The organism is Duganella sp. BJB476, assembly GCF_003416895.1.
Classification (GTDB): Bacteria; Pseudomonadota; Gammaproteobacteria; order Burkholderiales; family Burkholderiaceae_D; genus Rugamonas.
Window position 1 is genome coordinate 170,652 of record NZ_QVIO01000008.1, and the last position, 57,227, is coordinate 227,878.

A 57,227-nucleotide genomic window follows, 5' to 3' on the forward strand; every position below is an offset into this window, starting at 1 on the left:
GTCGGGCACCGAGCTGCGCCCGGCCATCAACATCATCGATGGCCAGCGCGATATCTCGGCGCTGTTCGCCGAGCTGAACGCGCCGCTGGCGAAGGACGTCAGCCTGAACCTGGCGGGCCGCGCCGATCATTACAGCGACTTCGGCAACGCCTTCTCGCCCAAGGCCAGCCTGCGCTACCAGGCGGCGCGCTGGCTGCTGTTGCGCGGCACCGTGTCGCGCGGCTTCCGCGCGCCGTCGCTGCCGGAGATCACCAACAGCAATTCGGTCAGCTACGGCGCGGTGGTCGACCCGCGCGACCCGATCGCGCCCAAGCAGGCGCGCGGCGTGACCAATGTGACCACCGCCAACGCCGGCCTGCGGCCCGAGCGTTCGGACAACGTCAACCTGGGCTTCGTCATCGCCCCGAGCAGCACCAGCAGCATCGGCATCGACTACTACCGCATCAAGACGCGCGGCGTGATCGGCACCGACAGCGCCGACACCATCATCGCCGCCAACCGGCCGGGCCAGGTGGTGCGCGACGCCGACGGCCGCATCAGCACCTTGTATCTGCAATACAGCAACCAGGGCGACCGCGTCACCTCCGGCATCGACCTCGACCTGCGCCAGAGCTGGACCGGCGCGGCCTTCGGCAAGCTGGCGTTGAACGCGCAGCTGAGCCGGGTGTTCCGCTACGCCGCGCCGCTGTCGGAAGGCGAGCCGCTGACCAATGGCGCCGGCAATAACTACTTCGGTTCCCTGCCGGCCTGGCGCGGCGTGACGACCGGCACTTGGGACATCGCCAGCTGGAGCAGCACGCTGACCTGGAATTATGTCGACGGCTACGACCAGACCACGCGCGCCGGCGAGCGGGTGGCGCCGCAAAGCACGTTCGACCTGAGCGTGTCCCGCAAGTTGAGTATGGCCACCACGCTGACCTTGGCGGTGCAAAACCTGGCGGACAAGCGGCCGTCCTGGGATTCGTCGACCGCCTTCTTCGACTTCACCCAGGCCGATCCGCGTGGCCGCTTTGCCTCGCTCAAGCTCAACACCAAGTTCTAAGCCGTCTTGCATGCAATGAAAGGGTGACTTTCACGGTCACCCGTTCTATCATGATATTTCCATAAGGAATTGCCAGAGGAGATACCATGCAATGGTTTTACGACTTAAGAATCGGCAAAAAGCTGATCGTCGCGTTCGGCGTGGTGATTGCGTTGACGTGCGGCCTGGGCCTGTTCTCGCTCAGCCAGCTGTCCAAGGTGAACCAGTCGTCGACCGACATCGCCACCAACTGGATGCCGGCGGTGCGTTACCTGGGGCAGATGCAAGCCTCGCTGTCGCGCTACCGCATTTCCGAAGCCACCCATATCCTGCTGACCGAAGACGCCGAGATGAGCAGCACCGACAAGTCGATGGCGACCCGGCTGGAAACTTTGCGCAAACAGCAAGCCTCGTACGCGGCGCTGGTGTCGGAGCCGGAAGAGAAGCGCATCTACGCCGAGCTGCAGAAATCGCTGGACGACTACATGGCCAGCAGCAGCAAGCTGGCGGCGCTGTCGCGCGAAGGCAAGAAGGATGATGCGCGCGCGCTGTTCCGCGGCGGCTCCAACAAGCTGTTCCGCCAGGTGAATGAGCAGCTCGACGCGCTGGTCAAGATCAATGACGACGGCAGCGCCGCCGCCGACAAGTCGGCCACCGATACCTATTCGATGTCGCGCAAGATGATCCTCAGTACGCTGTTGCTGCTGATCGTGGTCAGCATGGTGCTGGCGACGGCGGTGGCGCGCATCGTCGCCGGGCCGCTGCAAGAGGCGGTGGGCATCGCCCAGCGCGTGGCCGAGGGCGACCTGACCGGCCACATCGTCAGCCAGAGCACCGATGAAACCGGCCAGCTGATGCATTCGCTCAAGGCCATGAACGACAGCCTGCTGCGGGTGGTGGGCGAGGTGCGCGGCGGGACCGACACCATCGCCACCGCCTCGGCGGAAATCGCCAGCGGCAACCTGGACCTGTCGGCCCGTACCGAGGGCCAGGCCAGCTCGCTGGAGGAAACCGCGTCGGCGATGGAAGAGCTGACCTCGACCGTCAAGCAGAACGCCGACAACGCGCGCCAGGCCAATCAGCTGGCGCAGTCGGCTTCCGGCACGGCGGCCGACGGCGGCAAGGTGGTGGGCGAGGTGATCGCCACCATGGACTCGATCAGCGCTTCGTCGCGCAAGATCGTCGACATCATTTCCGTGATCGACGGCATCGCCTTCCAGACCAATATCCTGGCGCTGAATGCGGCGGTGGAAGCGGCGCGCGCTGGCGAGCAGGGGCGCGGTTTCGCGGTGGTGGCGTCCGAGGTGCGCAACCTGGCCCAGCGCTCGGCGGCGGCGGCCAAGGAAATCAAGGGCCTGATCGACGATTCGGTGCAGCAGGTGGACAAGGGCACGGCGCTGGTGCAGCAGGCCGGCAGCACGATGGAGCAGGTGGTGGCCAGCGTGCGCCGCGTCAGCGATGTGGTGGCCGAGATTTCCGCCGCCAGCGGCGAGCAGAGCACCGGCATCGAGGAAGTCAACAAGGCCATCGTGCAGATGGACGAGGTGACGCAGCAGAACGCCGCGCTGGTCGAGCAGGCTGCTGCGGCGGCCGGTTCGCTGCAGGAGCAGGCCGCCAACCTGGCCGGCGTGGTGGCGGTGTTCCGCCTGCGCTGACGCGCCGCACTCCCTGAACAACGCCGCCGGCTTCAGCCGTGCGGCGTTTTTTTATGCTGGATGGACTGGCGGAAGGCGCTCGGGGTGACGCCCAGCCGTTCGCGGAAGGCGGTGGCGAAATTGCCGGCGTTGTTAAATCCGATCATCAGGGCGATGTCCTGGACGTCGATATCGGTGTCCTTGAGCAGTTCCTCGCCGCGCCGGATGCGGGTCTCGCGGATGAAGGCGAACACCGTCATGCCGGTCTGCTCGCGGAACACATGCGACAGTTTTTCGCGGTAGGTGCCGACGCTGCGGGCGATTTCGGCCAGGCCGGGCAGCGAGGCCAGGTTGTCGGCGATCAGGCGCTTGGCGGCGTTGACGATGACGGCGTCGGGATCGGCCTCGTGGGTTTCCTGGGTCTCGCTGGGCGCGGCCGCCGCGCTCGGGCGGCTGGCGCGGCGGGCCAGCTTCAGGTGCACCTGGATGCGCGCCGCCAGCTCGCCCGGCGAAAACGGCTTGGTGACGAAATCGACGCCGCCGATCGACAGGCCCATGATGCGCTCCTCGTCGGCGTCGGCGCCGCTGAGGAAAATGATGGGGATGTCTTCGGTGACGGGATTGGCCTTGAGCAGGCGACAGGCGGTGTAGCCGTCCATATTGGGCATGCGCACGTCGAGCAGGATCAGGTCGGGATGCTGGGCCAGCGCCAGCTGATAGCCTTGCAGGCCGTTGACGGCCACCGAGACTTTATACGGCAATTCGCTCAGCAGATCGACCAGCATGCGCTGCTCGAACGCGGAGTCGTCCACGATCAGGATGCTGGGTTGTGTGTCGCTGGCAGTCATGTTCCACCTTCGATACCTGATTGATAACGTTTTAGCGCGCCAGTAGCTATTATGCCTATCTTTTGGATTTATTTTTCAGAATTAGCCAGCGCGACCGTTTTCTGGCCCCAGCTTGCAAGACTGTTGCAAATTATGCCTATCCGCAAAATATTTTTAATAGATTTCTACGCAATCAAAACCGTGGTCTCCTGTGGCAAAAGCACATGTTTCTTGGATAGATAATAATGAAATCGCTGTCCTGTGCTAACCCCCCCCTGGAACCGAGGAGTCAAAAAATGAAACATACCGATTTTGGCCGTATGCCTTGCCCCATCGCCCGCAGCCTGGGAAAAGTAGGGGAGTGGTGGAGTATCCTGATCCTGCGTGATGCGTTCTACGGTCTGTCGCGTTTCGATGAATTTGAAAAAAGCCTGAAAATCGCCCCGAACATGCTGACCCGTCGCCTGGCCGGGCTGGTCGAAGGCGGTCTGATGGAGCGCCGCCAGTACAGCGCCCGTCCGCCGCGCTATGAATACGTGCTGACCAAGTCCGGCCGCGCCTTCAAGCCGGTGCTGCTGGCCTTCATCGCCTGGGGCAACGACCACCTGGCGCCGGAAGGAGCCAGCCTGCTGGTGGTTAGCCGCGAGACCGGCAAGCCGGCCGACCAGGTGCTGGTCGACGCCAACAGCGGCCTGGCCATCAACGACGAGGACTATATGTTCGCGCCTGGCCCTGCCGCCAGCGATCTGATGCGCTCGCGTCTGATCGAAATCAGCAAGCACGCCTGACCAGGCGTCACAGAGCCGGTTCCAGCTGGGCGTAGACGGCGTTGGCCACGGTGGCCAGCGCCGCCTTGTCCAGGTTGCCGGACAGGGCATAGCCGAAGCGCCCGTCTATCCAGTAAAACACACTGACCTGGCCTTCCTGCGCAAAGCGGAAGCCGGTTTCCTTGTTGTGGCTTTGTTCGGTCGATACGTACAAGGTCAGGCGCGCGCCGCTGCCGTCGCGGTACATGAATTGCGCCACCGGCCCGCTCTGGCCGGGCAGCAGCCTTCCCCCCTCCAGCGCATAACCCTGCGCCGCCAGTTGCGGCGGCTTCAATTGCGCCCCCAGCCGTTTCGACAGCCAGGCCACCAGGTGGGCTTGCTGGTCGGCGCCCACTTCGACCGGGTGCCGTACTTCCGGCGTGTAGACCACGTGCGCCAGCGCGGCGCGGCGCGGCAACGCGGCCAGGCTGATGGCGCCGGCGCGGGTGTCGGCGTCGGCCAGGCGGCCGGCCGCGTTGTCGGCGGCGCCGTGCAGCAGCCAGCCGGCGGCGCCGGCGGAGACCGTCAACGCCAGCATGGCGGCCGCGCGCAGCGCCGGCCGCCAGGCTAAGCCGGCTCGTGGGGCCAGCCACTCGCGCCAGCCGTGGCGCTGCACGGGAACGATCAGGCGGGCGCTCATGGTCGGCGGCACCGGCTGCTCCAGCAGCGGCTGGTACAGCGCGCGCAGCGCCGCGTCGTGGTCGCGGTAGGCTTGCAGCCGCGCCGCTTCGGCCGGATGCAGCGCCAGGTGGGCGTCGACCGCGCCGCGCCGTTCGGGCGGCAGGCGGCCGTCGACCCAGGCTTGCAGTTCGGCTTCGGTAACAGGGGTATTCATTTGACCACCTTCAGCGTGGAGGGCACGGGCTGGCCTTGCAGGATCAGGCGCAGCCTTTCCCGGGCGCGGGACAGGCGCGACATCACCGTGCCCAGCGGGATATCGAGGGCGGCCGCCACTTCGTCGTAGCGCATGTCTTCCAGCGCCACCATCAGCAGCACTTCGCGCTGCTCCGGCGGCAGTTGTTGCAGGGCCTGGTCCATATCGCGCAGCGCCAGGCCGTCGCTGCTGGTGTCGGCCGCGGCCAGCGGCAGTTCGTCGTCGAGCGGCTCGGTGTCCAGCGCGGGCCGGCGCTGCTGGTCCACATGCAGATTGTGCATGATGCCGAACAGCCAGGCGCGCATGTCGCTGCCGCGCCGCCAGCTGGCCAGCTTGTCCCAGCCGCGTTCGACGGTGTCCTGCACCAGGTCGTCGGCGTCGGCGCGTCCGCCCAGCAGCGCCCGCGCGTAGCGGCGCAGGCGCGGGATGCAGGCGATCAGGCGGTCGCGCTCGTCTTGCATGGGCGGCGCTTAGTCCTTGACCACGTGCCAGATGTCCTTGAAGTTGTCGCCGTTGCGGTCGCCCGGCTTGGTGTCCTTCTTGAACAGGTACAGCGGCTTGCCGTTGTAGGCCAGCTGCTTGGCGCCGTCTTCGCGGGTGATGGTGGAATACGGCGCGGCGACGCTGGCGGCCGGCGTCACGGCCGGCCAGTTTTCGCTGCACGGACCGTTGCAGGCGCTGGTGCCGCTGCCGGCCGCGTCCTTGTCGAAGGTGTAGACGGTCATGCCGGCCGAATTGACCAGGATGCCGTCTTTCTTGGCGACGGTGTCGGCATGGGCGGCGCCGGCCAGCAGCAGGGCGGCGGCGAGGAGGGACGACAGGCGGGCTACAGTTTTCATGGCAAGGTCCTTTACGAGTGGGTGGAACGGCGGCGTGAACCAGCGTTGTAATTGCGTATACGTAAGGTACGACCGGATTATTCCCTCGACCGTAAAATAAATTCTCCGATCGTTGAATACGGGGAGATACAACATGAAGAACATCATCATAGTCGCCGGCCTGGCGTTTGCGGCCATGTCGCCATCCTACGCGCAAAACCTGAGCAAGGGCGATCAGCACATCCTGGAAGAGCTGGCGCAGGCCAATATGGCGGAAGTGGCGGTCGGCAAGATCGCGCTGGAAAAGGCCAGCAAGCCGGAAGTGAAAAATTTCGCCCAGCAGATGGTGGACGACCACACCAAGGGCTTGCAGGCGGTGCAGGATGTGGCGCGTAGCAAAAATGTTACGCTGCCGACCGAGCCGGATGCCAAACACCGCAAAATGGCCGAGCGCCTGAACAGCCTGAGCGGCGACGCCTTCGACCGGGCTTACCTGAGCAACGCCGGCGTGCACGACCACAGCGAAGCGCACAAGTTCGTGGTGAACGCCCAGAAAAAGGCCAGCGACGCGGACGTCAAGGCGCTGGCCGCGAAGCTGCAGCCGACCGTGGACCAGCACTTGCAAACCGTGCAAGCCATGATGGGCGACAAAAACGCGACGTCGAAACACTGAGCCCGGCACCAAATAATTTCCACATGGAACTAAAATCTCTTTGATTTCAGGGACTTACCAAGGGCCGGCGGAGCGGTCAGTAAACTGTGGAATAATGCTGAAACAGCGCATACATGCGTTGAGGCAATAGCGCCTGCCGCTCCGACCGGGAGCGGGTGGCACACAGTAAAAGGAAGTTATTTGGTGAATATGTTTGCGCTCGATGAAGAGCTGGCGCGCTGGCAGGCGGAGTTGTCTGAAGCGCACGGTTCGTCGCGCTTGCCGCTGTTGATGACGCTCGCCTGGCATCTGCGCCAGCGCGACCCGCTGCGCGCGCAAACCCTGTCCGCCGAGATCGCCCCGTTGCTGGCCATGTTGCTGCCAGCCGAAGCCGCCGAGGCAGCTTGGCAGCGCGCCCGCCTGCTGCTGATCGGCGCCGAGGCCGAATGGCTGAACGGCCGGCTGGACAGCGCCCAATACCAGGCCGAACAAGCCTTGCAGCAGCTGGAACAAGCGTCCTCGCTGCCGGCCCGCGCCAACCGCGCGCGCGCCGACGCCTGCTGGGTGCTGGCCTGGGTCGCCAATGACCGCGGCGACAGCGGCGCCGGCGACCGCTGGCTGGAACAGGCCGCGCTGGCCGCCCGCGCCGCCGGCGACCCGGTGCGCATCGACGTCATCGACGCCGCCTCCGGCATCTGCGACACCTTCAGCGACTGGAAAGTCGCACAAGAGCGCTGGAGCGGGCGCTTCGGCACCGACCTGGCCGACGTCGCGCCGGTGGCGGCCGGCTGGATCAGCGACTTCTTCGGCACCTGCGCCTTCCAGCGCAGCGACTACGGCCGCGCCATCGGCCACCTCATGCTCAGCTACGAAACCGCGCTGGCGACCGGCCAGATACGCCGCGCCATCATCGTCGCCACCAACATCGGCAACGGCTTCACCAGCCTGAACGCGCACGAGGCGGCGCTGGACTGGATGCAGCGCGGCCTGGACCTGGCGCGTCCCACCGGCTGGCCGCTGAGCATCGGCATGTGCCTGATGCAGACCGCGGAAACCCTGCGCCAGCTGGGCCAGCGCGAAGCCGCGCAAACGCTGCTGCGCGAAGCCCTGAACACGCTGGCGCCGCTGTCCGGTTCGCGCGCCTACGCGGTGGCGCTGGAATACCAGGGCGACCTGGCGCTGGACCTGGGCAACCACGCGGCGGCGCTGGACAGTTTCACCCGCCTGGCCTCGCGCGGCGACGCGCTGGGCCAGACCGACTTCCAGAGCAGCGCGCGGCGCGGCCAGGCGCATGCGCTGTCGCACCTGGCGCGCACCGAGGAAGCGCTGGCCGCCGCGCAAGGCGCGCTGGCGCTGGCGCGCGAACATGCCGACGCCTCCAGCCAGATCGCCGCGCTCAACGTGCTGGCCGACATCCACGCGCGCCACCGGCTGCCTGCGCCGGCCGACATGCAGGCCGCCAATCCGGTGCTGCATTATCTGCAGCTGGCGCTGGAAATCGCCGCCACCATCGAAGGCTACACCGTGCCCGGCGCGCTGCTCGACGCCACCGCGCGCGAGTACGCGGCCATCGGCGACCATGCGCGCGCCTACGCGATCTCCTTGCAGGCCAGCGCCGCGCGCGACCAGACCCACAGCCAGCAAGCCACCAACCGCGCCATCGCGATGCAGGTGCAGTACCAGACCGAACGCGCGCAGACCGAAGGCGAGCATCACCGCCAGTTGGCCGCCGCCGAGGCGCAGCGCGCCGAAGTGCTGCAACAGACCAGCGCCACGCTGGCGCACCTGAGCGCCATCGGCCAGGAGATCACCGCCCACCTGGATGCGGCTGCGGTGTTCCGCGCGCTGGACCGCCACGTGCACGGCCTGCTCGACGCCACCCATTTCTCGGTGTTCCTGCTGGAGCCGGGGGAAGAATGGCTGGCCTGCGCCTTCGGCGTGGAAGCCGGCAATCCGGTGCCGCCGGTGCGGATGCCGCTGTCGGACCCGAACGCCAATTCGGCGCGCTGCGTGCGCGAGCGGCGCGAGATCCTGATCGAACTGGGCGAGGCCGATGTCACGCCCAACCTGATCCCCGGCACGCTGCCGACCCTGAGCCTGATGTTCGCGCCGCTGCGGGTGGGGGAGCGCGTGCTGGGCGCGATGACGGTGCAGTCGCTGCTGGCGTCGGCCTACGGCGAGCGCGAACGGCTGATCTTCCGCACCCTGTGCGCCTACGGCGCCATCGCGCTCGACAACGCCAGCGCCTATCGCCAGGTGGCGGCGACCTTGAAGACGCTGAGCGCGACGCAGGAGCAGCTGCTGGAAAAGAACCTGGAACTGGAGCAGGCCTACAAGGCGCTGGAGGAGGTCAGCCTGACCGACCAGCTGACCGGCTTGCGCAACCGCCGCTTCTTTTTGCAAAACGTCGACGCCGATGTGGCCCTGAGCCTGCGCGGCTATGACGCCGGCCAGCATCGCGAGCTGACCGAGTGCGACCTGATAGCGCCCAACGACCTGGTGTTCTTCATGGTCGACCTGGACCACTTCAAGGAAGTCAACGACCGTTACGGCCACGCGGCCGGCGATTCCATCCTGGTGCAGATGCAGGAGCGCCTGCGCGAAGTGTTCCGCGAATCGGACTATGTGATCCGCTGGGGCGGCGAGGAATTCCTGGTGCTGGCGCGCGCCACGCATCGCGACGAGGCACACGCGGTGGCGGAGCGCATGCGGCGCGCCGTGGCCGACCGCGAATTCGTGCTGCCGGACGGCGTGCTGCTGGCGAGGACTTGCTCGATCGGCTTCGCTTGCTTCCCCTTCCTGCCGCAGCAACCGCGTTTGCTGTCATGGTCGCAGGTGGTGGAGCTGGCCGACCAGGGGCTGTACGTCGCCAAGCGTTCCGGCCGCAATGCCTGGGCGGCGCTGTACAGCACCGCAGCCACGCAGCCGGATGGCGTCTTCCCGCGCCTGATGCAGCATCTGGACCAGGCGGTGGAGGATGGCGAGGTACGGCTGGTCAGCAACCTGACCGGACCGCTGGTGCTGGGCGGCGAACGGCGCCGCGTCGGCCTGTCCAGCGACCTGGAAACCTAGGCCGTTTCAACCACCACTTCGCAATTGAGCGTATTGGCGATGTAGCACTTGTCGTGCGCTTCGTGGTGGATCGCCTCCAGCTCCTCGGCGCCCGGCGGCGCCGTGCCGGCGAACACGATCGCCGGCCGCAGCGCGATGCGCGTCATCGCCATCTTTCCCGCAGCGTTCTTGCCCAACTCGCCGACGGCATGGTCGCGATAGCTGTCGACCGTGTGGCCGCGCTTGGCGGCGATCGACAGGAAGAACAGCATATGGCAACTGGATGCGGCGGCCACCAGCGCCTCCTCCGGATCGACGGCGGCGGCGTCCGACATCGGCAGCGGCACCGACAGCGGCGACGACGAGGCGGGCACGGTGGCGCCGCCGTCGAACTGCCATGCGTGGGCGCGGCTGTAGCGCTGCCCCAGGAAATCCTGCCCGTTGCGCGTCCATTCAATCTTTGCTTCGAATTGCATGCGATGCTCCGTCGATAGAGAGGGGCCTGTATGATACCCCGCCGCTTGTTATACTGCTGTCTTCTCCCCGATCCCTCCGAGCCATGACCAAGACGCGCTGCAGCTGGGCCAATCCAGCCAATCCCCTCTACCTCGAATACCACGACAAGGAATGGGGCGTGCCTTGCCACGACGAGCGCCGTTTGTTCGAGATGCTGAACCTGGAAGGCGCGCAGGCGGGCCTGAGCTGGGAGACGATACTCAACAAGCGCGAGAACTACCGCGTCGCCTTCGACCAGTGGGACGCGGAAAAGATCGCCGCCTACGACGCCGACAAGGTGGCCGCGCTGCTGGCCGACGCCGGCATCGTGCGCAACCGCCTGAAGGTGGCGGCGGCGATCACCAATGCGCAGGCCTACCTGCGCCTGCGCGCCAGCGGCGTCACGTTGGACCAGTGGCTGTGGGCCTACGTTGGCGGCAAGCCGCTGGACGCCGCCGAGGGACCGCGTCCGGCCAAGACGGAACTGTCGGACCGCATTTCCAAGGACCTGGCCAAGCTGGGGTTCAAGTTTGTCGGCTCGACCATCATCTACGCCTACATGCAGGGCATCGGCATGGTGAACGACCATGCGCCGGATTGCTTCTGCCGGGCGCGCAAGCGATGACGCGGCGGGTGGTGCTCGACACGGAGTTCGGCCACGGCGAGCGCTTCATGGCCGAGTGGCGCGCGCTGCCGCAGCAGGGCGTGCTGCACTACCTGGCGCTGACGCCGCAAGTGCCGTCCATCGACACGGTGGCCGACGCCCAGTTGCGCGCCCTGTGGCCGTTGAATGTGCCGGGCTTCCACCGCATCCTGCTCGACGACGGCCGCGTCACGCTGGACCTGCTGGTAGGCGCCCTGGACGCTGTGCTGCCGCAAATCGCCGCACGGGTGGACGCCTTTCATGTCGACGCTTCGTTCCCTGCGCCGCTAGTGCCTGGCCTGGCCAAGCTGGCGGTGCTGGGAGCGACGCTGCATGTGCATGCAGCGGATGACGCGCCGAACGACGCGCCGAACGACGTGCAGGACGACGCGTTGGTGTGGGCGCTGACGGCGGCGGGCTTTGCCTGCCGGGCCGTTGAGGGAACGCAGGACGTTACGGCGGTCTATCAAAGCCGCAAACCGCAGCCGGAAGCGCCGCCGGCCCCGGTGCGCCGCGCGATCGTGATCGGCGCGGGATTGGCCGGTTCCTCGGCCAGCCATCGCCTGTGCGCCAACGGCTGGCAGGTCACGCTGATCGAACGCCACGCGGCGCCGGCGCAGGAAGCGTCCGGCAACCTGGCCGGCATCTTCATGCCGCTGCTGTCCAAGGACGACAACATCCCCACGCGTCTGAGCCGCGCCGCCTACACCTTCGCGCTGCGCGAGTGGCGCCGGCTCGGCGGCGTCGGTCAGGCATTTGAAGGCGCCAGCTGCGGCGTGCTGCAACTGGCGCGCGACGCCGAACATGCGACGGTCCAGCAGGACGTGGTCGCCGCATGGGATTATCCGCCGGAGTACGTGCGCTGGCTGGAGGCCGGCGCCGCCAGCGAACTGCTGGGCGGCCCCACGCCGCACGGCGGCTGGCTGTTTGAGCTGGGCGGCTGGGTGCGTCCAGCGTCGCTGTGCGAGGCTATGCTGGAGGCCTGCGGCGACCGCTTGCAGCGCATGTTCGCGGCCGAGGCGCTGGACCTGCGACGCGTGGGCGGCGAGTGGCAAGTGCGCGCCAGCGACGGCACGTTGATCGCGCAAGCGCCGACCGTGGTGCTGGCCAACGGCGCCAGCGCCATCAACATCGCGCAGGCGGCCGAGCTGCCGCTGTCCCGCTTGCGCGGGCAGGTCACGCACCTGGCGGTGCCCGATCCGGTGCACGACGCAAACGACGCACATGACGCCCGTGACGCATACGGCGCACGCGACGGCCACGCGCCATCGCCGCCGCTGCTGCCGCTGGTGGTCTGCCGTGAGGCCTACGTCACGCCGCCGGCCAACGGCATCGTCTGCGCCGGCGCCACCTACGACAACGACGACGACACCGAACTGCGCGTCTCCAGCCAGCTGGAAAACCTGACCCGCCTCGCCGAGATCGTGCCCGGCGAGGCCGTCGCCGCCTTGGCAGCCAGCGCGCCGCTGGCGGGCCGGGTCGGCTTCCGCTGCGCCGCGCCGGACCGCCTGCCGCTGGCGGGCGCATTGCCCGACTACCTGTCCGCCGGCCGGCTGGAACGCCTGCGCGACGTGCCGCGCCATCCCGGCCTGCATGGCCTGCTGGGCTATGCCTCGCGCGGCTTGATCTGGGCGCCGCTGATGGCGGAACTGCTGGTGTCGCAGCTGGAAAACGTGCCGCCGCCGCTGGAAGCGATGCTGGTCGATGCGCTCGATCCCGGCCGTTTCCTGCTCAAACAGCGCCGCCGCAGCCAGTAGCCGTGGCCCGGTCCCCGTTGCGTTCGCGCAAACGCCGTGCCGCACGGCGCCATCCTTGCTTGGGCGCTGCTATATCCACAGGCTATAATGCAGCACTAATAACAATCCCAATCGCGCCTGGCGCCGTCCATGGAGAACCGAACGATGGATGAAGAAGATGCGCAGCACTACGAAGGATCGCCGGAGCTGTTCATGTTCCTGGCGTCGACTGTGCACGACATGAAGAATTCGATCGGCGTCCTCAATGGCACGCTGGAGAATCTGCTGGCGACGGCGCCCGCCTCGCCGGAGCAGCCGGGCTACGAACAGCTGGGCCAGATGCTGTACCAGACCAAACGCCTCAACGACAACCTGATCCAGCTGCTGGCCTTGTACAAGGACGTCGGCAAGCCTGGCTATCCCTTCGACCCCGCCGCCTGCCGCATCAGCGAGTTGGTCGAGCAGGTGGCGGGGCAGGCGCGCACGCTGCTGCATTCGCGCGGCATCACGCTCGACCTGGACTTCCCGCAGGACGCCATCTGGACCATGGACGAGGACCTGATCATCGGGGTGCTGGTCCACGCCATCAACAACGCCATCCGCTACACGGGCGACCGCCTGCGCCTTGCTGTGCGCGTGGACGGCGACTATCTCGAACTGCGCGTCGAGGACAACGGCGCCGGCTTCCCGCCGTCGCTGCTGGAGGCGGGCGCCAGCGCCATGAACAGCCAGCGCAGCGCCGTCAACTTCCTCAACAACAGCAGCGGCCTCGGTCTCTACTTCTCCAGCGAAGTGGCGAAGATGCACAAGTACCGCCAACGCAGCGGCGGCATCGCGCTGGAAAACGGCGGCACCCTGGGCGGCGGCTGTTTCGTCCTGCGCCTGCCATGAGCGTCGAAGCGATTACCGCCGTCGCGGAAGGCACCGTCGATTGGGCCGAGAAGCGCTACCTGCTGGTCGACGATTTCGTCGGCATCCGCCAGCTGCTGCGCGAATCGCTGCGCAACCTCGGCGCCAAGCATATCGACCAGGCGGCCAGCGGCGGCGAGGCGATGGTGCTGCTGTCGAAGACCCGCTACGACGTGGTGCTGTGCGATTACAACCTCGGCGACGGCAAGAACGGCCAGCAGGTGCTGGAGGAAGCGCGCATCCGCAACCTGATGCTGCCCAGTAGCGTGTGGCTGATGGTGTCCGCCGAAAAAAGCGTGGAGTCGGTGATGGGCGCGGCCGAGCACCAGCCGGACGCTTACATCATCAAGCCGATCACCGAGGGCGTGTTGTTGACGCGCCTGAACCGCGTGTGGAACAAGAAGCAGATCTTCCGTGAAATCGACCAGGCCTTTGCCGACAAGGACTACCTGCGCGCGGCGCGCCTGTGCGACGAGCAGGTGGCCCACAACCCGTTGCACGAGATCGACCTGCTGCGCATGAAGGCCACGCTGCTGCTCAAGAGCGGCGAGCCGGAACAGGCGCGCAAGGTGTTCGAGCATGTGCTGGAAGAGCGCGACTACAACTGGGCGCGCTGCGGCCTGGCCAAGATCCTGATGAACAACGGCGAGCTCGATGCGGCGCTGGCGATGTTCCAGGCGGTGATCGCCGACAACCGCTTCTACATCGACGCCTTCGACCAGCTGGCCAAGGCCTTCCAGTTGCAGGGCAAGACCGAGGAAGCCTTCGGCGTGCTGGAAAAGGCGGCCAAGCTGTCGCCCAATTCGGTGCCGCGCCAGCGCGCGCTGGGCCAGACCGCGCTCAAGCTGGAGAAGATCCCGGTGGCGGAGAAGGCCTTCCGCAAATGCATAGAGATCGGCGAGTACTCGGTGATGAAGACGGTGGACGCCTTCTTCGGCCTGGCGCGCGTGTGCGCGCAGAAGAACGACACCAAGGAAGCCATACGCCTGCTGAACGCGGCGGTGCACCAGTTCGGCGGCGACATGGTCGAACTGCGCGCCAAGATCACCGAGGGCCTGGTGTACCACGAGACCGGCGACTACCGGCGCGCGCGCAAATCCGGCGACGAGCTGGAAGTGATGCTGGCCGACGAAACCAAGCAGCGGCCGGACACCGAGACCTGCCTCGACATGGCGACGCTGCTGTTCGCGGTCGGCGTCAAGGAAGCGCCGGTGGGGCTGCTGTGCTACGTCACTCGCAACAACCATGATAACGTGCCGCTGCTGGAGGACGTGCAGAAGATCTTCGACAAGGCGCGCATGACCGACGAGGGCATGGAGCTGATCAAGTCCTCGCGCAAGGAAGCGGCGGACATGATGAACAAGGGCGTGCTGCTGTGGAAGACCGGTAAGCTGATCGAGGCGGTCGAGTGGATGCGGGTGGCGCGCAAGGCGCTGCCGCACAATATGCGTATCCTGTTCAACTCCGCGCAGATCCTGATCTCGCAGCTGCACCAGACCGGCTATGTGCGCGAGCTGGCCGACGAGGCGATCGAGGTGCTGATGCATGTCGACGCGATCGCGCCGGGACAGCAGCGCTTCGCCCAGCTGATGGAGCAGCTGGCGATGCTGGCGCCGATGTCGGGCGTGGTGGCGGCGGCCGCCGCCAGCGAATACGAGGCGGCCAACGGCGTCATACACGACAAGCATGCGGATGCCCATGAGTGACGGCTGGGCGCAACAGCAAGGCCCGCAGCGGCCTTGTTTCCGGGACAGCAAATGATTACACTGAATTTCGGCGCGGCCTGTCCGCGCCTTGATTCGCTGTCAATATTGAGGGCAAATAAAGGGCACTAAAATATGCGCGATATCGCAAAAGAAGTTTATACAAAAATGAAAGTCGGCAGCGTGGCCTGGATCCGTCCGGTCGCCGCCAAGGGAGACACCGTGGACAGTTTTCAGACCGCCCACGACAGCGCCAGACAGCTCGAAGAGGAAGGCCTGATCGATATCGAGAAGGTGCAGCGACAGGCCGACGGCCTGATTGACGCCATCCGCATCCAGCGGCTGGCGTAATCAGCGCGGCGCTCCGTCAGGCCATCAGGCCTTGACGGCGGCCGGCTTGGCTTTGGCCGGCGCGCGCTTGCGGGCCGGGGCTTTCTTGGTCGCCGCTGCCGGTGTGCCGGCGCTGCCGGCTGCCGCCGGCTTGGCCTTGGCGGCAGGCGGCGTGGCCGCTGCGGCGGCGAACTTGGCCGCCGTATCGGTGGCGCGCGCCGCGGCCGTAGCCATCATCGACTCGGACGCCATCGCCGTCGACACGGCCTGCTTGAATTGATCTTGCAGCATATTCCACCAGATCGCCGGGTTGGCCATCGGCGCGGGGGCCGGCTTGTCCGACGCTGCCGCTGCCGGCTTTTCTGCCGCCGCCTGGGCGGGGGCGGGAGCCGGCGTTGGCGCCGCAGCCTTTTCTTTGTCCTTGTCCGCCTCGCGGGCGTGATGGAAGAAGGCCGAGGCGTATGGATTGGCGTCGAAGATCGATTTCTGGTCTTTGCTCTGCGGCTGGTTGACCGCCGCCGCCAGGCTGGCGCCGACCGACTTGAGCGTGGCGATGGTGCCGCGCTGGACTTCCAGCGCCTGGATGCTACCGCGCAGCATGCTCATGTTGAGGTTGAGCCAGGTCTCGACCGCTTTCAGGTCGTTGATCTTTTTGTCCAGCTCTTCCACCGACAGCGTCGGTGCGGTCAGGCCGGGCACGCTCATGCTGCCCCACAGGTTTTTGACGAAGTCCAGCGTATCCGTCATTACTGCTGCGCCTGGTATGTTCGGCATTTGCGTATGGGCCATGGAAGTCTCCTGTAGGAATAACGTCCAGCGTAGCAGATAAAGGCGCGTGCTTCAAAAGATTTTGACAACATTTCTGCTTGGGCGCGGACTCGGGCCGAACACGTTAAACTAGCGGCATGAGCTTAAGTACCCATCTATTCCAACGCCGCCGCCTGCTGGTTTTATGCGCAGCCACGCTGGCGCTGCACTACCTGGCGATCGATTGGGTGGGCGACCGCCTCGCGACGCAGTCGCACCGGCCGTCGCCGCTGCCGCAGTCGCTGATGACGGCGCAGCTGCGGCTGGCGTTGCCCAAGCATGTGGAGACGCCGCCTGCGGCCGAGGTCCAGCCCTTGCCGCCGGCCGCCAAGCCGGCCCGCAAGCGCAAGCCTGAACCTGTGCCGGCGCCGGAAGCCGCACCCGAACCGGCCGCGCCGCCGCCGGCCGTGGCCGATACTGCGCCAACCGCCGAGGCACCGGCGGCCGACAGCGGCACGAGCAGCAGCGCCGGTGCGCAAGCCGGCGCCGCGCAGGCGCAGACCGGCACGCCGTCGCCGCCCGACACCAGCGGCGCCACGCCGGTCGCCGCCGTGCCGGTGGACGCGCCGCCGGCGCAGGGCATGCGCCGCTACAAGGTCAACCTGCCGCCGTCGGCCAGCATGGACATGGACGTGGCGCGGGTCGACGCCGACGGCACCAAATGGAGCGGTTCGGCCGTCATGACCTGGCATACCGACGGCAGCAACTACCAGGCCTCGGCCGAAGCAGGCATCAGCCTTTTGATCACGCGACTGAACGCGCTGGTGATGCGCAGCGTCGGCACCATCGACGACTACGGCATCGCCCCGGCCACCAGCACGCAGAAGCGCGGCCGCCGCGCCGAGACGGCGACCCATTTCAACCGCGATGCCGGCACCATCACCTTCTCGGCCTCCGAACGCAGCTACCCGCTGATGGTGGGCGCGCAGGACATGGCGACGGTGCCGTTCCAGCTGGGCGGCATCGGCCGCGCCGACATCAACCAGTTCGGCAGCGATATCGAGATGCAGGTCGGCGACGAGCGCGAAGCGACGCTGTTCCGCTTCCAGCTGGTGGGAGAGGAAGAACTGAACACCAAGATGGGCAAGGTGGTGACCTGGCACCTGAGCCGTCCGCCGCGCCCCGGCAGCTACTCGTCGCGGCTGGACATCTGGCTGGCGCCGGGCCTGAACTGGTACCCGGTCCAGCTGCGCAATACCGAAGCAAGCGGCGCGCTGACGACGCAAACCGTCTCCAAAATCACCATGACAGAATCTGGAAAATAATATGCATACTATTTACACCAAGCGCCTGCTGGCCCTGGGCGCCGCCATCCTGCTGAGCTGCGCGGCCCATGCCGCCGACGCGCCGGCCGGCGAGCACCCGAGCGTCAAGCGCCCACACAGCCTGCCGCCGTCGGCCGACCTCTCGTACACCATCAAGGCCAAGCAGCACGGCTTGAGCATCGGCGGCACCGCCACCGTGCAGTGGCGCGCCGGCGACGGCAAGTACTCGGTCGCCACCGAAAGCCGCGCCGCGCTGTTCGGCAAGATCCTGGAAAACCGCAGCGAAGGCGAGATCGACGAATTCGGCCTGGCGCCGGCCACCTTCTACGAAAAACGCTTCCGCAAGGACCCGAGCACCACCACCTTCCAGCGCGACGCCAAGACCATCACCTTCAGCGAAGGCGACGAGAGCTATCCGATCAAGGGTGGCGAGCAGGATCGCACCAGCATCCAGTGGCAGCTGGCGGCGCAGGCGCGCGCCACGCCGGACAAGTTCAAGCCGGGCAGCGAGTGGAAGTTCTTCGTGGCCGGCCGCCGCGACGCCGAGGTGTGGAGCTTCAAGGTGATGAAAAATGAGGCAGTGCAGATCGGCGCCGGCGAGGTCAACGCCGTCCACCTGGTCAAGGCGCCACCGCCGGACGCGCAGGGCCAGCAGGTCGACCTGTGGCTGGCGCCATCGATGGACTGGTACCCGGTACGTGTGCGCTTCAACGACAACGATGGCGACTTCGTCGACCAGACACTGGAAAAGGCCGTGAAAAAGTAAGCTTAAAAGCGGGGTCAGGTCTGACATTCGGACACGGCCTCTACCGTAATGTGCGCATTACGGTAGAGGCCGTGTCCGAATGTCAGACCTGACCCCGGCTGGCTGTTATACTGACGCCCCCGCAATCCAGTCGTTGCGATGCGTACAGAATGGCAAAGAATGATAGAAATTATAACAAGTGAGCTGGATCAGCAACAGCAGCAGGATAGCCTGCAAGCCCACTTCCAGCCGAATTTTTCGGCCGACGAGATCGAGCAGGTCTACCAGCTGAAACGCGCGCAGCCGCTGCTGCAGGTGTTCACGGCGCTGTTCCACGGCGGTTTTGACGGTGTGCTGGTGCGCCTGCTGGTGCTGCGCGAGCTGGCCTCGGACGCCGCCTCGTCCACCTTCTCGCGCGCCGACATCAACACCCGCCTGGCCTACCTGCTGCCCGAGTCGCTGGAGACGGTGCTGATGCGCCTGCGCACCAACCAGCTGCTGGCCTGGGACGCGCAACAAGCCGTCTACCGCGTCACGCCGATGGCGCGCAACGTGCTGTCGGCCATCGACGGCCTGCTGGCGCTGGGCAAGGACGAAGACAACGCCGACATGGGCTTCCTGCTGTCGCAGGTGGCCGGCGCCCAGGTGATGGGCGGCGTCACCGTCGACCAGCTGAACCACCTGCTGGGCCGCCTGGTCGACCTGACCGAGGAATTCTCGGACGCCATCGCCTCCGGTTCCGAGTTCCGCCTGCGCGCCTCGCAGGCCAAGTGGCACACCGCCTGCGACTGGGTGGAGAAGGGCTCCGAGATCCTGCGCGCCATCCTGTCCGACGAAAACGCCGACGGCGCCACGCACAAGGCGGCACAGGCCATCGGCCGCGCGCAATCGGCGCTGTTGAACATGCAGGGCATGTTCTCGCGCGCGCTGAACCAGATCGAACGCCAGCGGGTGCACCTGGGCCAGTCCGGCCTGTCCACCACCGATATCAAGCGCTGGCTGCTGCTGCACGAAGACCTGGCCTCGCTGGCCGAAGGCGCGATCGACCAGCCGGTGGTGCCGCTGTTTATCACCCCGGCCGAGATGATCGACGTCGCCGAGACCGAACTGCTGCAGGACCGCGTCGCCAGCGCCGTCTCCGGCGGCCTGCCGGCCGGCACCGACGCGCCGACCACCATCAGCGACGGCCCGCAGATGCAGCGCGAGCTGGATGACTGGCTGGCGCGCCTGTCCGACTTCGCCGCGCTGGGCAACTTCCCCAGCATCGCCGACGAAGGCCCGAAATCGATACCGGTGCAGGATTCGCTGTTGCCGGCCACCTTCGCCGTGGCCTCGTACCGCGCCTCGCTGCTGCCGCTGCTGGGCGACGCCGACGAGGCCCGCCTGCAAGGCGCCACCGCCGAACTGGCGCGCCTGCCGGTCAAGTTTGCCCCCACCGACGAAATGATACAGCTGCCCGATTTGCACGTGGCGGCGATGTCCCTGGCCTCCCTCTCACTGTCTTTGAATACGGAAGGCGACAAGTCAGATGAATGACGATTCCCAAATCCTGATCGCGCGCCTGCTGACGCATCAAACCCTGCGCCGCGACGACAAACTGGTCAAGCGCGTGCTGTCGGACGAGTTGTTCCGCGCCGAAGTCGACGCGCGTTTGCTGGCCACCGGCCTCAAACTGCTGGACAACGTCTACGCCGACCACGTGACGATCGCGCTGCACCGCGCCATCGAGCCGAAGATTTTCGGCGCGCGCGACGTCTGGCAAAACAATAACTTCGGCCTGTCGCGTGACGGCGTGGCCCTGCTGGTGGTGCTGTGGGCGCAGATCATCCTGCCCAAGCGCGAACGCCAGGAGACCCACCAGCACGCGGACGACGACCAGAACGACATGTTCGGCGTCGAGAAGCCGCTGCCGCGCGCGGAAGACACCTCGATCGGCATCGCCTACAAGGCGCTGCTGGCCGACTTCGGCGACAAGCTGGGCAAGAAGACCCGCCTGGACATGAACCTCGGTATTTTGGCCAAGCTGGGCTTCATCGAGCGCCGTGGCGACATCATCGTCGAAGGCCCGCTGCTGGACCTGATGATGGATACCGACCAACTGAAAGAGCGCATCATCAACGGCGCGCTGGCCGACGTGTTCAAACGCTCGCCGGCGCAGATCATCCCGGTGCCGCGCAGCGCGCCGCCGATCGCCGCCAACGACGAAGAGGTGGCTGAAGATGCCGCCCCCGACTCCGAACTTCCAGCCGAGGACTAACCGTGTTTCACATTAAATCATTAGAACTGGTCCACTGGGATTACTGGCAGCGCATCAAGAACATCCCGCTGGACGCCAAGATCATCACCATCGCGGGCCAGAACGGTTCCGGTAAGACCACCTTGCTGGACGCCTTGCGCACGCTGTTCGGCCTCGATTGCTCGATGGGCCGCACCTACAAGCACTACGCCCGCCACAGCGGCCAGCAGACCGCCTGGCTGCGCGCCGTGGTCGACAACAAGAATGTCGGCAAGCAGCTGTCCAACCGTCCGTTCCGCAGCTCCGGCTTCTTCAGCGACGACGAAGTCACGCTGTTCTGCCAGATCCAGAAAAACGGCGGCGACTGGAAGCGCCAGTACCTTATGCGTCCCGGTAACGTGCAGATCGAAGACATCGGCGAAGCCGGCAACGACTGGCTCGGCGTCGAGAACTACCGCAAGCGCCTGGCCAACGCCGGCCTGTCGCCGGCGATGGCGAAAGTGCTGGCGCTTGAGCAGGGCGAAACCGACAAGCTGTGCGAATACGCGCCGCGCCAGTTGCTGGACCTGGTGTTCCAGGTCTTCGGCGACAAGGAAGTGCTGGACGCCTACGACGAAGCCAAGCGCCACCAGCGCGACACCGAAGTCGAACTGAAACGCTTCGAGTCCGAACTGGAAGCCTCCAAGACCAACCTGGAGGGCCTGCGCCTGCGCGTGGCCAACTACCACCAGTGGGAAGACCTGAACAAGGAACGCCGCAACCTGCAGGAAGAAGTGCTGCCGACGCTGGAGTACCACGAAGCGCGCGAGAAGCACGCTAACCTCAGCCGCCAGCTGCGCGACGCCCGCAAGCCGCTGATGCAGGCTGACCAGCAGCTGACCGACAAGCGCAACGCGCTGGCCGCGCAAGCGAAGGCGCTGACCGACGCGCAGCAGCACGAGACCGTGCTGGAGCAGGAATCGACCGCGCTGCAAAGCCGCCTGAATCAGATCAACGGCAAACTGAAGCCGCTGGACAGCCTGTTGGAACAGAAGGTCCGTCTGCAAAAACTGGCCGACGATGCCGGCGGCGACCTGGCCGCGGTGGCGCAGCAGTTGCAGGAAAAAGAAATCGAACTGGCGCGCCAGCGCATGGCGCGCGACGCCGTCGCCGCCAAGATCGCCGGTGAGCTGTCGACCATCGCCGCCCTGCAGGGCAAGACCGCGATGCCGGAACCGGAAGCGCAACGCGGCATGCGCCGCGCGCTGAACGACGCCGGCATCAGCCACGCCATGCTGTCCGACATCGTCGAGGTGACGGATGCGCGCTGGCAGGGCGCGATCGAAGGCGTGCTGGGTGGCTATGCCTCCGTGGTGCTGCTGGATAAATCGTCCGATGCATCGTCGGCCTACCGCCTGGCGGAGAAGGAGCGCTATCGCCACTTCATCGTGCCGGACCTGGTGCATGCGCCGACGGTCAAGGACGACTCGCTGATGTCGGTGGTGAAGTTCTCGGCCAAGGTGCCTTCCTGGCTGGTGGAACAGCTGTCGCGCATCACCCGTGTGGACACCGTGGACGCCGGCGCCAAGCTGGGTAGCCACGACGAGTGGATCACGCCCGACGCCTACCATCGCGAACGTCGCGGCGGCCGCTCGCTGTTCGTGGAAGCTTCGCGCTACCGCTTCGGCTCCGCCGGCCGCACCCAGCGTATGGAAGCGATCCAGAAATCGCTGCCGGCGCTGGAGGCGCAGGAAGACGGACTGACCCTGATCGTGTCCAAGCTGGCGACGGAAATCAGTTCGCTGAAATCGCGCCTGGCCGGTGTGGACGCCGCCAAGGAACTGGCCGCGCGCCAGGAGGAATTCGACGAAGCGGCGCGCAACGCCGTGCCGTTGAAGGAAGAACGCACCGAAGTCGGCACCCGCCTGGGCGAGCTGCAAACGCTGATCAAGAACGCCGTCGTCACGCGCACCCGCGCCGACACGACGTGGCAGAACGCGCGCTTTGCCTTGTCGGAATCGGAAGCCGGTCTGCGCCTGAACAACAAGCGCCAGATCGAGCAGCGTTCCGACCACGCGCGCGCCTTGCTGACGTTGCGGAAGAACTGGCGTCACCTGCCTAAGAGCTGGCGTCGTCCGGCGCGCCGTGCAGGCCTGGTCAGCGAGCATCAGAACTCGCACCAGGTGGTGTTGCGCGTCCACTCGCTGGAGGCCAGCCTGGCCCGCAGCGACTGGGAACTGGACGCCACCGTGATCGACCAGTACCAGCGCCTGAACGACCAGCTGCACGGCCGCCAGTCGGAAACCGAGGAGCGCCGCTACCAGAACAACCGCGCCATCGAGGCCACCGGCAACGCGCGCGGCGCCTACATGGAGCGGCTGCGCTACACCATCAAGACCTACTCCAAGAACATCAAGGAGCTGGGCGAGCTGGCGGGCATCGAGGTGCATTCCGATCCGGTGCGCCTGGAGAACGACGATACGCTGCTGTCGCAGGCCGGCCTGCACGTGCGCTTCAAGTTCGACGGCAAGGGCATCATCGGCATGAACGACGGCGAAGCGTCCGGCGGCCAGCAGGTGATGAAATCGCTGGTGCTGCTGATTGGTTTGCTGAAGTCGGAAGATGGTTCCGGAGGCTTTGTGTTCATCGACGAACCGTTTGCCCACCTGGATATCCGTAACATCCAGCTGGTCGGCGAGTTCCTGAAGAACACCGACGCGCAGTACCTGATGACGACGCCGCTGACGCACAACACCGACGTCTACGATCCTTCGGAACTGACGCTCATCACGAGCAAAAAGAAGAAGGACACGGAGTGGGCGCAGCCTATCTTCGTGCTGCAACGCCGTCCGGCGGAAGTGGCGAAGGTGGCCTAAGTCCGGGCCTGGGCCGGCCGCTCGTCGAGCAGCTGGTCCAGTTGTTCGGCGAGGGTGGCGGCGGCGAAGTTGCCCTTGGCTCTTTGCACCGCGTCCAGGTAGGGCATGCGCAGTTCGCGCAGTTCTTCGACGGAGCTGGCTTTTTCCACCTTCAGCTGCAAGGTGAAGCCGCGCAGGCCTATCGTGCTCTTGATGGTCTTGTTATAAAACTCATACAGCGCCTGGAATTGACCTGCCTGTGAGACCGCCACCGGGGCTGCCGGGGCCACTGCGGCTGGCGCGAGATCGGCGACCGGCGCCGCCGGCATCGTTGCATAGCTAGTTGATAGCACGATAAGTCCCCCCTCCAGCAGTTCGTCCAGGGCGGCGCCAGTCAGTCCCAGCCCCGCCACATTCCGCAGCAATTCCTCTTCCGTACGACGGCCATCGATCAATACCAGCAGGCTGCGAAGACGGGGCGCGAGCTGGTACTTGCGCGTCGCGATCTCGTCCCGGCCCTTGGCGGTCTTGTCGTAAATCGAAGTATTCATGAAAGTGCAGATTAGTTGCTCTGTGGATACTCTCAGAATACCACCAAACCTTCTCCACACCGCAGGAAATACGATAGCACTGTCGTTAAAAAGACGTCGCCTTATAGAAGTTCGCCGGCGTCGCCGTCGGTGTCGCCTTCGTCCTGCACCCAGGTCAGGATGTCGCCGGGCTGGCAGGCCAGCCGTTCGCAGATCTTCTCCAGCGTGGAGAAGCGCATGCCCTTTACCTTGCCGGATTTGAGCAGCGACAGATTCTGCTCGGTGATGCCGACATAGGCCGCCAGCTCGCGCGACTTGACCTTGCGCTTGGCCAGCATCAGGTCGAGGTTGATCAGGATCGCCATCAGACAAAGCCCTCGTTCTCTTCGCGCAGGCGGCGGCCTTCCTGCATCAGCCGCGTGATCAGGTAGAACATGCCGCACACCAGCATCAGCATCAGCTGCTCGGAATTGACGCCGATGGCGAAGTGCTGGTCGCCGTTGCCGGTCATGCGCAGCGCCAGCGTGCGCACCGGCAGTTCGACGATGGACAGCAGCGTCGAAAGCAGGGTGGCGCCGGCGAAGGCGCGCAGGTGGCCGATCGACTGGGCCGTGAACAGATCCTTGCGGCGAAAGTTAAGCAGCAGCCGGTCCAGCCGCCACAGTCCATAGAACAGCACCAGCGTGGTGGGCAGCGCCAGCGCCGCGCCGATCGCACGCTGGGCTGGCGTCAGGGCCAGCTTGGCGCCGAAGGGCATGCCGATGGCGCTCATGTCGATGGTCATGGAGCCGATGCTGGGCGCATAGGTGGTCCAGGCCAGCACGAAGAAGGCCGCTTGCACGGCAACGCACAACCACAGCAGCGCGCGGATCAGGGTGATTTTCATGTTTATCGTAATACAGTAAAAAATTATCGTTTTACATTAAAACTTTGTTGTTATATATTGTACATTCACGGGAGATAATTATGAAACTCATCTTGGTACTAATAGTGGCGATGTTGTCGGGTTGCGCGGTGCAGATCGGCGAGGGCAGCGTGGTGCGGCCCGACCGCGCGGGGGACGTGCGTCCTGCGGCGCGCGTGGGCGATGGCGGTGGCGCCTACAAACTGGCGCCCCTGACGCTGGCGGCGGACGATGCGCAACTCAACGGCGTCAGCGCCAGCGCCGCCGGTGGTGGCGCCAACCCGCTGACGGTGCTGTACTTCGGCGGCAACGGCTTCCATCTGGATGAACATGGCGACCATGTGCTGGCTGCCGTCGGCCCATGCCGCGCGGACGTGGTGATGATCGATTATCGCGGCTATGGCCGCAGCACCGGCGTACCGACCATCGCCACCATGAAGGCCGACGCGCTGCGCGAGTTCGACCTGGTCAACGCCCAGGCGCCGGGCCGGGTGATCGTGCATGGGCAGTCGCTGGGCAGCTTCATCGCTGCCTACGTGGCGCAGCAGCGGCCGGCCGTGCGCGGGCTGATACTGGAGTCGACCACCACCAATGCGCGCGACTGGGCCAACAATATGCTGCCGTGGTATGCGTGGCCGTTCGTGCGGGTGGAGGTGGGCGAGTCGCTGAAGGGGATAGACAACGTGGCGGCGGCTTCGGGCTTCGCCGGGCCGGCGCTGGTGCTGGAAGGGAGCGACGACAAGGTGACGCCGCCACGCCTGGCGCGCCAGGTCTACGACGCCCTGCCGACGCAATCCAAGCGCATGGTGATGGTGCCGGACGCCGGACACAATGACGTGCTGTCCAGCGCCGCGGTGCGGCCGGCCTACTGCGAGTTTGTGCAGCAGCTGGCGTCTAAATAGTTTATTTAATATCGAAGATATCGATAGGGCGCGGCACCGGCTTGACGCTGCGGCGCCAGCGCAGCAGCATCAGGTGGTAGCAGCCCCAGAAGCCGGCGGTCAAGCCAAACACCACGGCCGACAGCGGATTGCCGACGAAGTCCGGGTCCAGCGGCAGATGGTCGTGCATGTGCAGGTAGGCTTCGAACAGGCGGTAGATCAGGCGGCCGAAGAACAGCATCGTCACCAGCAGGCCGAAACGGCGGTTCTGCGTGTAGAAGAAGCCCTCGGCGGTGTTTTGCAGGCGCGTCAGTTTCATGTTGCGGTGGCCCAGCGCGGCGCCGACGGCGGCGCCGACCAGCAGCGCGGCCAGCGCCTGCCATTTTCCGATCAGGACCACGGCCAGCGCGGCCAGCGTCACGCCGGCCACCGCCGCGTAGGCGACGTGGCGCCACAGTTCGGATTTGTTGCGGCCCATCATGCGTTTCAGGCGCGAGTAGATGCGCCAGATGGCCAGCGGCACCAGCAGCAACAAGACGATAGTAGGCATATCCATAAGCGATTCCAACGGCGTGATTCGAAGAACCGCGATTGTACGCCAACCGGCCGCCGCGCCCCAGCGTTACAGATTGTCACGCATTATCCGGCAGTGATTGACAATCCCGGATAGCATAAGCAAACTGAACTGCAGCAGCCCCGCTTCTGGACCGAAAGGATATCCATGAACAAACCGTTAACCTTGCTGCCCCTGAATCTGGGATTGATGGCCGCCTCGCCGCAGGCCGGCGCGCAGGAGGGCGGTTACCGCCTGCCGCCTTCCGCCCTGCTGGACATCGTCGACGCGCCGCGCGCGCCGGCGCTCAGCCTGAGCCCCCAGCGCAACCTGGTCGCCGTGGTGCAAACGCCGCCGCTGCCGGGCATCGCCGAAGTGGCGCAGCCGGAGCTCAAGCTGGCCGGCCTGCGCATCAATCCACGCACCTGTTCCTCCTCCCGTTTTTCGTTCGGCACCGACCTCGGTCTGCTCGATATCGCCACGCAAAAGGAAAGCCGCATCCGCGGGCTGCCGCGCGCGCTGCGCCTGGCGGACCTGGCGTGGTCGCCGGACCAGCGCTACCTGGCGTTCTCGCACGTGGCCTACAAGGGCGAGCGCGGCGCGGTGGAGCTGTGGCTGGTGGATATCGAGTCGCGCAAGGCCAAGCGCTTGTCGGCGCAGCCTTTGTCGGCGGTGCTGACGCGCGGCTTCAACTGGCTGCCGGACAGCAGCGGCCTGCTGGTGCACTGGCGTCCGGCCGGCATCGGCAAGGCGCCGCAGTCGGACGGCGTGCCGACCGGCCCGATCCAGCAGGACAGCGAACCCGGTGGCGCCATGCGCCAGCTGCGCACCTATCAGGATCTGCTGAAGAACGAGGGCGACGCCCGCCTGTTCGAGTACTACATCACCGTGCAGATGGTGCTGCTGGACCTGCATGGCAAGCCACGCATGATCGGCGCGCCGGGGCAGTTCTCGCGCACCTCGATCGCGCCGGGCGGCCAGTACCTGCTGACGCAAAGCGTGACGCGGCCATACTCCTACATCGTGCCGGCATCGAGCTTCGGCGAGCGGGTCGACGTGCGCGACCTGAATGGCGAGGTGCTGCACACGGTGACCACGCTGCCGCTGGAAGAAGGCCTGCCGCAGGGGAATGACGCGGTGTCCGAAGGCGTGCGCCACGTGTCGTGGCGGGCCGACGTGCCGGCTACGCTGGTGTGGACCGAGGCGCAGGATGGCGGCGATCCGGCGCGCCCGGTGATCGACAATATCCGCGACCTGGTCTACGTGCACGCGGCGCCGTTCCGCGAACCGCCGCTGGTGCTGGCGCGGCTGACGATGCGCTACGCCGGCATCGCCTGGGGACGCGGCGATGTCGCGCTGATCAACGAGCGCTGGCACAAGACGCGCGACTATAAGCAGTGGATGATTGAGCCTGAACACTTGTCCACGCCGCCGGAGCTGATCTACGCCGGTTCGTACGAAGACCGCTACAACAGCCCCGGTTCACCGGTGATGCGGGCCGACGCCAGCGGCTTCCCGCGCCTGCTGATCGGCCCCGGCACCACGGTGTTGCTGGACGGCGCCGGCGCCACGCCTGAAGGCGACCGTCCCTTCATCGACCGTCTGAGTCTGACCACCAAACAAAAGGTGCGTTTGTTCCAGAGCGCCGCGCCGTATTTCGAGAACGTCGCGGCGGTGCTCAACGACGAAGGCACGCTGCTGCTGACGACGCGCGAATCGCCGACCGAGCGGCCCAACTACTACCTGCGCGACCTGACCAAGCCAGAGGACGCGCAGCTGACGGCGCTGACCAACTACCCGCATCCGACCCCGCAGCTGAAGGATGTGCACAAGGAGCAGATCCGCTATCCGCGCAACGACGGCGTCGAGCTGACGGCCACGCTGATGCTGCCCTCCGGTTACGACGCCGTCCGCGACGGCCCGTTGCCGTTGCTGATGTGGGCCTATCCGCAGGAATTCAAATCGGCCGGCGCGGCCAGCCAGACCACCGGGTCACCGTACCGTTTCAACGCGGTCAGCTACTGGGGACCGGCGGCCTTCCTGGCGATGGGTTACGCGGTGCTGGACAATCCATCCTTCCCCATCATCGGCGCCGGCGAAGAGGAGCCGAACGACAGCTATCTGCCGCAGCTGGTGGCGGACGCGCAGGCTGCGGTGGACGAGGTGGTGCGGCGCGGCGTGGCCGACCGCCACCGCATCGCCATCGGCGGCCATTCGTATGGCGCTTTCATGACCGGCAACCTGCTGGCGCACACGCGGCTGTTCCGCGCCGGGATAGCGCGCAGCGGCGCCTACAATCGCACGCTGACGCCATTCGGTTTCCAGTCCGAGGAGCGGCCGTTCTGGCAGGCGCAGGAGGTGTACCAGGCCATGTCGCCGTTCAATAACGCCGACAAGATCAAGGATGCGATGCTGTTGATCCACGGCGCGGAGGACAGCAACACCGGCACCTTCCCCTTGCAGAGCGAGCGCATGTTCCAGGCCATCAAAGGCCTGGGCGGCACGGCGCGGCTGGTGATGCTGCCGAACGAATCGCACGCCTACCGCGCGCGCGAATCGATCCTGCACATGCTGTACGAAACCAATGCGTGGCTGGATAAATACGTCAAGCACGCGAAACCGGGGTAGGGCGGCGTAGAATGGGGGACGTGTCAGCTCAAGGAGTACCGACCATGCACAACGCACACCGCGCCCCCGATCCCGTACCGGTGGATGATCCGGCGCCGCCGGCCATCCCCCATCCCGTGCCGCAGGACGACCCGGTGCCGGACCACAACCCGAGTTAGTCGAAAGCCCAGGTGTAGAGCACGTCCAGCGCGTTGTTGGTGCCGGTCTGGAATTGCAGCGAGATGCGCGGGTTCAGCTTGTATTTGAGCTTGACCAGGCTGGTCGCCGTGCCCGCGCCCTGTTCGAAGCTCAGGTAGGCGCGCGACGACAGGCGCTTGCCCACCGTGACCACCGTGGTCTGCAATCCGGTCGCCGCGCCGGCCGCTGTGCCGGCGGCTTGGCTCACGCCCAGTTCATCCACTCCCAGCGCATTGGCCAGCTTGCCCTGGCCGCCGCCGAACAGCGCGCCCGCAGCGGCGCTGAGCAGCGCCATGTCGTTGCCGCCGGTGTTGTCGATGCCGTGGCCCAGCACCAGCCAGGCCAGCTTGTCGCTGTCCGACACGGCCGGTGTCGACACCAGCTTGGCCACCGGCGCCAGCGCCGTGCCGCGTACTTCCACGCCCGCTTCCACATTGGTCTCGCTGAGCGCTTCGCCTTCCGGTCCACGGCGCACGGCCAGGATGTTCAGGCCGGGGTTGTCGTAGGCGCCGGTGAAGTTGATCACGCCGCGGTCGATCGCCAGCTTCTGTCCATAGGCCGCATAGGTACCGCTCTCCACGCGGATGCTGCCGGTGACGCGCGGCGGCCGGCGGTCCGCCACGCGGATACGCACCGTCCCCGCCAGTTGTGCATCCAGGCCTTTGCCTTTCAGCTTGAAGGCGTCGCCCAGGTCGGCCTCGAGGTCGATGTTGAGCGGCTGGCCCTGCGGCGTCTTGACCGGGGCCGCACCCTTGCCGATGATGACCACGTCGTCGCTGAGCGTTGGCGTGTTCTCGCCGGCCAGTTCGATGTTGGCGCGGTCGGCGCGGAATTTTCCGTCCAGCTGGAAGCGCTTGGCGTCGCGTATCAGCGTGCTTTGGCCGCTGATGACCAGGATGCGGTCCGGCCGCGCCAGCACTTCCAGCTTGTCGGCGCTGAGTTTGAGGTTCATGGTGGCTTCGTTGCCGGCGTAACGTATCCAGCCGTCGGCCTGGGCGTGGCCCTCGGCGCCGTCGAAGGCCAGCTTTTGCAGTTGCAGCTGGTCGCCGGTGAGGCGCGCCTGCAACTGGCCGTTGCGCAGCTTGATGCCCTGGTCCACCCAGTTCAGCACCAGCTTGTCGCCGCTGATGTCGCCGTTCAGTTGCGGTGCGCCCAGGGTGCCGCTGCCGCTGACGGCCAGCTTCAGGGCGCCGTCGATTTCCAGTCCCGGTTGGCCGGCCAATGGCGCCAACCAGGCCAGCGATCCCATATTGGCGTTGCCGTTCAGCGTGATGGCGCTGCTCTCGGCCAGGCGGCTTTCCTGCAGCTGGGCGGTGGCGTCGATGCGGGCCTGGCCGGCGCGGGTGCCGTCCAGGTTCAGTTGCAGGTGCAGCGTACCGTCGTTGACGTCGACGCGGCCGTCCAGCGTGCGCAGGCCGAGTGGCTGCGGCAGGTCGGCGCCGGTGATGGTCAGGTCGCCCTGTTCGCGATACACATGCAGCATGCCGCCGAGGACCGGCGGGTTGCCCTTGCTGGCCGCTTGCAGGTTCATGCTCCATTCCGCGCCGATCGTCATATTGCTGCGGACGTTGTCGCGCCAGGCGTCGGAGAGCTGGGCCAGGTAGTTGACCGGTACGCCGGCCGCCTGGCCTTTGCTGCGCCAGGCCGGGCCGTTTTTTTCCAGGCTGTCGATGCGGATGCTGCCATCGGGGAGCTTGATGGTGGCGCTGCCCAGGGCGATCTGCTCCGGGTGCAGCAGGCCGGCCACGCCGCTGCCTGCGGGGGCGGTCAGTTTCAGCGGCGCCGGCGCGGCCAGCGTGAGGGCGAAGCGGCCGCGGTTTTGCAGGGTGTCGATGGCGCCGGTCCAGCTGTCGTTGGCCCAGCCGCCTTTGACGCGGACGGCGGCGTCGAAGTCGGCGTTGCTGGCGCTGACTTGCAGCGTGTGATTGCTGCGCGTGCCGCTGGTTTGCAGGCGCGCCTTGTCCAGCGTCAGGGCAGGGGAGATGTAGTGGGTGATCTCGATGTCGCTGACCAGCGGCACGTCGGCGTAGGTGTCGGTTTCGGCGGCGCCGCGTGCTGCCGCGCCGCGCTTGGCTGGCGTTCCCGGCGTAGTCGCTGGTGCTGTGCCGGCCGCCATGGCGACGGTGCTGCCCAGCGTGGCGCTGCCGCGTATCGTGCCGATCTGCTGCTGGCCCGGCGCGCGCAGGTTGGCGCCGTCCAGCGTGAGCGCCAGCGCCGGCTTGGCGGTGGTGCCGGACAGGGTGCCGCTGGCGCGCAGCGTGCCGGCGAACTGCGGACCCAGTGCGGCCAGTTGCGGCGCATTGAGCTTCCATTCCAGCTTGTCGAGCGCGCTGCCGAAGCTGCCCTTCGCTTGCAGGCTGTTGGAAGCCAGTCGCAGGTCGATGTCGGCGTTGCTGATGCTGTCCTTGTCGGCGTTCAGTTTCGCGTAGCCGCTCAAGGGCGCGTTGGCGAAGGTCGATGGTTGCAGCGTCAGGTTCAGGCCTGCGCGCCAGTCGCTCGCCAGCCGCGCGTCGGCCGTGAACGTAGCGTTGACGGAACCCGCCTGCGCCGCGCCGAATGCTGCGGGATTCAGGCGCTGTATGGCGCCGTTCATTTTCAGCTCGGGCGTTTTCTTCGGCCCGGCCAGTGCGATGTCGCCGGCGGCGTGGATCAGGCTATCCGGCGCGGGGCGTTTGGCGGAGGCGAGGCCCAGGCCCTTGGCGTCGGCTTCGAAGGTGGTGCGCGGCGCTTCGATGCTGCCGCTGACGATGCCGCTGGCGTTGACGGCGCCAATCAAGTCACTGGCCACCGCCGACAATTGGCGGGCGTCGATCTTCCAGCGCAGCTGTTCGCCCGGCGCGCCGAAGCTGCCGCTGATGTCGGCGGTGTTCTGCGCCATCGCCAGGTGGGCGTCGACGCCGCTGATGTGTTTTGCGTCGGCATTGAGCTTGCCATTGCCGGACAGGGTTTGGCCCGCCAGCTTGCTGGCCTTCAGGTCGAAGCCTGCCGCGACCTGCCATGCGGGGGAGACGTGGCCGCTGGCGTTGATGTCGGCATTGAGGTCGGCGATCGGATAGCTGGCGCCCAACGCGGACGGGTCGAAGTGCTCGGCGCGCAGCTTGGCGCTGAACTCCTGCTTGTCTTTCAGGCTGGCCTGGCCGGTGGCGCTGATGCTGCCTTTCTTCGCCAGCAGGCGCACCTGGTGCAGTTGCAGCACGGCGTCCGCCAGCGTAGCTTGCAGGTCGAGGCGCAGGCCGTCCTGCGACAGCCTGGCATCCAGCGTCTGTTTGGCCGGCGTGCTGGCCAGCGTGATGTCGCCGGCGACGCTGGTTTTGTTGATGCTGCTGTGGATGTTCTTCAGGTCCAGGCGGTCGGTGTGCAGCGTGAATTGCGCGGCGTCGATGCCGGCTTCGGGGCCGCTGCGCTTGACGTGGCCGCCGCCGGTGAAGCGTCCCGCCGCGCCCAGGTCGAGCAGCACGTTTTCCAGCGTGGAGGCGGTCAGCGTGCCGGCCAGCTTGCCGCTGAAGGCTTGCAGCGGCAGGCCTTGCTGGTCGAGCGGGGCCGCCTTGCCCTGGTTCTGCAGGGCGAATTGGCCGGACAGTTTCTGGTCCGCCGTGATGGCGGCGCTAGCCTTGAGGCTGAATTTCGCCTGCGGCCAGCCGGGATTGAAGCCGGCCGGATCGAGGTCGCGGCCGTCCAGGTCCAGCGCGCGCAGGATGATCGGATCGAACGGCGCCAGCGCCACGTAGGCCTTGCCGCTGGCGCCATTGGCGCTGCCCTGCGCCTGCAATGTCATCAGCGTCAGGTTGCCGCCGGCTTGCAGCGACAGTTGCGCGGCGCCGGCGCTGGCGGGAGCTTGCGTCAGCGCTGCCTTGCCTTGCAGTGTGAACGGTTTGCTGGCGGCTATGGTCAGGTCGGCCTTGGCATCGCCGAACGCGGTGTGCGCGCTGGCGTCTTCCAGGTGCCAGCTGCTCTTGTCGCCGTACAGCTTGAAGCGCAGGCGCTCGATCACGTTGCTGCCGGCGGCGCTGGTCAGCGTCAGCTTGTCGAGCCGCGCGTCGGACAGGTTGAGGCGGAACGGCGCGGCCAGCGATTCCGGCATCTTGGCCGGCTCCGACGGGCCCAGGCTCTGCACCGTCAGCGCCGCCACATGCAGCTCGCTGATGGACAGGCCTTCCGAAAAATACTGCAACGGCGACCAGTTGATGTCGATGTTGTCGGCCGTGATGACGCTGTCCTTGCTGCGGTAGACCAGCCGTCCGATGTGCATGCGGTGGTACAGCGATCCGCTCACGCCGCTGACGGCGACCTGCCCGCCACTGGCGTTGGCAATGCGCTGCACCAGCTGCTGCAAGGTCGATTCGCGGCCCAGCAGCCAGAAGGCGCCGGCCAGCAGGGCCGCGAGCACCGCCAGCGAAATCAGCAAGCGGCGCGGCCAGCGGCGACGCGCGAGTGCGGGAGTGGACGCAGGCGCAGGCGTCGGCGTCGGCGTAGCGGCGTCCGGCGCGTCCGGTGGCGGATTGTTTTTGTTGTCGGCCATCAGAAGGTGAATCCCAGCGAGAAGTGCAATCGATATTTGTGTACCGCGTGGCCGTAGGCGATGTCCACGTTGATCGGGCCGACGGGACTCTTCCAGCGCGCACCGGCGCCGTAGCCGGATTTCGGATGCAGCGCGTTGAAGGTGTCGCCCGCGTTGCCGGCGTCGTAGAACACGGCCGCGCCGTAGGTGGGCTTGAACCAGTACTGGAACTCGGCGCTGCCGGTGGCCAGGTAGCGGCCACCGGTGATGGCGGTGCCTTCGTGCACGCCCAGCTCCTGGAAGGCGTAGCCGCGCACCGACTGGTCGCCGCCGGCGCGGAACAGGTACACGGCCGGCACGCCGTTCTTGTCGCGCGAGGCCAGCGCACCGAGCTCACCGCGCAGTATCAAATTGGTGCTGGTGGTCAGCGGCCGGTACCACACGGTGCGCGCGTAGCCGCGCACGAAGGCCTCGTCGGTCAGGATGGGCAGCAGCGCGCCGCCCAGCTGCGCGTTGAGCGCGTAGCCCTTGGTCGGGAACAGCAGGTTGTCCAGCTTGCGCCAGGTGACGCCGTAGGTCAGCGGCAAACTCTTGCTGGTGCTGGACGGGATGCCGTCGACGGTCTTGGTCTCGGTCAGCAGCTCCAGCGACAGGCTGCGCTCCAGCAGCGGCGTGCCCCAGGCGCGCTTGCCGGACACGCTGGCCACGCTGGTGACCTCGCCCGAAATGTCGCTGCGCTCGAAGGAGGCGCCGACGCTGTCGTTGTAGCCGTCCGCGGTGGTGGGGAAGTAGAAGTCGCTGCGCGCGGTCTGTTTCTTGGTCTCCAGCGTCAGCGCGCTTTTCATGCGCAGGCCGAACACCGACAAATCGTCGTAGGTCAGCGAGGCGCGGTTGCCGGTGTTGGTGCTGAAACCCAGGCCGGCGCTGACGTTGCGGCGCTTGTTCTCGGTCACGCGCACCAGCAGCGGCAGCGGCGCCATCGCGGCGTCGGCGTTTTGCGCCGGGGTGGCGGCGCCCGCTTCCAGCTGTTCGTTGAGGATGGCGCCCATGTCGGCGCTCACTTCCACGCTGCTGAAGTAGCCGGTGTCCTGCAGGCGCGATTGGTAGGATTGCAGCGCGGCTTCGCTGTAGTAGTCGCCGGGATGGATCTGGTTCAGGTTGCTGATGATGGCGGCCGGGTAGCGCTTCAGGCCTTCGATGCGCAATTCGCCGAAGCGCAGCTCCGGGCCGCTGTCGAGCACCACGCGCAGCGCGGCCAGGTGGTTGTCCGGGTCCACCGTGGCCTGGCTGTCGGTCAGCTGGGCGCGCGGGTAGCGCGTCTGCACCACCTGGCGCAGCAGGCCGCGCTTGGCCTGTTCCCAGTCGGTCTGGCGGAAGACCTGGCCCTGCTTGAGCGTCCAGCCGGCCTTCAGCGCGGTGGTGTCGAACTGCTTGTCGGCGGCCAGCCCGGGCACGGGCGCGAAGCCTTGCAGCACCAGGTCGATCTCGCCAACTCGCACCGGCTCGCCCGGCTGCACGCTGATCTCGACCTTGGGCGTGTCGCCGTCGCGATCGAGGCGGGCGCTCACCACCGGCGAATAGTAGCCGTCGGTGGCGACCAGCGTCTTGACCTGGGCCGGCGCGGCGCGCACCAGCCGTACCAGCTGTTCGCGGTCCATGCGCGCGTTGCCGCGAAAGCGCACCAGGTCAAGGTTTTGCTCCAGCAGTTCTTGCAGCGCGCCGGGGGCGTCGATGTGGACCTCGTATTTCAGGCCCTGGGCGGCGGCGGGCAGCGCGAGGGCGGCCAACACACCGGCCGATATACCGGCTACGGCGAGGCGGCCGGATACTTTTGTCACAACTTGTGCCAAAATTCGTGATCCTGCCAATATTTTTGCTGGCGATGCCGGTAACATGAGACTCCATCTGGGTGTACGCTGCCTGCCATGTTACCGGATTGCCCTAAAAGATGGCGTACTTATAACGTTGCAACGCCTTGCAAGCCCTTGAAAGAACAAAGTAATGCTGCCTACCGATACCGCCCTGGTCCTGTTTAGCGGTGGCCAAGATTCCACCACCTGCCTGGCCTGGGCGCTGAAGCACTACGCGCGCGTGGAAACCATAGGCTTCGACTACGGCCAGCGCCACGCCATCGAGCTGACCGTGCGCCCCACCGTGATCGAACGCCTGCGCGCCCACTCGCCCGAGTGGAACGCCAAGCTGGGCGAGGACCACATGATCGACCTGTCGCTGATCTCCGAGATTTCGCAGACTGCGATGACGCACGATATCGCCATCGAAACCCAGGCCAACGGCCTGCCGAACACCTTCGTCCCCGGCCGCAACCTGCTGTTCATGACGGTGGCCGCCACCGTGGCCTACCGCCGCGGCCTGACGGTGCTGGTGGGCGGCATGTGCGAGACCGACTTCTCCGGCTACCCGGACTGCCGCGACGACACCATGAAGGCGCTGCAAGTGGCGCTCAACCTGGGTATGGACACCCGCCTGAAGCTGGAAACCCCGCTGATGTGGCGCGACAAGCGCCAGACCTGGGAGCTGGCGCAGGAGCTGGGCGGCCAGGCGCTGGTCGACCTGATCCGCGACGGCACCCACACCTGCTACCTGGGCGAGCGCGGCGCGCTGCATGATTGGGGTTACGGCTGCGGCACCTGCCCGGCGTGCGCCCTGCGCGCGCGCGGCTACCGGCAGTTCGCGGGCACCGAGGTGTAGATGTCCCCCGGCGCCCAGGTTCGGCTGCGCCGGCTGGTGCAGGATGTGCTCTCGCCGGGCGTCCTGCCGCTGCTGGTGCTGACCGGCTGCCTGGGTGCGACCGCCGTGCTGTGGCTGGGCGCGCGCCAGCACGCCGACCAGCAGGCGCAGGCCGATTTCGACAGTCGTGTGCGCGAGCTGGTCAACAACCTCGACCGGCGCATGCAGACCTATGTGCAGGTGCTGTACGGCGTGCAGGGGCTGTTCGCCAGCTCCGCCGGGGTCGACCGCGACGCCTTCCGCGCCTATCTGGCCGGGCAAAACCTGAACCTGCATTTCCCCGGCATCCACGGCGTCGGCTACATCGCGCTGGTGGCGCCGGCGCAGCGCGCCGCCCATGAGCGCGCGATACGGCTGGGCGGCCAGCCCGACTACCGCATGCGGCCGGACGGCGCGCGCGCCTGGTACGCGCCCATCGTCTACCTCGAACCCTTCGACGACAACAACCGCCGCGCCTTCGGCTACGACGCCGCGTCCGAGCCGGTGCGGCGCGGCGCGCTGGAGCAGGCGCGCGATTCCGGCCTGCCGGCCATGAGCGGCAAGATCCGGCTGGTGCAGGAGGAGGTCGAGCCGGCGCCGGCGCAATCCGGCTTCCTGATGGTGCTGCCGGTGTACCGCCGCGGACAGGCGGCCGATACGGCGGCGCTGCGGCGCGCCGCCATCGACGGCTGGGTGTACGCGCCGTTCCGCGTCGGCGACCTGATGGCGGGGCTGGGCGGGCCGCGCGCCGGCGCGCTGGAGGTGAAGATCTACGACGGCGACGCCATCGCGCCGGCCGCGCTGATGTACGACAGCCATCCGGGCGACGGCGCCGGCCGGCGCAACCGCCTCCAGTGGATCAGCATCGGCGGCCACCGCTGGACGCTGGACATCGCCGCGCGGGCCAGCGCGGCGCCGGAACGCGACCAGGGGCAGCAGGTCGCCGCCGGCGGCGTATTGTTGAGCGCGCTTCTGGCCGGACTGACCTGGCTGCTGGCGCGCGGCCGCGTGCGGGCCCGCGCCGCCCAGGCGCGCGCCGAACGGCTCAGCGGCGAGCTGCAGGAGGGCCAGGCCGCGCTGATGGTGCTGGCCGAGGGCGCGCAGCGCAGCCAGGCCATGTTGCGCAGCATTCTCGATTCGACCGTCGACGGCATCCTGGTCGACAACCTGAAAGGCGGGGTGATCAACGCCAACCGCCGTTTCCGCGAACTGTGGAACCTGCCCGAGCACCTGGACTGGCAGGCCGATGGCGCCGCGCTGATGGCGCACATGGCGCAGCAGATGCTCCATCCCGGCCAGGCGCTGCTGCTGGAGCCGGGGCCGCAGCAGCTGGCGCTGCTGCACCTGAAGGACGGCCGCGTGATCGAGCAGCACACGCGCGGCATGCAGCTGGGCAGCGAGCCGGCGCGGCTGTGGTCGTTCCGCGATATCACCGAGCGCACCCAGGGCGAGCAGCGCGAGCAGACCCGGCGCCACGTGCTGGAGTTGCTGGCCACCGGCGCGCCGCTGCAAACCATACTCGAGAGCGTAGTGCAGGGCGTCGAGGCGGGCAACGAGGAAATGTTGTGCAGCATCCTGCTGCTCGACGAGAGCGGCGAGCACCTGCTGGTGGGCGCCGCGCCCAGTTTGCCGGCCTTCTTCAACGCCGCCGTGCACGGGCGCTCCATCCACGGCGCGCCGGGCGCCTGCGCCCAGGCGGTGCTGACGCGCAGCCGGGTGATCGTCGAGGACATCCGCCGCGCGCCGACTTGGCTGGAGTACCGCGACCTGGCCCTGCAGGCGCGGCTGGGCTCGTGCTGGTCCGATCCGATCTACGGCGCCGCCGGCAATGTGCTGGGCACCTTCGCCATCTACCACCGCGATGCCCGCCTGCCCAGCCTGGCCAATATCGCGCTGATCGAGCAGGCCGCGCGGCTGGCCGGCATCGCCATCGAGCAGGCGCAGGCGGCGGTGGCGCTGCGCGCCGGCGAGGCCCGCTTCCGCAGCCTGTACGACCATGCGCCGGTGGCGCTGTGGGAGCAGGACTGGTCCGGTGTGCACGCCGCGCTGGCCGAGCTGGAATTGTCCGGCATCGACGACCTGGGACGCTATCTGCAGGCCAACGCCAGCCAGTTGCGGCGCCTGGCCTCGCTGGTGCGCATCGTCGATGTCAACGCCGCCGCGCTGGCGCAGGTGGGGGCGGCGCCGGGGCGCAAGGATTTATCTCAGCTGAGCCTGGCGCAGAACTTCGACCTGGCCGCCATGCCCAGCTTCGCGCTGGCGCTGACCGCGCTGGCCCAGGGCCAGCATTTCTTCGCCTGCGAGGGCAGCTACACGCGGCTCGACGGCACGGCCCGGCGCAACGAGCTGACCCTGCTGGTGATGCCGGGCCATACGCACAGCCTGGACTTCGTCATCGTCTCGACCCTGGACGTGACCGAGCGGCGCCGCATGCACGACGAGCTGCGCGTGCTGGCCACCACCGATTTCCTCACCGGCCTGCCGAACCGGCGCGAGTTCATGCGCCGCCTGGAGGACGAGCACGCCCGGCTGCAGCGCGACCTCGGCGCCTGCGCCGCGGTGCTGCTGCTCGATATCGACCATTTCAAGCACATCAACGACGAGCACGGCCACGCGGCCGGCGACGCCGTGCTGCGCCAGCTGGGCGCGCTGCTGCAGGAGGGCCAGCGCAAGACCGACATGCTGGGCCGCATCGGCGGCGAGGAGTTCGCGCTGCTGTTGCCCGGCACGGAGCTCGACGCGGCGGCGCTGCACGCCGAGCGCCTGCGCCTGCGGGTGGCCGAGGCGGCCATGCTGCTGGACGACGAGACGCGGCTGACGGTGACGGTGACGGTGAGCATCGGCATCGCCGCGCTGGGCGGGGCCGACGGCGGCGGCGATGTGGCCTTGCGGCGCGCCGACCAGGCCTTGTACTGCGCCAAGCGCGGCGGGCGCAACCGGGTGGAACTGGCGGAGGCGGGGAAGAGGGCGGATCGGCCGGGAGTTCAGGTCCCGGCCGCTTCCGATTGAAACGGTGGGTGCTGCTTAGACTGCGTGTTCCAGCATGGCGCGCTGCTGCTGTTTGCGGGAGCGCGAGCGGAAGATCATGTAGATGCCGACCGGGATCAGCAGCGGCAGCAACAGGGGCGAGACCGCCGCCGCCACCACCACCGCCAGCAGCACCATGCCGCTGATCATCAGGATGCCGAGGCCGGCGAACAGCACGCCGACGAACACGGCCGCGCAGGTGATGGCCACCGCGGCGATCAGCAGGCCGCCGCCGGCGAACAGGGTGCCGAGCAGGAAGCCGATGGGGCCGTCGATCTCGTCGCTGTCGATGTTGACCTGCATGCCGTCGCCGAACACCGACTGCCATGCGCAGGCGGCCAGCAGGAAGATGAAAGCGGCGAATACCAGTTTTTTAGCGGTGATTTTCATGGCTGACCTCGGTGGTTGGGTTGTTCCGTACTTCTTGTGCCGTTTGGCATGGTTGAACTGTACCGAGCCGGCCCGGCAGCGGCCAGCGGATTGCGACAGACCGGCAAATTGGCGGGATGGAATGCGGGTCCGGCGCGATGAGCGGGGAATGTTCCTTGATTTAAAGTTATGCCTGCCTATACTGATAATCTACCTATTGCAGGGAGGGCTATAACATGGCTTGGCTAGATTTGAGCGAGGGTCAATCGATATCCTCGATGTGCAAGCGGACTCGGCGCCAGCGTAGCGTCCAGCAGCTTTCCGGCGGGGGACCGAAAGGCCCGCCATCGGCGCCGCCGACGATACCGCCTATCATCATCACACCGTTCAGTTACCACATGCCGGACCCGGCCATCGATCCGCGCGTCACGCCCTTGCGGCCGCCGATCATGCCGCCGCCGCGGCCGTGCATCTCGTGCTGACCGCGGTCGACTGATCGCCAACCCGCCAGACGTAAAAAAGCCCGCTCGCCGCGGGCTTTTGTGCTGGGCCCGTCGGGCTCAATAGAATTTTTCGTTGTCCTCGGCCTTGTCGCGGCGGCTGGCAAGACCGAGCAGGCCGAGGCCGGTCAGCAGCATCACGAAGATTTCCGGTTCCGGCACGGCCGAGATGTAGGAGTGGTTGTCCGACTCGAAGGCGTTCTGGTTGGCGGAGAAGGTGACCTTGGTGATGGTGGTGCCGCTGTCGGTGAAGAAGTTCATGTAGAAGCCGACTTGCTGATTGCCGTTGGCCATCCGGTGGGCGGCGGCCGCCATGTCGTTGCCGTTGATCTGCAACACCATCGTATTACCGCTGTACATGGTGACAATGTTGTAGTCGTCCGGCGAGCCCATGTAGTAACCAAAATAGCTGACGCCCATGCCGCCGAAGGTCACGCTGGACGACGATGGCTGGCCGTTGCTGATGCCGACCGAGAAGAAGGCGGTGGGGTCGCCCGGCGGCTGCGCCGCGTAGCCGGAATTGCCTGGCGACGGGATCAGCGCGCCGAGTTGGTCGTAGGTGGCGAAACCGACCGGCAGCAGGCCATCGTCGAAAGTGTTGGTGGTGACGCCGCCGACGCCGGAGGTGGTGCCGGTGGTGGCGGTATAGGTGACGCCGGCGCTGGCGCTGAACGCGGCGCCAGCCAGGCTGAGGGCCAGCAGGGTTTTGGAGATCGACATTTTGGTGTTCCTTATTTGAGACCGGTGAACGATTGCACCGGGCTTGAGCTTTTATTAACGACTGGAAACTGGTGATTCAAGATTGATAATAGTAATATTTCCTTGACAATGCCCGTTCAACTTTAGAGTATGTGCTCGGTTTATGTTAATTTCTCCACCTGTTTGTGACATCGGCGCGCCGCCGGCGGCGGCAATACCGCCCCTAGCCCGGCAGTGACTATCAACTTGCTGATGGGAAAGTTAAATCGGCGGCGGCACATAACTAACAATTTGGTGCGAAAAACTAACAGCCGGCCGCGCTGGGCGCTTATCATTTCACCCCCATCCATTTTTCACGACGAGCCGACAGCATGAGCGCAGACTACCCCGATACCGAACAGCAACAGGACGACGACGCCCCGATCCAGGAGGCGCGCGTATGGCAGGGGAACGGCTGGACCGCGCGCGTCATCAAGAACGATGACGACGAGGGCTGGGCGGTGGCGATGATCAAGGATGGCGAGCCGGAACCGGCGCTGGTGGGGCCGTGGACCATGGGCCGCGACAAGAAGAATCCCAAGCCGCTGGACGTCAACGCCTTCAACACCCTGGTCAAGACCGCCAACGAGGTGATCCGCCGCCACGAGCAGCAGCTGCACGCCCAGCTGCACAAGAACGTCTTCGTCAACGGCGAGGACGGCCAGGTCAAGGTCTGCCTCGACATCGTGCCCGACGAGGACGACCCCTACGCGACGCTGAGCGCCTTCGACCCGTACGGCGAGGAGCTGGCACGGGTGCGGGTGGCGCCGACCTTCAAGCTGAGCGTGGCCAGCGCGTCGGCGTGGATGGAAAACGGCTACCGCAAGCCGTAGTTTCCTGCGTCATTTGTTCTTTACTGGAATTAAGATTTCGTTAAATAAACGTGTAAGAGGATGTAACATTCTATCGTGCGCGGCCGGTTGGAAATGATGTGGCTGCTACATTTTGGACTCCCATTTTTTAGGAGTTCGATATGATAAAAGTCAAAGTTTTGGTTGGCGCCGTCGCAATGGCCGGCGCTGCTTTCCTGTCGCAAGGCGCGTTGGCGGCCGACATCAGCAATCCCGTCACCCAGCTCGATCTGAGCAGCGGCGCCGACTTCGGCGGCCACTTTGTCGCCGGCAACAATATGAGCAATACCTTTGCCGATAAATACAGCTTCACCCTGACCGGCGCGTCCACCTTGTCGGCCGATGTGTACTCGCATACCGGCAACGCCAAGAACGGCCTGGACATCAGCGGCCTGGCGCTGTACAACGCCGGCGGCCTGCTGCTGGCCGGCAGCCAGCTGTCGAGCGGCGCCACCGACCAGTGGCAGCTCGACTCGGGCGTGCTGGGCGCCGGCAGCTACTACGTATTGATCAGCGGCAGCGCCGTGTCCAAGTCGTCGGGCGTGTATTCGTCCGGCGTCACCGTGACGGCCGTGCCGGAACCGGAAACCTATGCCATGCTGCTGGGCGGCCTGGGCCTGATCGGCGCCATGGTGAGCCGCCGCCAGCGCAAGCAGGGCTAAGCCTTTGCCGCACTGACGAACAGCCAGGCCGTTGCGACGGCCTGGCTGTTTTTGTTTCTGTGGCCGGGGCGGGCCGGACCTGCTAGTATTTCCTATGCGCATTACCTCACAATAGGAAAATCGATGGAAAGTCGTCTCACCCGCCTGGAAGCCGTGCAAACCATGCTGCTGGAAATCGGGCAGAAGTCGAGCAGCTGCACCGATATCAGCGAGTTCCTGCAGGCCGTGCATGCGGCACTGGGCCGCATCATGTATGCCGCCAATTTCTTCGTGGCGTTGAGCGACCGCGACGGTCCGGTCAACCAGGTGCGCTTCGTGTATTTCGTCGACGAGGTGGACGATCCGCCCAGCCGCGACGAACTGTTCGAGCTGGTCGAGGGCGAGTCGCCGACGGCGACCGTGATCGCCACCCGCGCGCGCATGGTGATGACGGCGGCCGAGCACCAGTCCCGGCGCGAAGCGAACGCCGGCTTCGGCATCGGCACCATCGCCGAGCACTGGATGGGGTGTCCGCTGCTGGACCAGAACCACCAGTCGCTGGGCGCCATCGTGATCCAGAGCTACGACAAGGAACACACCTTCAGCGAGGAAGACCAGGCGCTGTTCGCGCTGATCGCCAACCATGTGTCGAGCGCGCTGCAAGGCTTGCAGAGCATGGACCGGCTGGAACGCGCGGTGCAGGAGCGCACCGCCCTGCTGGCGCACGAGGTGGCCGAGCGCCGCCGCGCCGAGAACATCCAGCGCGCGCTGTACGAGCTGGCCAACCTGTCGGCCACGGCCACCGGCGGCAGCCGCCTGAACATGCGGCTGCACCAGATCATCAGCGAGCTGGTGCCGGCGCAGAATTTCCTGATGGCGCTGTACCACCCGGACACCAAGGAAATCAGCATCCCGTATTTCGTCGACGAGAAGGACGAGCACGCGCCGGTCAAGCGCTTCGACTACGGCGTCGGCATGTCCTCGTACATCCTGCAGCGCAAGCAGGCCATGCTGCTGGACCGCGCCGGCTTCCAGGCGCTGGTGGCCAGCGGCGAGATGGATCATCCGCTGGGCAACGTCGACATCGCCAGCTGGATGGGCGCGCCGATGCTGCTGGGCGACGTGGCCTACGGCGTGATCATCGTGCAGAGCTACGACGACTCGGTGACCTACACCCAGGCCGACCTCGACATCCTGGCCTTCATGGCCAGCCACGTGGCGGTGGCGATCGCACGCATGCAGGCCGACCGCGAGATCCGCCGCGCCAAGGAGGCGCTGGAAGAACAGAACGCGGCGCTGGAGAGCGCGCTGACCTCGCTCAAGGATGCGCAGGGCGAACTGGTGCGGCAGGAGAAGCTGGCCTCGCTGGGCCGGCTGGTGGCCGGCGTGGCGCACGAGATCAATACGCCGCTGGGCATCTGCGTGACGGCCACCAGCCACCTGGTGGAAGAGCTCAAGCTGACGCGCGAGGACATGGCGGCCGGCACGCTGGACGAGGACGGCCTGAACCAGTTCTTCGACATCATCTCGCAATCGCTGCGCATCATGACCACCAACACCCAGCGGGCGGCGGCGCTGGTGCGTAGCTTCAAGCAGGTGGCGGTGGACCAGTCGTCCGACGATATCCGCAGCTTCAACCTGCGCAAATACCTGGACGAGGTGCTGCTGTCGCTGCAACCCAAGCTGAAGGGCAAGCCGATCGCCGTCGAGATCGATTGCGACGAGCACATCAACATGGCCAGCTTCCCCGGCGCGGTGTCGCAGATCCTCACCAATATGGTGGTCAACTCGCTGGTGCACGGCTTCGAGGACGGGCAGTCCGGCAAGATCAAGATCGCCGGCAAGGTGGACGGCGAGTTCGTCGACTTCGAGTACAGCGACGACGGCGCCGGCATGGACAGCAGCACGCTGGCGCAGCTGTTCGATCCCTTCTTCACCACCAAGCGCGGCTCGGGCGGCAGCGGCCTGGGCGCGCACATCCTGTACAACCTGGTGACCGGCGCGTTGGGCGGCACCATCAAGGTGGTCAGCGCGCCAGGCATGGGCTTGCACTACAAGCTGCGCTTCCCCAAGGTCAAGCGCAAGTAAGCTGAAATAAGCGCCCGGGCCCGCCGGCGCGGCTAGCGGGCCGTCGGCTTGATGGCAGCCAGCGTCGCCTTCACCCACACCTTCAGGGCGGCCTCGTCGGCCATGTCGCCGCCGTAGCGCAGGGACGGCACGAACGGCTCGCGCGTGGCCTGCGCGCCGGCGTAGATGGCCGACGGCAAGGCGAGAACGCCATTGCCGCTGGGGAGCTTGTACGGGCCGATCTCGCCGTAAGGCGAATAGCCGATGGTCGGCTCGCCCAGCACCACGGTGTCGGCGATGGCGCTGATCTGCTGCAGGAAATTCATGCAGGAGCTGAAGCAGCCACGGTCGATCACGGCGGCGATGCGCGGACCCGACGGGCGCTTGCGCACCGCCGCCGCCAGCGCACCGGCCTGTTCCATCGACATTTCTTCTACGCGCGCCAGCGGCTCGCCGCGTTCCAGCGCCGCCTTCATCTTGGCGATGGAGTCGTCGAACATGGGCTTGGCGGCGGCGAACTGCGGCAGGCTGGCGTAGCGCTCGAATAGCGCGATCGCCGCCGGCGAGGCAATCTGGGATTTGGTGTGGGACGAGGTGCGGCCCAGTTGTTCGCCATAAGCCTGGCCGTATAGCGCCTGCAGCGCGCGGTTGCCCCAGCTGGAATCGCCGCCGCCGTTGCCGCGCAGGTCGAACACGACCCATCCAGTGTGCTTGAGCGCGGCCAGTTGCTGGTAGAGTTTTCCGTAGGCGTCGGCGGAGATGCCGCCGTTGAAGTTCGGCATGGCCACCCATTGCATGTCCGCCGCCAGCGGCGTCAGGCCGACCGCGCGCGCCTGGGCGGTGTAGCGCTGCTGCACCTCGCCCAGGCGGGCCTTGCCGATGCCGTCCTCGATGGCGCGCAGCGGCAGCGCGAATTCGCGCACGGCGCCGCCGGTGAGCTGGAAGGTGCAGCGTTGCGGCGTCCAGCCCAGCCCGATGTCGAACATGGACTGGCGGGCCAGCTCGCTTGGCGTGGTCGCATATTCGAGGCTCTGGTTGCTGAACGGGGCGACATTGCTTTTCAGGTAGGTGCCGATCCAGACGCCGTCGCAGCTTTGCACGGTGGCGCCGCGCGGCGGCAGCGGGTTTGGCCAGTTCGGCTCGGACCAGATGACGCGGTAGCCGCCGTCGCTATGGTCGAGCACCACGCCGGTCCACGCGCGCGTCGGCAGGCGCATCTGGATGCCGGTGTGCGGATCGCCGAAGCCGTTGATGAAGCGCACCAGTGCGCGGCGGTAGTCTTGTTCGGTCCTGGCGTTGGCGGCTTCGATCATGCCGGCGCGGCTGCCGGCCTCCAGCGGCGCGGTGACGTCGATCTGACCGCTGACGGCGCCGGCATGGTTGCTGCGCACGGCGTCGATGGCGAACTTCATGTCGGCCTGGGCGACCGCGCTCCAGTCGGTGGCGGCGGTCGTTGCCGCGGAGGCTGCCGATGCCGCGAATGCCAGCGGCAGAATGCTGAGACTAAACTTGGGATTGAAGGTCATGAACGGCGCCGACGCGTAGTTGAGTTGCCAGGATGGTAACTCAACTACGCGTCTGGCGGTACGGCTTATTTCGCGGCGGCCTTGCTGATTTCGACCTCCCAGTCCACGCCCGAATCGATGTGGTGCTGTTTGGCGTAGTTGCCCTGGCTGACGGCGACCGCCACGTCCAGCAGGCTGTTCAAATAGACCAGAGGTTTGCCCTGCGCGACGCCGCCGAAGGTGTGCTCGAACGGCGCCACCACCTTGTCCACTTGCTTGCCCTTGTGCAGGATGCGCACCTGCACGCGGTCGTGCACGCCGATGCCCAGCTCGTCGAACAGCGCTTTCGGGATATTGGTCCAGACATTGCCGTACTTGATGTCCAGCACCGGGATGATGCCGCGCACGACGTTGCCCTGGCGGGCCGCCTTCTGGTAAGCGATCTTCACCACCGATTCACTGGGCAGCACCGGGCCGACCTGCTCGAAGCTGATCGCGCCCGATGCCAGCCGCGCGCCGACGTAGGCGTAGACGTCGCGGCCGTGGAAGGTGTAGGACTCGCCGGAGCCGGCCAGGCGGTTGACCTTCTCGTCGATCTCGCGCAGCTCGGCCACGCCGTCGCGCTCGGCGATCAGCGTGAACAGGCCGTTGTCGGGGCCGACGAAGTAGCGGCCCTCTTTGGTTTTCAACACCACCGACTTGCGGGTGGTGCCCACGCCCGGATCGACCACGGCGACGAACACGCTGCCTTGCGGCCAGTAGTTGGCGGTCTGGTACAGGCGGTAGGCGCCCAGCCAGATGTCGTAGTCGGGGATGTTGTGGGTCAGGTCGGAGACGTTCAACTTCGGATCGACGCCGTAGGCCACGCCGTGCATGGCGGAGACGGCGCCGTCCGAGGTGCCGAAGTCGGTCAGCAGCACCAGGGCGTTGCTGGCGTGGACTTGCGCGGCCATCAGCGTACTCATGCAGACGGCGGCGAACAGTTTGGAGATGCGGGTGAGCTTCATGGAATCCTTTTTTAGAATGTGTAGCGCAGGCGGCCGTAGAAGTATGCGCCGTTGACGCCGATCGGGTTGATGAAGTTGTACGGCAGCGCGCCGCCGTAGGTGGCGTTGTTGGTCTGGCGCACGCGCTCCGGGTAGCGGTCGAGGATGTTGTCGCCGCCGACGGCCAAGGTCAGCTGTTTGGTCAGCTTGACCTGCGCCTCCAGGTCCACCGACCACACCGCGCCGAACGATTGCGCATGCACGCCGTCGTCGAGGGGCGCTTCCTGGTCGTACGAGAAATCCTTCAGCGCGCCGAAGCGGGTGGCGCGCGCCAGCAGGCTCCAGCGTGCGGCCTGCCAGTCGGCGCTCAGCACCAGCTTGCTGGTCGGCGAGGCGTGGCGGATGCGGTACAGGCTGGTGTCGGTCAGCAGCGTCAGCGACGGATCGATGTTGGCCAGCGCGGCCGAGCTTTGCCGCACGCGGTCGATGCGGGTCTTGTTCAGGTTGAGCGCGGCGTTCAGGTCCAGCTTGCCGCCGGCGAAGGACAGGTCGTGGTTCAGCACCGCGTCCAGGCCGGTGGTGCTGGTGTCGAGCAGGTTGGCCAGGTAGGCCACCGACTGGATGTCGCTGCGGCCGATAGCCGCCAGATACGCGGTGGCGGCATCGCTTTGCAGGTCGCTGGTGCGGGTGATGCGGTCGCGGATCTTGATGCGGTAGGCGTCCAGCGTGAAGCTGGTGTTGCGCTGCGGACGCCACGCCAGGCCCAGCGACAGGTTGGTCGATTTCTCCGGCTTCAACGCTTCGGCGCCGAAGCTGCGCGCCAGCGGATCGCTGGCCGGCAGCAGCGAGGCGGTCTGCAAGCCGCTGCCGTCACTGTTGAAGTTGAGCGTGGAGAAGCGGAAGCCGGTCTGCACCAGCGCCGGCGCACGGAAGCTGTTGGACAAGGAGCCGCGCAGCAGGAAGGTGTCGCTCAGCTTGTAGCGCGCGGACAGCTTGCCGGTGCTGGCGCTGCCGAAGTCGCTGTAGTCCGAATAGCGGGCGGCCGCGCCCAGCAGCAGGCGGCTGGTGAGATCGCTCTCCACATCGGCGTACACCGAGCTGATCGAACGGCTGCCGTCGAAGGCGTCCTGCGGGCGCAAGCCGGGGCCGGCCTGCGCGCCTGGCGGCGCATCGACGATGGGGCCTGCCGCGTAGGAGGCGGCGTCGCCCGGCGAGCTGCGGTAGGTCTCGTGCATGTACTCGGCGCCCAGCGCCAGGTTGACGGGCGCGCCCAGGCCCAGGTCGAGTTCGCGTGTGAGGTCGGCGTTGAGCGCGTTCTGGCGGAAGTCGAAGCTGGCCAGGTGGAAGCTGGTCGGGCTCAGCGCGCCCAGCGAGGCGTTGGCCGAATGATCGAGGTCGTAGCGGAACAGGTTGCCGCCGTGGCGGGCGCTCAGGTCCCAGTTCCAGCCGGCGCCGGCAAAGCGCGCGCCGGCCACCAGGCTGGTGTCGCTCATGTCGCCCTTGGTCACCGGACGGTAGCCGGCCGGGTACAGCGCCGGCACGTTGGACGGGTCGCCCGGATAGCGGAAGTAGGCGCTGCCGTCGGACTTGCGCTGGTTGACGGTGGCGAAGGAATAGGCGTCGACGCCGTTCGCCAGCGGCAGCAGGGCGTTGTAGAACAGGTAGTTGTTGTTCTGGTGCGAATCGCCGGATTTGAACACCACCTTGCCGTCCAGCGCCAGGTCGGCCGGGGTCGCGTTCCACGAGGTCCAGCCGGCGTCGCTGAAGCCGGCGCGCTGGGTCGGCGCGCGGCTGCGGGCGTCGAAGCCGAAGCGCACAAAGCCGGCGTCGCCCAGCGGCAGGCCGTAGTCGGCGCTGGCGGTCTTGGTCTGGCCGTCGGTCTTGGTCTCGTTGGTGGGCTTGAAGTCGGTGTGGTTGGCGCCGTAGCCGACCGAGGCCGAGCCGCCGCTGCGGGCGTTTTTCAGCACGATGTTGATGACGCCGGCCACGGCGTCGCTGCCGTACTGGGCGCCGGCGCCGTCGCGCAGGATTTCAATGTGGTCGATGGCGCCGGGCGGGATGGCGTTGACGTCGACCGGCACGGTGCCGGCGAAGCTGCTCTCGGTGTCGAGCACGGCGCTGGTGTGGCGGCGCTTGCCGTTGATCAGCACCAGCACCTGGTCCGGCGCCAGCCCGCGCAACTGGATGCCGCGCACCGAGTCCGAGGCGCCGCTCGATTCGATGCGCGGGAAGTTGATCGATGGCGCCAGGTTCTGCAGGGCCGCGCCCAGCTCGCCGCTGGACAGGGCGTTCTCCACCTCGCGCTGGCCGAAGCGGTCGATCGGCACGGCGCTGTCGTACACGGTGCGGTTGCGGGCGCGCGAGCCGACCACGGTGACCTGGTCGATGGCGGCGTCGCCGGCCTGCTGCGACTGCGCCTCGGGCAAGGCGGCCAGCAGCAGCGCGCAGGCGAGCACGCTGCGGCGCAAAGGCAAATGGGGGAGGGCGTGCGGGTACTGGCTGCGTGGCATCGTGAATTCCTTGCGTGGACCGGACTACGATCTTACGGGCAAGGAATTCAGTTTAACAAAGACCTATTGCACATATGCTTATGCGGGTTCAGCCGCAATGGGCGCGCAGCTGCTGCACGTAGCGCTCGCTGACGGCCACCTGGTCGCCGCAGCGCAGGGTCAGCAGATAGCTGCCGTCGCCGACCACGGCCAGCGATTGCAACTGGTCGATGCGCACCATGGTGCAGCGGTGCACCCGCGCGAAGACCTGCGGATCGAGCCGCTCGGCCAGCCGGCTCAGCGCCATGCGGTGCAGGATCACGCGCTCGCCGGTATGCAGTTCGACGTAGTTGTCGGCGCTGCCGATCCACAGGACGTCGGCCAGCGCGATGCATTCGAGCTGGCCGATCGAGCGCACCGTCAATTGACTGAGGTAGCTGGGCTGGCCGGCGTCGCCGGCGTCCAGCCATGCCTGCACGGCGCGGCCATAGGGGCCGCGCTGGCGCAGCGCCAGCAGTTGCGCGGCGCGCGCCAGCGCCTGGCCCAGGCGGCGCTCGCTGCACGGTTTGAGCAGATAGTCCAGCGCGTGCACGTCGAAGGCCTCGATCGCGTGGCGCTCGTAGGCGGTCACGAACAGCACCAGCGGCGGTTCCGGCTGCCGGCACAGGTCGCGCGCCAGCTCCAGGCCCGATTCGCCGGGCATCTGTATGTCCAGCAGCAGCACGTCGACCGCAGTCGCCGCCAGCACGCTGCGCGCTTGGTGGGCGTTGGCGCATTCGCCCACCAGATGCCAGCCGGCGTGCGCGGCCAGCGCGTGGCGCAGGTTGGCGCGCGCGCCATCCTCGTCGTCGACGATCAGCACGCGGAACGGTGGCTGCTCAGGCGGGAGCATGGTCGGGTATCCGCAGGTGGACTTCGAAGCGCTCGCCCGCCACGCCGTAGCGCAGGGTGGCGGCGGCGCCGTAGGCCAGCCACAGGCGGTCGGTGATATTGCGCAGGCCCAGGCCGGCGCCGGGATTGACGGCCGCGCCGGCGTGCATGCGGTTGCTGATCGTGATGGCGACGTGGCCGTCGGCGCGGGCGAAGGCGAGGTGGATGTCGCTGCCCTGTTCGTGCAGGTCGAGGTCGTGGCGCAGGGCGTTTTCCACCAACGGCTGCAGCAGCAGCGGCGGGCAGTCGCAGCCCAGCAGGCCGGCGTCGACGCCGCTGATGCGCAGCTGCAGGCGCTCGCCGTAGCGCAGCCGCTGCAAGTCCAGGTAGTCCTGCACGAAGCGCAGTTCGTCGTCGAAGCCCACCCATTCCACCTCGCCGGCGTTGAGCGCGTAGCGCAGCAGGTCGCTCAGATGGTGCAGGCCGTCGAGCGCCACCTGCTTGCCATCGTCGCGCACCAGCGCGACGATGGCGCCCAGCGCGTTGAACATGAAGTGCGGCTCCAGCTGGGCGCGCAGCGCCAGGCCGCGCTGCTGCTCCAGAGCCAGCCGCAGCGCCAGGCTGTCCGCCCGCGCCTGCGCGGCCTCGCGCGCCCGCGCGTGGCTTTGCTGCCAGAGCTTCAAGGCCACCACCGCGATGTAGACCGCCGTCACCGACGACACGTGCAGCAGCGAGGCCACCTGGTCGATCGCGCCGACCAGGTCGGCGCCGCCGGGCGCATCGGCGCTGTCGTCCCGCAGGTACAGCCGCGCCAGGAACATCAACTGCAGCGGCAGGAACAGCAGCAGCATCAGGCCGTAGCAGGCGGCGATGCCGGCCGGGCCGGCGATCAGGCGCGGCCAGCGGCTGAAGCAGGTGTACAGCACGAAGCTCAGGCCGGCCAGCATGGTCGAGCCCTTGCAGGCAGCGGCGAAGATCAGCCAGTAGCTGCCGTGCAGGCCGTGCCGCAGGTCGTCGTTGAGCGAAGTCAGCGCGCCGAGCGCGCTGAGCGCGATCCACACCGCGAGGTTCAGCGCGAACACCGTCAGCCCGCGCAGCCACCAGGGCGCGGCGGCGAATCCGGCAAGGCCGGGCAGGTGGGTGGCGGGGGTGGCGTTCATGGCGGCTGAGTATAGCAGCGCAGCGGCGGCCTCCGGACGGCGCCGGCGGCCGTTGGCCACACGGCGGCGGCGTTTCGCCACAACCGCCGCCGCGCGGCGGGCGGGCCTGCTCATACTGGCCGTCGCCGCATCCCACTCAACCTCCGCTTGAAGGACATCGCATGAAACAGCATTCCCTCGCCACCGCGCTGCTGGCGCTGGCCGCCGCCGGCGCGCATGCCGCCAGCCAGCCTGGCGACGATTTCTACCGCTACGTCAACGACGGCTGGAGCGCCACCGCCGTGCTCCCCGCCGACGCCGGCGCCTGGACCGTCTACACGCAACTGAACGCCGACAACGAGGCCAGGATGGCGGCGCTGTACGCGGCGGCGCGGGACGCCGCCGATCCGGCCGTGCGGCGCGTCGGTATCTACTACGCGGCGCAGATGGACACCGCCGGCATCGAGGCGCGCGGCCTGGCGCCGCTGCAGCCGTTGCTGCGCCAGATCGCCGCGCTGGGCGACGCTGGCGCGCTGGCCGGCTTCCTCGGCGCGCAACTGCGCACCGACGTCGATCCGCTCAACCTGGGCAAGACCGCCAGCGAGAACCTGTTCGGCCTGTGGGTCGCGCCCGGCCTGCACGACACCACGCACTACATGCCCTACCTGCTGCAGGGCGGGCTGGGACTGCCGGACCGCAGCTTCTACCTGGCCGACAACCCCGGCCAGAAAGCGGTGCTGGCGGCCTACCGCGATTACGTGGCCGCCATGCTGGAGCAGGCCGGCTTTGCCGACGCCGCCGGCCGGGCGGCGCGCATCGTCGCGCTGGAGACCCGCATCGCCGGCGCGCAGGCAAGCCCGCAGGCGTCGGCCGACCTGGCGCAGGCAGATCAGGTATGGCGCCGCAACCAGTTCGCGGACCGGGCGCCGGGCCTGGACTGGGCCGCGTATTTCGACGCCGCCGGCTTGTCGGCGCAGCAGCGTTTCGGCGTCTGGCAGGCCGGCGCGGTCAGCGCCATCGCCGCGCTGGTGCCGGCCACGCCGCTGGACGTGTGGCGCGACTACCTGAGCTTCCATGCGCTCAACCAGTCGGCGCGCTTCCTGCCGAAGGCGCTGGCGGAGCGTTATTTCGCATTCTACGATCCGCTGTTCCTCGGGCCGGGCGAGCACCTGCCGCTCTGGCGGCACGCGGTCAACCAGACCAACACCGTGGTGCCGGGCGCCGGACGGCTGTACAGCGAGCGCTATTTCAGCCCGCGCGCGCAGGCCAGGGTGCGCGAGATCGCCGTCAACGTGGCGGCCGCGTTCGACCGCCGCATCGACCAGCTAAACTGGATGACGCCGGCCACCAGGGCCGAGGCGCACGCCAAGCTGCGCAACTTGCGCATCGGCGTCGGCCACCCCGGCCACTGGCGCGGCAGCGATGGACTGGAGCTGCGCGTGGACGACGCGGTGGGCAACGCGCTGCGCGCCGAAGCCTACAACTACCGCTACGAGGTGGCCAGGCTGGGGCGCGCGGTCGACCGCGACGACTGGATACTGGGCGGTGAACTATTCGGCTACAACCGCATGCCGCTGCAGAATGCGCTGACGATACCGGTGGTAGCGCTGCAGCAGCCGATGTTCGACGCCGACGGCGACGACGCCGCCAATTACGCGACGATAGGCGCCAAGGTCGGCTACTACATCAGCCTGACGCTGAACGACAAGGGTGGGCGCTTCGATGCGCAGGGCCGCGCGCGCAGCTGGTGGAGCGCGGCCGACAAGGCCGGCTTCGACGGCGCGGCGGCGCCGCTGGCGCCGCAATATGGCGCGTATCAGCCGTTGCCCGGCCTGGCCTTGAACGGTCAATTGACGCTGGGCTCCAACGTGGCCGACCTGGCCGGCGTGCAGGCCGCCTACGACGCCTGGCACGCGTCGGTGAAGGCATCGCTGAAGGCGCCGCCGTCCGACCTCAAGGCGGCCGACCAGCGCTTCTTCAGCGCCTATGCGCGCGGGCTGCGGGCGCGCTACAGCGAGCCGGCATTGCGGGATCTGGTGGAGGAAAGTCCGGTGCCGCCGTCGATGTACCGGGTGGCGGCGCTGCGCAACCTCGATGCCTGGCAGGCGGCGTACGACGTCGCGCCGGGCCAGGGCTGGTACCTGGCGCCGGCGCAGCGGGTGCGCGTGTGGTGAGGTCTTAGTCGGGGAAGCGCTCGTTGATGGCGACCGCCTTGTCGATGTTCTGGCACAGCAGGTCGACATACAGCGGGTCGAGGTGATGGCCGGCCACTTCGCGCAGGTGCTCTACCACCTTGTCGATCGGCCAGGCTTCCTTGTAGCAGCGCTTGTGCATCAGCGCGTCGAACACGTCGGCCACGGCGACGATGCGCGCGTAGAGGTGGATGTCGTGGCCCTTCAGGCCTTGCGGGTAGCCGCTGCCGTCGAATTTTTCGTGGTGCTGGTGGGCGATCACGGCGGCCGCCTTCAGGATCGGGCGCTGCGAGCCGTCGAGGATGGACAGGCCGACGGTCGGGTGCTGCTTCATGATTTCCCACTCGGCCGCGTCGAGCTTGCCCGGCTTGAGCAGCACCGCGTCCGGCGTGGCGATCTTGCCGATGTCGTGCATCGGCGCGGCGTGGCGCAGCACGGCGGTTTCGTCTTCCGGCATGCCGGAGGCCTGGGCCAGCAGGTAGCACACTTCCGACATGCGGCGCACGTGGTTGCCCGCCTCGTTGGAGCGCGACTCGACCACGTCGCCCAGGCGCAGGATCAGCTCGGCCTGGGTGTCGGTGATTTCCTGGGTCAGCAGGATGTTGTCGAAGGCGATGGCGACGCCGGAGCAGAACACTTCCAGCAGCTTGGTGTCGATCTCGGAGATTTCCTCGACGCCCTTGAGCACCAGCAGCGAAGCCTTGCCGCTGCTGTTGGGGAAGTAGCCGATATAGGTGTCGCCTTCGACGCGCGAGATCTTGTTGCTCTTGGCGGCGTCGAGCTGGGCCAGCACGGCGGCGTCCAGCAGGGTGCCGTCCTCGTCGCCGATCTGGGCCAGGATTTCGTAGTCGTTCTCGCCGCTGATGGCGGTGGCGCCGCGCAGGCGCAGCAGCATGCTGTGTTCCAGGCGCAGCAGCGCCACCACCTGCTGCAGCAGGCCGTTGGCGAAGTCTTTTAAATTACGCTGCTGGAAGATGTGGGCCGAGGCGGCGATCACGCGCTCCAGGCCTTCGCGGTAGTTCAGTTGCTGGCGGCGGGCTTCCTCGACCTTCATGATGTCACGGTAGGCGCGCAGCGCGGCGAAGGTGGTGGTGAACAGCTTGGTGCGGTCGAGCTCGGTCTTTTCCTTGTAGTCGTTGATGTCGTAGTTGACGATCACGCGTTCCTCGGGAGCCTGGCCGGGCTGGCCGGTGCGCAGCACGATGCGGGTGAACTGGTTGTCGAGGTCCTGGCGCATCCAGCGCGCCACTTCCAGGCCGCTGTCTTCCTTTTCCATCACCACGTCGAGGAACACCAGGGCGATGTCGGTTTCGCGCGCCAGCACTTCCTTGGCTTCGGCGCCGCTGTAGGCGTGCACGAAGCTCAGGGCGCGGCCGTCGAGGCGGAAGCGGCTCAGCGTCAGTTTTGTAATGTCATGGATGTCCGGTTCGTCGTCGACCAACAGGACTTTCCAGGGCGCTAGCTTAGGCGAGGCAGAAGACAAAAAAGACATAGGGACGGGTTCCGCAAAATGGCACTACCAAAATAGTTTTTCGATTGTAGTCTTACCCACTGCTCTTAACAACAGGCAACAAAAATTCCTGTTGCTTTGCACAACACTCCCGCAGCGTTTCCGGGCGCTCTGATTGTACGGCGCGCTGGAGCGCGACGGCGCAGCGTTAGTCTTCTGTAACGCTTAGGTGCAGCCGAAACAATACTTCGTTTTTGGCAATATTGCTATCTCCATGAGAATTATTTTTACCGGAGTGTGACAGGCCGCCATCGCCGCCGCAGAGGCCGTGCCAAATAAATGTAAAATAGCAACTTTCTCATTTGCAACTTCAATCGATGTCTGTCATTTCCGCTGCCCGTCCGTCCCACTCCGCCCTGCCTTACCGCCCCGACATCGACGGGCTGCGCGCCCTGGCGGTCCTGGCGGTGGTGTTCTACCACGCCTTTCCCGACAAGTTGCGCGGCGGCTTTATCGGCGTCGACGTGTTCTTTGTCATTTCCGGCTACCTGATTTCCCACATCATCTACCGCGGCCTGCAGCATGACGCTTTCAGCTTCGCCAGCTTTTACGGCCACCGCGTGCGACGCATCTTCCCGGCCCTGGTGCTGGTGCTGGCGGTGTGCTACGGCTTCGGCGCGGTGGCGCTGCTGGACGACGAATTCGCCCAGCTGGCGCGCCATACCGCCGCCAGCGCCGGCTTCGTGCAAAACCTGGTGCTGTATCGCGAGTCCGGCTATTTCGACAATGCCTCCGAGCTCAAGCCGCTGATGCATCTGTGGTCGCTGGCCGTCGAGGAACAGTTCTACCTGGCGTTTCCGCTGCTGGTCTGGGCCGCCTGGCGGCGCGGCTGGAACCTGGCCGTCGTGGTCGGCGGCCTGGCGCTGCTGTCGTTCGGGCTGAACGTGGCCGGGGTCGACGCCCATCCGGCCCGCACCTTCTTCCTGCCGCAGACGCGGCTGTGGGAATTGCTGGCCGGCGCGCTGCTGGCGCACGCGCAGTGGCGCGCTGGCCTGGCGCCGGCGCCGGCGCCGGCGACGCGGCGCGCCGCGCCGGGCGGCAATCTGTGCGCGGCCGCCGGCCTGGCGCTGCTGCTCGGCAGCGCCGCCGGCTTGAGCAAGGCGCAGGCCTATCCCGGCTGGTGGGCGCTGCTGCCGGTGCTGGGCGGCGTGCTGCTGATCATGGCCGGACCGCAGGCCTGGATCAACCGCCATCTGCTCGGCAGCCGGCCGCTGCGCTGGATCGGCAAGATCAGTTATCCGCTGTACCTGTGGCACTGGCCGCTGCTGGCGTTTGCGCGCATCCTCGACGAGCTGCCGATCGGTGAACGCAACGCGGCCGTGATCCTGAGCTTTGTGCTGGCCTGGCTGACCTGGCGCCTGGTGGAGCAGCCGCTGCGCTACGGCGGCCACGGCGCGCGCAAGACGGTGCTGCTGGGCGCGGCGCTGGCCTGCCTGGCCGGCCTCGGCCTGCATCCGGTCGAGCTGGGACGGGCGGGGGTGCAAACGGCGCAGCTGCGCAACAGCCTCAACCGCTTCGACTATCCGTACAAGCAAAGCTGCCAGCCGATGCTGGGCGCCGGCTTCGACGGCGGCTGGTGCAACGCCGGCAACGCCGGCGCGCGCCCGCCCGACACCCTGCTGGTCGGCGACAGCTTTTCGAACGCCTATGCGCCCATGCTGGCCGAGCATGCGCGCGGCGCCGACGCCATGCGCTTCGTCCAGATCGGCATGGGCGGCTGCCCGGTGCTGGCCGACTACGGCCGGCCGGACTGCCGCGCCTTCAGCCAGGCCGTGGCCGGCTATCTGCAGCGCACGCCGTCGCTGCGCACCGTGATCCTGGCGGGACACTGGCCGGCGTATGTCGACCACCAAGAGCTGGGACCGCAGGTCGAGACCGCCGCTTCCTTCGACCGGGCCTTCGCCCGCACGGTGGCGCAGTACCAGGCGCGCGGCCTGAAGGTGGTGATGTTGCTGGCGCCGCCGACCGGCAGCAAGCCGCGCTCCTGTATCGCGCGGCCGGTCACGTTGACCAGCAAGCGGCTGTGCGACGTGCCGGCCGGGACCGCCGCGGACAACGA

45 protein-coding genes (2 of these 45 cut by a window edge) are annotated in these 57,227 nt (G+C 66.9%); 25 read left to right on the forward strand and 20 right to left on the reverse strand.

Annotated features, from left to right (window positions below; genetic code table 11):
* Both D0T21_RS26590 and D0T21_RS26595 read left to right on the forward strand, forming a co-directional pair.
* Positions 1-1,042: the 3' end of a TonB-dependent receptor gene (locus D0T21_RS26590; RefSeq protein WP_116992692.1), read on the forward strand. The gene continues 1,514 nt to the left of window position 1, outside the view; only the last 1,042 of its 2,556 coding nucleotides appear in the window; its start codon lies off the left edge, out of view; the stop codon is at positions 1,040-1,042.
* Between the two features lie 86 nt (positions 1,043-1,128).
* Complete coding sequence (locus D0T21_RS26595; protein ID WP_116992691.1) at positions 1,129-2,676, forward strand: methyl-accepting chemotaxis protein; 1,548 nt, start codon at positions 1,129-1,131, stop codon at positions 2,674-2,676.
* Between the two features lie 32 nt (positions 2,677-2,708).
* Here the strand turns inward: D0T21_RS26595 and D0T21_RS26600 are convergent, their stop codons facing one another.
* Positions 2,709-3,503, reverse strand: coding sequence for a response regulator (locus D0T21_RS26600; protein WP_116992690.1), 795 nt, complete (start codon positions 3,501-3,503; stop codon positions 2,709-2,711).
* A 275-nt stretch (positions 3,504-3,778) separates the two neighbouring features.
* Between D0T21_RS26600 and D0T21_RS26605 the strand changes: the two genes are divergently transcribed.
* Complete coding sequence (locus D0T21_RS26605) at positions 3,779-4,270, forward strand: helix-turn-helix domain-containing protein (protein ID WP_116992689.1); 492 nt, start codon at positions 3,779-3,781, stop codon at positions 4,268-4,270.
* A 7-nt stretch (positions 4,271-4,277) separates the two neighbouring features.
* Here the strand turns inward: D0T21_RS26605 and D0T21_RS26610 are convergent, their stop codons facing one another.
* The 3 genes from D0T21_RS26610 to D0T21_RS26620 are packed head-to-tail and all read right to left on the reverse strand — an operon-like array spanning position 4,278 to position 6,001.
* Positions 4,278-5,123: an anti-sigma factor gene (locus D0T21_RS26610; RefSeq protein ID WP_116992688.1), complete on the reverse strand. Its 846-nt coding sequence runs from the start codon at positions 5,121-5,123 to the stop codon at positions 4,278-4,280.
* Positions 5,120-5,623: an RNA polymerase sigma factor gene (locus D0T21_RS26615; RefSeq protein ID WP_116992687.1), complete on the reverse strand. Its 504-nt coding sequence runs from the start codon at positions 5,621-5,623 to the stop codon at positions 5,120-5,122. The genes D0T21_RS26610 and D0T21_RS26615 overlap by 4 nt, the downstream gene beginning before the upstream one ends.
* 9 nt (positions 5,624-5,632) lie before the next feature.
* A complete protein-coding gene (locus D0T21_RS26620; RefSeq protein ID WP_116992686.1) occupies positions 5,633-6,001 on the reverse strand; it encodes a hypothetical protein in 369 nt (122 codons plus the stop codon).
* 133 nt (positions 6,002-6,134) lie between these two features.
* Between D0T21_RS26620 and D0T21_RS26625 the strand changes: the two genes are divergently transcribed.
* Entirely contained in the window at positions 6,135-6,653 is a 519-nt protein-coding gene (locus D0T21_RS26625; protein ID WP_116992685.1) for a DUF4142 domain-containing protein, read from the forward strand.
* A 189-nt stretch (positions 6,654-6,842) separates the two neighbouring features.
* Entirely contained in the window at positions 6,843-9,704 is a 2,862-nt protein-coding gene (locus D0T21_RS26630; protein WP_116992822.1) for a sensor domain-containing diguanylate cyclase, read from the forward strand.
* Here the strand turns inward: D0T21_RS26630 and D0T21_RS26635 are convergent.
* Entirely contained in the window at positions 9,701-10,159 is a 459-nt protein-coding gene (locus D0T21_RS26635; protein ID WP_116992684.1) for an OsmC family protein, read from the reverse strand. The two genes, D0T21_RS26630 and D0T21_RS26635, sit on opposite strands and share 4 nt — an antisense overlap.
* Before the next feature lie 83 nt (positions 10,160-10,242).
* Here D0T21_RS26635 and D0T21_RS26640 point away from each other — a divergent pair, with 83 nt between their 5' ends.
* The 5 genes from D0T21_RS26640 to D0T21_RS26660 all read left to right on the forward strand — a co-directional run bounded on the left by D0T21_RS26640 (position 10,243) and on the right by D0T21_RS26660 (position 15,520).
* On the forward strand, positions 10,243-10,803 hold the full coding sequence (locus tag D0T21_RS26640; RefSeq protein WP_116992683.1) for a DNA-3-methyladenine glycosylase I: 561 nt from the start codon (positions 10,243-10,245) through the stop codon (positions 10,801-10,803).
* The gene (mnmC, locus tag D0T21_RS26645; protein ID WP_116992682.1) at positions 10,800-12,578 is read left to right on the forward strand and encodes an FAD-dependent 5-carboxymethylaminomethyl-2-thiouridine(34) oxidoreductase MnmC; all 1,779 of its coding nucleotides are present in this window, start codon (positions 10,800-10,802) and stop codon (positions 12,576-12,578) included. The genes D0T21_RS26640 and mnmC overlap by 4 nt, the downstream gene beginning before the upstream one ends.
* A gap of 144 nt (positions 12,579-12,722) precedes the next feature.
* Positions 12,723-13,448 (forward strand): sensor histidine kinase KdpD, encoded by a 726-nt coding sequence (locus D0T21_RS26650; RefSeq protein ID WP_116992681.1) that lies wholly within the window; start codon positions 12,723-12,725, stop codon positions 13,446-13,448.
* The gene (locus D0T21_RS26655; RefSeq protein ID WP_116992680.1) at positions 13,445-15,172 is read left to right on the forward strand and encodes a response regulator; all 1,728 of its coding nucleotides are present in this window, start codon (positions 13,445-13,447) and stop codon (positions 15,170-15,172) included. Before D0T21_RS26650 ends, D0T21_RS26655 begins: the two co-directional genes overlap by 4 nt.
* Before the next feature lie 165 nt (positions 15,173-15,337).
* Positions 15,338-15,520 (forward strand): hypothetical protein, encoded by a 183-nt coding sequence (locus D0T21_RS26660; protein WP_229211646.1) that lies wholly within the window; start codon positions 15,338-15,340, stop codon positions 15,518-15,520.
* Positions 15,521-15,544: 24 nt separating this feature from the next.
* Here D0T21_RS26660 and D0T21_RS26665 read toward each other — a convergent pair whose 3' ends face one another.
* Positions 15,545-16,288: a PhaM family polyhydroxyalkanoate granule multifunctional regulatory protein gene (locus D0T21_RS26665; RefSeq protein ID WP_116992678.1), complete on the reverse strand. Its 744-nt coding sequence runs from the start codon at positions 16,286-16,288 to the stop codon at positions 15,545-15,547.
* 116 nt (positions 16,289-16,404) lie between these two features.
* On the opposite strand from D0T21_RS26665, the gene D0T21_RS26670 reads away from it, so the two are divergent.
* The 5 genes from D0T21_RS26670 to D0T21_RS26690 all read left to right on the forward strand — a co-directional run bounded on the left by D0T21_RS26670 (position 16,405) and on the right by D0T21_RS26690 (position 23,407).
* Entirely contained in the window at positions 16,405-17,571 is a 1,167-nt protein-coding gene (locus tag D0T21_RS26670; protein ID WP_116992677.1) for a DUF3108 domain-containing protein, read from the forward strand.
* Position 17,572: 1 nt separating this feature from the next.
* Positions 17,573-18,337, forward strand: a complete 765-nt coding sequence (locus D0T21_RS26675) for a DUF3108 domain-containing protein (RefSeq protein ID WP_116992676.1) — start codon at positions 17,573-17,575, stop codon at positions 18,335-18,337.
* Positions 18,338-18,496: 159 nt separating this feature from the next.
* Entirely contained in the window at positions 18,497-19,852 is a 1,356-nt protein-coding gene (locus D0T21_RS26680; protein WP_116992675.1) for a hypothetical protein, read from the forward strand.
* Positions 19,845-20,573: a hypothetical protein gene (locus D0T21_RS26685; protein WP_116992674.1), complete on the forward strand. Its 729-nt coding sequence runs from the start codon at positions 19,845-19,847 to the stop codon at positions 20,571-20,573. The genes D0T21_RS26680 and D0T21_RS26685 overlap by 8 nt, the downstream gene beginning before the upstream one ends.
* A gap of 2 nt (positions 20,574-20,575) precedes the next feature.
* On the forward strand, positions 20,576-23,407 hold the full coding sequence (locus tag D0T21_RS26690; protein WP_116992673.1) for an ATP-binding protein: 2,832 nt from the start codon (positions 20,576-20,578) through the stop codon (positions 23,405-23,407).
* On the opposite strand, the gene D0T21_RS26695 is transcribed toward D0T21_RS26690, so the two are convergent.
* From D0T21_RS26695 to D0T21_RS26705, 3 genes are all read right to left on the reverse strand, one after another.
* Positions 23,404-23,937, reverse strand: coding sequence for a hypothetical protein (locus D0T21_RS26695; protein WP_116992672.1), 534 nt, complete (start codon positions 23,935-23,937; stop codon positions 23,404-23,406). The two genes, D0T21_RS26690 and D0T21_RS26695, sit on opposite strands and share 4 nt — an antisense overlap.
* A 101-nt stretch (positions 23,938-24,038) precedes the next feature.
* A complete protein-coding gene (locus tag D0T21_RS26700) occupies positions 24,039-24,281 on the reverse strand; it encodes a helix-turn-helix transcriptional regulator (protein ID WP_116992671.1) in 243 nt (80 codons plus the stop codon).
* Positions 24,281-24,802 carry a DUF2975 domain-containing protein gene (locus D0T21_RS26705; RefSeq protein ID WP_116992670.1) on the reverse strand — a complete coding sequence of 174 codons (522 nt, stop codon included), beginning with the start codon at positions 24,800-24,802 and terminating at the stop codon, positions 24,281-24,283. Before D0T21_RS26705 ends, D0T21_RS26700 begins: the two co-directional genes overlap by 1 nt.
* Before the next feature lie 80 nt (positions 24,803-24,882).
* On the opposite strand from D0T21_RS26705, the gene D0T21_RS26710 reads away from it, so the two are divergent.
* On the forward strand, positions 24,883-25,722 hold the full coding sequence (locus D0T21_RS26710) for an alpha/beta hydrolase (protein WP_116992669.1): 840 nt from the start codon (positions 24,883-24,885) through the stop codon (positions 25,720-25,722).
* A 1-nt stretch (position 25,723) separates the two neighbouring features.
* Here the strand turns inward: D0T21_RS26710 and D0T21_RS26715 are convergent, their stop codons facing one another.
* Positions 25,724-26,257: a hypothetical protein gene (locus D0T21_RS26715; protein WP_199538572.1), complete on the reverse strand. Its 534-nt coding sequence runs from the start codon at positions 26,255-26,257 to the stop codon at positions 25,724-25,726.
* A gap of 165 nt (positions 26,258-26,422) precedes the next feature.
* Between D0T21_RS26715 and D0T21_RS26720 the strand changes: the two genes are divergently transcribed.
* Positions 26,423-28,882, forward strand: a complete 2,460-nt coding sequence (locus D0T21_RS26720; RefSeq protein WP_116992668.1) for a S9 family peptidase — start codon at positions 26,423-26,425, stop codon at positions 28,880-28,882.
* A gap of 154 nt (positions 28,883-29,036) precedes the next feature.
* On the opposite strand, the gene D0T21_RS26725 is transcribed toward D0T21_RS26720, so the two are convergent.
* Complete coding sequence (locus D0T21_RS26725; protein ID WP_116992667.1) at positions 29,037-33,578, reverse strand: translocation/assembly module TamB domain-containing protein; 4,542 nt, start codon at positions 33,576-33,578, stop codon at positions 29,037-29,039.
* Positions 33,578-35,452, reverse strand: a complete 1,875-nt coding sequence (locus D0T21_RS26730; RefSeq protein WP_373886690.1) for an autotransporter assembly complex family protein — start codon at positions 35,450-35,452, stop codon at positions 33,578-33,580. The genes D0T21_RS26725 and D0T21_RS26730 overlap by 1 nt, the downstream gene beginning before the upstream one ends.
* Before the next feature lie 106 nt (positions 35,453-35,558).
* Here D0T21_RS26730 and queC point away from each other — a divergent pair, with 106 nt between their 5' ends.
* Together queC and D0T21_RS26740 are read left to right on the forward strand one after the other, a co-directional pair.
* Positions 35,559-36,266 (forward strand): 7-cyano-7-deazaguanine synthase QueC, encoded by a 708-nt coding sequence (queC, locus tag D0T21_RS26735; RefSeq protein WP_116992665.1) that lies wholly within the window; start codon positions 35,559-35,561, stop codon positions 36,264-36,266.
* Entirely contained in the window at positions 36,267-39,293 is a 3,027-nt protein-coding gene (locus D0T21_RS26740) for a CHASE domain-containing protein (RefSeq protein WP_116994557.1), read from the forward strand.
* 15 nt (positions 39,294-39,308) lie between these two features.
* On the opposite strand, the gene D0T21_RS26745 is transcribed toward D0T21_RS26740, so the two are convergent.
* Positions 39,309-39,701: a hypothetical protein gene (locus D0T21_RS26745; protein WP_116992663.1), complete on the reverse strand. Its 393-nt coding sequence runs from the start codon at positions 39,699-39,701 to the stop codon at positions 39,309-39,311.
* 257 nt (positions 39,702-39,958) lie between these two features.
* On the opposite strand from D0T21_RS26745, the gene D0T21_RS31850 reads away from it, so the two are divergent.
* Positions 39,959-40,162, forward strand: a complete 204-nt coding sequence (locus tag D0T21_RS31850; protein ID WP_147328174.1) for a hypothetical protein — start codon at positions 39,959-39,961, stop codon at positions 40,160-40,162.
* Positions 40,163-40,240: 78 nt separating this feature from the next.
* On the opposite strand, the gene D0T21_RS26750 is transcribed toward D0T21_RS31850, so the two are convergent.
* Complete coding sequence (locus D0T21_RS26750; protein ID WP_116994558.1) at positions 40,241-40,900, reverse strand: PEP-CTERM sorting domain-containing protein; 660 nt, start codon at positions 40,898-40,900, stop codon at positions 40,241-40,243.
* Positions 40,901-41,250: 350 nt separating this feature from the next.
* Here D0T21_RS26750 and D0T21_RS26755 point away from each other — a divergent pair, with 350 nt between their 5' ends.
* From D0T21_RS26755 to D0T21_RS26765, 3 genes are all read left to right on the forward strand, one after another.
* A complete protein-coding gene (locus D0T21_RS26755) occupies positions 41,251-41,751 on the forward strand; it encodes a hypothetical protein (protein ID WP_116992661.1) in 501 nt (166 codons plus the stop codon).
* Between the two features lie 140 nt (positions 41,752-41,891).
* Positions 41,892-42,431: an FxDxF family PEP-CTERM protein gene (locus D0T21_RS26760; RefSeq protein ID WP_116992660.1), complete on the forward strand. Its 540-nt coding sequence runs from the start codon at positions 41,892-41,894 to the stop codon at positions 42,429-42,431.
* A 123-nt stretch (positions 42,432-42,554) separates the two neighbouring features.
* On the forward strand, positions 42,555-44,498 hold the full coding sequence (locus tag D0T21_RS26765; protein ID WP_116992659.1) for a GAF domain-containing sensor histidine kinase: 1,944 nt from the start codon (positions 42,555-42,557) through the stop codon (positions 44,496-44,498).
* A gap of 32 nt (positions 44,499-44,530) precedes the next feature.
* On the opposite strand, the gene D0T21_RS26770 is transcribed toward D0T21_RS26765, so the two are convergent.
* From D0T21_RS26770 to D0T21_RS26790, 5 genes are all read right to left on the reverse strand, one after another.
* Positions 44,531-46,003: a S41 family peptidase gene (locus D0T21_RS26770; RefSeq protein WP_116992658.1), complete on the reverse strand. Its 1,473-nt coding sequence runs from the start codon at positions 46,001-46,003 to the stop codon at positions 44,531-44,533.
* Positions 46,004-46,068: 65 nt separating this feature from the next.
* Positions 46,069-46,989 (reverse strand): S-adenosyl-l-methionine hydroxide adenosyltransferase family protein, encoded by a 921-nt coding sequence (locus tag D0T21_RS26775; protein WP_116992657.1) that lies wholly within the window; start codon positions 46,987-46,989, stop codon positions 46,069-46,071.
* An 11-nt stretch (positions 46,990-47,000) separates the two neighbouring features.
* Entirely contained in the window at positions 47,001-49,478 is a 2,478-nt protein-coding gene (locus D0T21_RS26780) for a TonB-dependent siderophore receptor (RefSeq protein ID WP_116992656.1), read from the reverse strand.
* Between the two features lie 88 nt (positions 49,479-49,566).
* The gene (locus D0T21_RS26785) at positions 49,567-50,349 is read right to left on the reverse strand and encodes a LytTR family DNA-binding domain-containing protein (protein ID WP_116992655.1); all 783 of its coding nucleotides are present in this window, start codon (positions 50,347-50,349) and stop codon (positions 49,567-49,569) included.
* Positions 50,336-51,601: a sensor histidine kinase gene (locus D0T21_RS26790; protein ID WP_116992654.1), complete on the reverse strand. Its 1,266-nt coding sequence runs from the start codon at positions 51,599-51,601 to the stop codon at positions 50,336-50,338. Before D0T21_RS26790 ends, D0T21_RS26785 begins: the two co-directional genes overlap by 14 nt.
* Positions 51,602-51,648: 47 nt before the next feature.
* Here D0T21_RS26790 and D0T21_RS26795 point away from each other — a divergent pair, with 47 nt between their 5' ends.
* On the forward strand, positions 51,649-53,640 hold the full coding sequence (locus D0T21_RS26795; protein ID WP_116992653.1) for a M13-type metalloendopeptidase: 1,992 nt from the start codon (positions 51,649-51,651) through the stop codon (positions 53,638-53,640).
* Between the two features lie 4 nt (positions 53,641-53,644).
* Here D0T21_RS26795 and D0T21_RS26800 read toward each other — a convergent pair whose 3' ends face one another.
* Positions 53,645-55,150, reverse strand: a complete 1,506-nt coding sequence (locus tag D0T21_RS26800; protein ID WP_116992652.1) for a DUF3369 domain-containing protein — start codon at positions 55,148-55,150, stop codon at positions 53,645-53,647.
* Positions 55,151-55,485: 335 nt separating this feature from the next.
* Here D0T21_RS26800 and D0T21_RS26805 point away from each other — a divergent pair, with 335 nt between their 5' ends.
* On the forward strand, positions 55,486-57,227 hold the 5' portion of the coding sequence (locus D0T21_RS26805; protein WP_116992651.1) for an acyltransferase family protein. Its footprint extends 235 nt past the window's final position; 1,742 of the gene's 1,977 nt are visible here — the first part of the coding sequence; the start codon lies at positions 55,486-55,488; its stop codon lies off the right edge, out of view.

Coding starts and splice junctions, on each gene's coding strand:
- D0T21_RS26770 (WP_116992658.1), bottom strand. CDS start 46,003: ATGACCTTCAATCCCAAGTTTAGTCTCAGCATTCTGCCGCTGGCATTC.
- D0T21_RS26705 (WP_116992670.1), bottom strand. CDS start 24,802: ATGAAAATCACCCTGATCCGCGCGCTGCTGTGGTTGTGCGTTGCCGTG.
- queC (WP_116992665.1), top strand. CDS start 35,559: ATGCTGCCTACCGATACCGCCCTGGTCCTGTTTAGCGGTGGCCAAGAT.
- D0T21_RS26610 (WP_116992688.1), bottom strand. CDS start 5,123: ATGAATACCCCTGTTACCGAAGCCGAACTGCAAGCCTGGGTCGACGGC.
- D0T21_RS26695 (WP_116992672.1), bottom strand. CDS start 23,937: ATGAATACTTCGATTTACGACAAGACCGCCAAGGGCCGGGACGAGATC.
- D0T21_RS26720 (WP_116992668.1), top strand. CDS start 26,423: ATGAACAAACCGTTAACCTTGCTGCCCCTGAATCTGGGATTGATGGCC.
- mnmC (WP_116992682.1), top strand. CDS start 10,800: ATGACGCGGCGGGTGGTGCTCGACACGGAGTTCGGCCACGGCGAGCGC.
- D0T21_RS26630 (WP_116992822.1), top strand. CDS start 6,843: ATGTTTGCGCTCGATGAAGAGCTGGCGCGCTGGCAGGCGGAGTTGTCT.
- D0T21_RS26710 (WP_116992669.1), top strand. CDS start 24,883: ATGAAACTCATCTTGGTACTAATAGTGGCGATGTTGTCGGGTTGCGCG.
- D0T21_RS26635 (WP_116992684.1), bottom strand. CDS start 10,159: ATGCAATTCGAAGCAAAGATTGAATGGACGCGCAACGGGCAGGATTTC.
- D0T21_RS26620 (WP_116992686.1), bottom strand. CDS start 6,001: ATGAAAACTGTAGCCCGCCTGTCGTCCCTCCTCGCCGCCGCCCTGCTG.
- D0T21_RS26760 (WP_116992660.1), top strand. CDS start 41,892: ATGATAAAAGTCAAAGTTTTGGTTGGCGCCGTCGCAATGGCCGGCGCT.
- D0T21_RS26800 (WP_116992652.1), bottom strand. CDS start 55,150: ATGTCTTTTTTGTCTTCTGCCTCGCCTAAGCTAGCGCCCTGGAAAGTC.
- D0T21_RS26650 (WP_116992681.1), top strand. CDS start 12,723: ATGGATGAAGAAGATGCGCAGCACTACGAAGGATCGCCGGAGCTGTTC.
- D0T21_RS26715 (WP_199538572.1), bottom strand. CDS start 26,257: ATGGATATGCCTACTATCGTCTTGTTGCTGCTGGTGCCGCTGGCCATC.
- D0T21_RS26765 (WP_116992659.1), top strand. CDS start 42,555: ATGGAAAGTCGTCTCACCCGCCTGGAAGCCGTGCAAACCATGCTGCTG.
- D0T21_RS26740 (WP_116994557.1), top strand. CDS start 36,267: ATGTCCCCCGGCGCCCAGGTTCGGCTGCGCCGGCTGGTGCAGGATGTG.
- D0T21_RS26700 (WP_116992671.1), bottom strand. CDS start 24,281: ATGGCGATCCTGATCAACCTCGACCTGATGCTGGCCAAGCGCAAGGTC.
- D0T21_RS26785 (WP_116992655.1), bottom strand. CDS start 50,349: ATGCTCCCGCCTGAGCAGCCACCGTTCCGCGTGCTGATCGTCGACGAC.
- D0T21_RS26600 (WP_116992690.1), bottom strand. CDS start 3,503: ATGACTGCCAGCGACACACAACCCAGCATCCTGATCGTGGACGACTCC.
- D0T21_RS26790 (WP_116992654.1), bottom strand. CDS start 51,601: ATGAGCAGGCCCGCCCGCCGCGCGGCGGCGGTTGTGGCGAAACGCCGC.
- D0T21_RS26615 (WP_116992687.1), bottom strand. CDS start 5,623: ATGCAAGACGAGCGCGACCGCCTGATCGCCTGCATCCCGCGCCTGCGC.
- D0T21_RS26750 (WP_116994558.1), bottom strand. CDS start 40,900: ATGTCGATCTCCAAAACCCTGCTGGCCCTCAGCCTGGCTGGCGCCGCG.
- D0T21_RS26655 (WP_116992680.1), top strand. CDS start 13,445: ATGAGCGTCGAAGCGATTACCGCCGTCGCGGAAGGCACCGTCGATTGG.
- D0T21_RS26730 (WP_373886690.1), bottom strand. CDS start 35,452: ATGTTACCGGCATCGCCAGCAAAAATATTGGCAGGATCACGAATTTTG.
- D0T21_RS26595 (WP_116992691.1), top strand. CDS start 1,129: ATGCAATGGTTTTACGACTTAAGAATCGGCAAAAAGCTGATCGTCGCG.
- D0T21_RS31850 (WP_147328174.1), top strand. CDS start 39,959: ATGTGCAAGCGGACTCGGCGCCAGCGTAGCGTCCAGCAGCTTTCCGGC.
- D0T21_RS26670 (WP_116992677.1), top strand. CDS start 16,405: ATGAGCTTAAGTACCCATCTATTCCAACGCCGCCGCCTGCTGGTTTTA.
- D0T21_RS26680 (WP_116992675.1), top strand. CDS start 18,497: ATGATAGAAATTATAACAAGTGAGCTGGATCAGCAACAGCAGCAGGAT.
- D0T21_RS26795 (WP_116992653.1), top strand. CDS start 51,649: ATGAAACAGCATTCCCTCGCCACCGCGCTGCTGGCGCTGGCCGCCGCC.
- D0T21_RS26625 (WP_116992685.1), top strand. CDS start 6,135: ATGAAGAACATCATCATAGTCGCCGGCCTGGCGTTTGCGGCCATGTCG.
- D0T21_RS26745 (WP_116992663.1), bottom strand. CDS start 39,701: ATGAAAATCACCGCTAAAAAACTGGTATTCGCCGCTTTCATCTTCCTG.
- D0T21_RS26775 (WP_116992657.1), bottom strand. CDS start 46,989: ATGAAGCTCACCCGCATCTCCAAACTGTTCGCCGCCGTCTGCATGAGT.
- D0T21_RS26780 (WP_116992656.1), bottom strand. CDS start 49,478: ATGCCACGCAGCCAGTACCCGCACGCCCTCCCCCATTTGCCTTTGCGC.
- D0T21_RS26665 (WP_116992678.1), bottom strand. CDS start 16,288: ATGGCCCATACGCAAATGCCGAACATACCAGGCGCAGCAGTAATGACG.
- D0T21_RS26660 (WP_229211646.1), top strand. CDS start 15,338: ATGAAAGTCGGCAGCGTGGCCTGGATCCGTCCGGTCGCCGCCAAGGGA.
- D0T21_RS26755 (WP_116992661.1), top strand. CDS start 41,251: ATGAGCGCAGACTACCCCGATACCGAACAGCAACAGGACGACGACGCC.
- D0T21_RS26685 (WP_116992674.1), top strand. CDS start 19,845: ATGAATGACGATTCCCAAATCCTGATCGCGCGCCTGCTGACGCATCAA.
- D0T21_RS26725 (WP_116992667.1), bottom strand. CDS start 33,578: ATGGCCGACAACAAAAACAATCCGCCACCGGACGCGCCGGACGCCGCT.
- D0T21_RS26640 (WP_116992683.1), top strand. CDS start 10,243: ATGACCAAGACGCGCTGCAGCTGGGCCAATCCAGCCAATCCCCTCTAC.
- D0T21_RS26675 (WP_116992676.1), top strand. CDS start 17,573: ATGCATACTATTTACACCAAGCGCCTGCTGGCCCTGGGCGCCGCCATC.
- D0T21_RS26605 (WP_116992689.1), top strand. CDS start 3,779: ATGAAACATACCGATTTTGGCCGTATGCCTTGCCCCATCGCCCGCAGC.